Source organism: Polaromonas eurypsychrophila, assembly GCF_014641715.1.
Lineage (GTDB): Bacteria > Pseudomonadota > Gammaproteobacteria > Burkholderiales > Burkholderiaceae_C > Polaromonas > Polaromonas eurypsychrophila.
The window spans coordinates 57,257-114,927 of record NZ_BMIG01000002.1 but is presented as its reverse complement, the minus strand read 5'-3'; the positions used below and the strand labels follow the sequence as shown (position 1 = coordinate 114,927).

At 62.8% G+C, this 57,671-nt stretch carries 46 protein-coding genes and 2 pseudogenes (2 of these 48 running past the window's edge); 28 read left to right on the top strand and 20 right to left on the bottom strand.

Translation table 11 applies throughout. From position 1 onward, the window contains the following. Positions 1-264: the 3' portion of a glutathione S-transferase family protein gene (locus tag IEX16_RS03020; protein WP_188706482.1), read on the top strand. It extends 363 nt beyond the left edge of the window; the window shows 264 of its 627 coding nt (coding positions 364-627); its start codon lies beyond the left edge, outside the window; the stop codon is at positions 262-264. A gap of 212 nt (positions 265-476) precedes the next feature. On the opposite strand, the gene IEX16_RS03015 is transcribed toward IEX16_RS03020, so the two are convergent. From IEX16_RS03015 to IEX16_RS02975, 9 genes are all read right to left on the bottom strand, one after another. Next, positions 477-908, bottom strand: coding sequence for a nuclear transport factor 2 family protein (locus tag IEX16_RS03015; protein WP_188706479.1), 432 nt, complete (start codon positions 906-908; stop codon positions 477-479). A gap of 1 nt (position 909) precedes the next feature. Beyond that, positions 910-1,680, bottom strand: a complete 771-nt coding sequence (locus IEX16_RS03010) for an SDR family NAD(P)-dependent oxidoreductase (protein ID WP_188706477.1) — start codon at positions 1,678-1,680, stop codon at positions 910-912. A gap of 86 nt (positions 1,681-1,766) precedes the next feature. Then, entirely contained in the window at positions 1,767-2,327 is a 561-nt protein-coding gene (locus tag IEX16_RS03005; RefSeq protein ID WP_188706475.1) for a DUF3833 domain-containing protein, read from the bottom strand. Continuing rightward, the gene (locus IEX16_RS03000) at positions 2,324-3,604 is read right to left on the bottom strand and encodes an MFS transporter (protein ID WP_188706473.1); all 1,281 of its coding nucleotides are present in this window, start codon (positions 3,602-3,604) and stop codon (positions 2,324-2,326) included. The genes IEX16_RS03005 and IEX16_RS03000 overlap by 4 nt, the downstream gene beginning before the upstream one ends. After that, positions 3,601-4,128 carry a chalcone isomerase family protein gene (locus IEX16_RS02995; protein WP_188706470.1) on the bottom strand — a complete coding sequence of 176 codons (528 nt, stop codon included), beginning with the start codon at positions 4,126-4,128 and terminating at the stop codon, positions 3,601-3,603. The genes IEX16_RS03000 and IEX16_RS02995 overlap by 4 nt, the downstream gene beginning before the upstream one ends. A gap of 11 nt (positions 4,129-4,139) precedes the next feature. Further along, positions 4,140-5,495, bottom strand: a complete 1,356-nt coding sequence (locus IEX16_RS02990; protein WP_188706468.1) for an SAM-dependent methyltransferase — start codon at positions 5,493-5,495, stop codon at positions 4,140-4,142. Further along, positions 5,492-6,247, bottom strand: coding sequence for a DUF1365 domain-containing protein (locus tag IEX16_RS02985; protein ID WP_229676143.1), 756 nt, complete (start codon positions 6,245-6,247; stop codon positions 5,492-5,494). The genes IEX16_RS02990 and IEX16_RS02985 overlap by 4 nt, the downstream gene beginning before the upstream one ends. A 119-nt stretch (positions 6,248-6,366) precedes the next feature. After that, positions 6,367-7,707 (bottom strand): NAD(P)/FAD-dependent oxidoreductase, encoded by a 1,341-nt coding sequence (locus IEX16_RS02980; RefSeq protein WP_188706464.1) that lies wholly within the window; start codon positions 7,705-7,707, stop codon positions 6,367-6,369. Positions 7,708-8,044: 337 nt separating this feature from the next. Beyond that, entirely contained in the window at positions 8,045-8,641 is a 597-nt protein-coding gene (locus IEX16_RS02975) for a glutathione peroxidase (RefSeq protein ID WP_188706462.1), read from the bottom strand. Between the two features lie 275 nt (positions 8,642-8,916). On the opposite strand from IEX16_RS02975, the gene IEX16_RS02970 reads away from it, so the two are divergent. Together IEX16_RS02970 and rfaE2 are read left to right on the top strand one after the other, a co-directional pair. Continuing rightward, positions 8,917-9,786 carry a ferritin family protein gene (locus tag IEX16_RS02970; protein WP_188706460.1) on the top strand — a complete coding sequence of 290 codons (870 nt, stop codon included), beginning with the start codon at positions 8,917-8,919 and terminating at the stop codon, positions 9,784-9,786. 288 nt (positions 9,787-10,074) lie between these two features. Beyond that, positions 10,075-10,569: a D-glycero-beta-D-manno-heptose 1-phosphate adenylyltransferase gene (rfaE2, locus tag IEX16_RS02965; RefSeq protein ID WP_188706458.1), complete on the top strand. Its 495-nt coding sequence runs from the start codon at positions 10,075-10,077 to the stop codon at positions 10,567-10,569. A gap of 105 nt (positions 10,570-10,674) precedes the next feature. Here the strand turns inward: rfaE2 and IEX16_RS02960 are convergent, their stop codons facing one another. The 4 genes from IEX16_RS02960 to IEX16_RS02945 form a co-directional block, all read right to left on the bottom strand. After that, positions 10,675-13,839 carry an efflux RND transporter permease subunit gene (locus tag IEX16_RS02960; protein WP_188706456.1) on the bottom strand — a complete coding sequence of 1,055 codons (3,165 nt, stop codon included), beginning with the start codon at positions 13,837-13,839 and terminating at the stop codon, positions 10,675-10,677. A gap of 185 nt (positions 13,840-14,024) precedes the next feature. After that, positions 14,025-15,197, bottom strand: coding sequence for an efflux RND transporter periplasmic adaptor subunit (locus IEX16_RS02955; protein ID WP_188706454.1), 1,173 nt, complete (start codon positions 15,195-15,197; stop codon positions 14,025-14,027). Positions 15,198-15,228: 31 nt separating this feature from the next. Further along, complete coding sequence (locus IEX16_RS02950) at positions 15,229-16,707, bottom strand: efflux transporter outer membrane subunit (protein ID WP_188706452.1); 1,479 nt, start codon at positions 16,705-16,707, stop codon at positions 15,229-15,231. Then, positions 16,704-17,420 (bottom strand): CerR family C-terminal domain-containing protein, encoded by a 717-nt coding sequence (locus IEX16_RS02945; RefSeq protein WP_188706450.1) that lies wholly within the window; start codon positions 17,418-17,420, stop codon positions 16,704-16,706. The genes IEX16_RS02950 and IEX16_RS02945 overlap by 4 nt, the downstream gene beginning before the upstream one ends. 115 nt (positions 17,421-17,535) lie before the next feature. Here IEX16_RS02945 and IEX16_RS20335 point away from each other — a divergent pair. From IEX16_RS20335 to IEX16_RS02920, 5 genes and pseudogenes are all read left to right on the top strand, one after another. Further along, positions 17,536-17,919 (top strand): annotated as a pseudogene (locus IEX16_RS20335) (sensor histidine kinase); the annotation flags it as partial. A 98-nt stretch (positions 17,920-18,017) separates the two neighbouring features. After that, positions 18,018-18,755 (top strand): annotated as a pseudogene (locus IEX16_RS02935) (response regulator). 104 nt (positions 18,756-18,859) lie between these two features. Further along, a complete protein-coding gene (locus IEX16_RS02930; RefSeq protein ID WP_188706448.1) occupies positions 18,860-19,399 on the top strand; it encodes a TRAP transporter small permease subunit in 540 nt (179 codons plus the stop codon). A 70-nt stretch (positions 19,400-19,469) separates the two neighbouring features. Next, entirely contained in the window at positions 19,470-21,005 is a 1,536-nt protein-coding gene (locus IEX16_RS02925) for a TRAP transporter large permease (RefSeq protein ID WP_188706447.1), read from the top strand. Between the two features lies 1 nt (position 21,006). After that, the gene (locus IEX16_RS02920; RefSeq protein ID WP_188706445.1) at positions 21,007-21,486 is read left to right on the top strand and encodes a hypothetical protein; all 480 of its coding nucleotides are present in this window, start codon (positions 21,007-21,009) and stop codon (positions 21,484-21,486) included. A gap of 6 nt (positions 21,487-21,492) precedes the next feature. Here the strand turns inward: IEX16_RS02920 and glnE are convergent, their stop codons facing one another. Continuing rightward, complete coding sequence (glnE, locus tag IEX16_RS02915) at positions 21,493-24,408, bottom strand: bifunctional [glutamate--ammonia ligase]-adenylyl-L-tyrosine phosphorylase/[glutamate--ammonia-ligase] adenylyltransferase (protein ID WP_188706443.1); 2,916 nt, start codon at positions 24,406-24,408, stop codon at positions 21,493-21,495. A gap of 132 nt (positions 24,409-24,540) precedes the next feature. Between glnE and IEX16_RS02910 the strand changes: the two genes are divergently transcribed. Genes IEX16_RS02910 through IEX16_RS02895 form a run of 4 tightly spaced genes read left to right on the top strand, consistent with a single transcriptional unit; the run spans position 24,541 to position 32,221 of the window. After that, positions 24,541-28,695, top strand: a complete 4,155-nt coding sequence (locus tag IEX16_RS02910; RefSeq protein ID WP_229676142.1) for a YhdP family protein — start codon at positions 24,541-24,543, stop codon at positions 28,693-28,695. Positions 28,696-28,697: 2 nt separating this feature from the next. Next, positions 28,698-29,504, top strand: coding sequence for a carbon-nitrogen hydrolase family protein (locus IEX16_RS02905; RefSeq protein WP_188706440.1), 807 nt, complete (start codon positions 28,698-28,700; stop codon positions 29,502-29,504). After that, positions 29,501-31,585 carry an ATP-binding protein gene (locus IEX16_RS02900; RefSeq protein WP_229676141.1) on the top strand — a complete coding sequence of 695 codons (2,085 nt, stop codon included), beginning with the start codon at positions 29,501-29,503 and terminating at the stop codon, positions 31,583-31,585. Before IEX16_RS02905 ends, IEX16_RS02900 begins: the two co-directional genes overlap by 4 nt. A gap of 9 nt (positions 31,586-31,594) precedes the next feature. Continuing rightward, positions 31,595-32,221 carry a response regulator transcription factor gene (locus IEX16_RS02895; RefSeq protein ID WP_188706438.1) on the top strand — a complete coding sequence of 209 codons (627 nt, stop codon included), beginning with the start codon at positions 31,595-31,597 and terminating at the stop codon, positions 32,219-32,221. A 2-nt stretch (positions 32,222-32,223) separates the two neighbouring features. Here the strand turns inward: IEX16_RS02895 and IEX16_RS02890 are convergent, their stop codons facing one another. Then, positions 32,224-32,373, bottom strand: coding sequence for a hypothetical protein (locus IEX16_RS02890; protein WP_188707203.1), 150 nt, complete (start codon positions 32,371-32,373; stop codon positions 32,224-32,226). Here IEX16_RS02890 and mltA point away from each other — a divergent pair. Further along, positions 32,372-33,523, top strand: a complete 1,152-nt coding sequence (gene mltA, locus IEX16_RS02885; protein WP_229676140.1) for a murein transglycosylase A — start codon at positions 32,372-32,374, stop codon at positions 33,521-33,523. The genes IEX16_RS02890 and mltA overlap by 2 nt on opposite strands. A 151-nt stretch (positions 33,524-33,674) precedes the next feature. Here the strand turns inward: mltA and IEX16_RS02880 are convergent, their stop codons facing one another. Next, complete coding sequence (locus IEX16_RS02880; protein WP_188706434.1) at positions 33,675-34,163, bottom strand: Lrp/AsnC family transcriptional regulator; 489 nt, start codon at positions 34,161-34,163, stop codon at positions 33,675-33,677. Positions 34,164-34,340: 177 nt separating this feature from the next. On the opposite strand from IEX16_RS02880, the gene IEX16_RS02875 reads away from it, so the two are divergent. From IEX16_RS02875 to IEX16_RS02855, 5 genes are all read left to right on the top strand, one after another. Further along, on the top strand, positions 34,341-37,922 hold the full coding sequence (locus IEX16_RS02875; protein WP_188706432.1) for an indolepyruvate ferredoxin oxidoreductase family protein: 3,582 nt from the start codon (positions 34,341-34,343) through the stop codon (positions 37,920-37,922). A gap of 192 nt (positions 37,923-38,114) precedes the next feature. Beyond that, the gene (gene yajC, locus IEX16_RS02870) at positions 38,115-38,447 is read left to right on the top strand and encodes a preprotein translocase subunit YajC (protein ID WP_188706430.1); all 333 of its coding nucleotides are present in this window, start codon (positions 38,115-38,117) and stop codon (positions 38,445-38,447) included. Between the two features lie 75 nt (positions 38,448-38,522). Beyond that, complete coding sequence (secD, locus tag IEX16_RS02865; RefSeq protein WP_188706427.1) at positions 38,523-40,427, top strand: protein translocase subunit SecD; 1,905 nt, start codon at positions 38,523-38,525, stop codon at positions 40,425-40,427. Positions 40,428-40,812: 385 nt separating this feature from the next. Continuing rightward, entirely contained in the window at positions 40,813-41,769 is a 957-nt protein-coding gene (gene secF, locus IEX16_RS02860; protein ID WP_188706425.1) for a protein translocase subunit SecF, read from the top strand. Between the two features lie 27 nt (positions 41,770-41,796). Continuing rightward, positions 41,797-44,385: a DUF1631 family protein gene (locus IEX16_RS02855; RefSeq protein ID WP_188706424.1), complete on the top strand. Its 2,589-nt coding sequence runs from the start codon at positions 41,797-41,799 to the stop codon at positions 44,383-44,385. 204 nt (positions 44,386-44,589) lie between these two features. Here IEX16_RS02855 and IEX16_RS02850 read toward each other — a convergent pair whose 3' ends face one another. The 3 genes from IEX16_RS02850 to IEX16_RS02840 are packed head-to-tail and all read right to left on the bottom strand — an operon-like array spanning position 44,590 to position 47,540. Next, positions 44,590-45,114, bottom strand: coding sequence for a Smg family protein (locus tag IEX16_RS02850; protein ID WP_188706421.1), 525 nt, complete (start codon positions 45,112-45,114; stop codon positions 44,590-44,592). Positions 45,115-45,171: 57 nt separating this feature from the next. Next, complete coding sequence (gene dprA, locus IEX16_RS02845; protein ID WP_188706419.1) at positions 45,172-46,293, bottom strand: DNA-processing protein DprA; 1,122 nt, start codon at positions 46,291-46,293, stop codon at positions 45,172-45,174. A gap of 32 nt (positions 46,294-46,325) precedes the next feature. Beyond that, positions 46,326-47,540, bottom strand: a complete 1,215-nt coding sequence (locus IEX16_RS02840; protein ID WP_188706416.1) for a LysM peptidoglycan-binding domain-containing protein — start codon at positions 47,538-47,540, stop codon at positions 46,326-46,328. Between the two features lie 188 nt (positions 47,541-47,728). On the opposite strand from IEX16_RS02840, the gene def reads away from it, so the two are divergent. From def to IEX16_RS02810, 6 genes are all read left to right on the top strand, one after another. Then, positions 47,729-48,226 carry a peptide deformylase gene (def, locus tag IEX16_RS02835; protein ID WP_188706414.1) on the top strand — a complete coding sequence of 166 codons (498 nt, stop codon included), beginning with the start codon at positions 47,729-47,731 and terminating at the stop codon, positions 48,224-48,226. A gap of 274 nt (positions 48,227-48,500) precedes the next feature. After that, positions 48,501-49,478, top strand: a complete 978-nt coding sequence (gene fmt, locus IEX16_RS02830; protein WP_188706412.1) for a methionyl-tRNA formyltransferase — start codon at positions 48,501-48,503, stop codon at positions 49,476-49,478. Continuing rightward, the gene (locus IEX16_RS02825) at positions 49,475-50,233 is read left to right on the top strand and encodes an AzlC family ABC transporter permease (protein WP_188706410.1); all 759 of its coding nucleotides are present in this window, start codon (positions 49,475-49,477) and stop codon (positions 50,231-50,233) included. Before fmt ends, IEX16_RS02825 begins: the two co-directional genes overlap by 4 nt. Beyond that, positions 50,230-50,565 carry an AzlD domain-containing protein gene (locus IEX16_RS02820; RefSeq protein ID WP_188706408.1) on the top strand — a complete coding sequence of 112 codons (336 nt, stop codon included), beginning with the start codon at positions 50,230-50,232 and terminating at the stop codon, positions 50,563-50,565. Before IEX16_RS02825 ends, IEX16_RS02820 begins: the two co-directional genes overlap by 4 nt. Positions 50,566-50,631: 66 nt before the next feature. After that, a complete protein-coding gene (locus IEX16_RS02815; RefSeq protein ID WP_188706406.1) occupies positions 50,632-51,825 on the top strand; it encodes a phosphoglycerate kinase in 1,194 nt (397 codons plus the stop codon). A 164-nt stretch (positions 51,826-51,989) separates the two neighbouring features. Continuing rightward, the gene (locus tag IEX16_RS02810; RefSeq protein WP_188706405.1) at positions 51,990-52,475 is read left to right on the top strand and encodes a hemerythrin domain-containing protein; all 486 of its coding nucleotides are present in this window, start codon (positions 51,990-51,992) and stop codon (positions 52,473-52,475) included. 19 nt (positions 52,476-52,494) lie between these two features. Here the strand turns inward: IEX16_RS02810 and IEX16_RS02805 are convergent, their stop codons facing one another. Then, the gene (locus tag IEX16_RS02805; RefSeq protein ID WP_188706403.1) at positions 52,495-53,595 is read right to left on the bottom strand and encodes a fatty acid desaturase; all 1,101 of its coding nucleotides are present in this window, start codon (positions 53,593-53,595) and stop codon (positions 52,495-52,497) included. 263 nt (positions 53,596-53,858) lie between these two features. Here IEX16_RS02805 and pyk point away from each other — a divergent pair, with 263 nt between their 5' ends. The 4 genes from pyk to IEX16_RS02785 all read left to right on the top strand — a co-directional run. Then, positions 53,859-55,292, top strand: coding sequence for a pyruvate kinase (pyk, locus tag IEX16_RS02800; RefSeq protein ID WP_188707147.1), 1,434 nt, complete (start codon positions 53,859-53,861; stop codon positions 55,290-55,292). Between the two features lie 115 nt (positions 55,293-55,407). Next, positions 55,408-56,292: an alpha/beta hydrolase gene (locus IEX16_RS02795; RefSeq protein WP_188706401.1), complete on the top strand. Its 885-nt coding sequence runs from the start codon at positions 55,408-55,410 to the stop codon at positions 56,290-56,292. Between the two features lie 124 nt (positions 56,293-56,416). Next, positions 56,417-57,481, top strand: a complete 1,065-nt coding sequence (gene fba / locus IEX16_RS02790; protein ID WP_188706399.1) for a class II fructose-bisphosphate aldolase — start codon at positions 56,417-56,419, stop codon at positions 57,479-57,481. Between the two features lie 80 nt (positions 57,482-57,561). Beyond that, positions 57,562-57,671 carry the beginning of a phosphoribosylaminoimidazolesuccinocarboxamide synthase gene (locus tag IEX16_RS02785; protein WP_188706397.1) on the top strand. Its footprint extends 799 nt past the window's final position, so the window shows 110 of its 909 coding nt (coding positions 1-110); its start codon is at positions 57,562-57,564; the stop codon falls past the right edge of the window.

Here is a 57,671-nt window from a genome sequence, read left to right as displayed (position 1 = left end):
GACAAGCAGCGCAGTCAGGAGTGGATAGACCGCCAGATGAAAAAAATTGACGACACCGTGCAGGCCATGAGCACCGGACTGGGCGACAAGCCGTTTTGCAGCGGCATTCACCTGAGCCTGTCGGACATCGCTGTCGGCTGTGCGCTCGGCTACCTGGATTTCCGTTTTGCGCAGATCGACTGGCGCACGCCGCACCCGAATCTGGCCCGGCTGTATGACAAGCTCGTGCAGCGTCCGAGTTTCATCGACACTCAGCCCTCCTGAGTTTCAAGAGTAAAATCGGGCTGTGGCCCATGTCTGATGGGCGCAAGCAGCTATCAAATCTGTAGCGGTTGCAGACTCCGCGACCAGCCGGGGCTGGTGCCTGCGGCTCCAAACCTGCTTGAGCAGGTTTGGACAGGCGTCAGAAGCGAAGCCTCTGGCGAGCGGCGGCCTGCAAGGTGCAGAGAGCTACACGCAGTGAGCGAACGTGGCGGCTAACCAGCCACCCGCTTCTTGAGCCAGCGCATCAAGCTGCCCACCAGTGGCAATTTTTCGTAGAGTTCTTCCGCCGCATCCCAGTAGTCGCGGTGGTAGCTGACCAGACCCGCCTCGTTGAACTTCAGGTGAGCGCTGCCGCGAATCGTTTGCTTCATGGTCGGCTGCTGCTCCTTGAAGTAAAACTCGAAGTCCCAGGTCAGGAAACATTGCCCAGCTTCTGACACCTGGCTGGTCACCACAAAACGCGGCCTGTCCACCGCCACATACATGTGGTTGAAGATGTGCTGCACCTGCGCCAGGGTGCGCACTTCGTTGAACGGATCCTTGAAATACACATCGGCCGAATAAAACTCGTCCATGCGCGCCACCTGGTCCGGGCTCAGGGTTTCAAAAAAGTGCACCAGGCGCTCAGTCACAGATTGGGTCATCTCACAGACCGGTGAATTTCCGGATCGCCGGGAAGTACAGCGCATAGGGCAGCACGCGCAGCGTTTTCATCCAGCGGGTAAAGCGTTTGGGAAAATGGATTTCAAATTCTCCACGCGCCCAACCGGCCAGAATTTCGGTGGCTGCCTTGTCCGGGCTGATCAGCGCCGGCATGCTGAATTGATTTTGTGCGGTCAGGGGTGTTTCCACAAAACCCGGGTTCACGATGCTCACACCGACGCCGCTGGGCTGCAGGTCAACATGCAGCGTTTCGGCGAGGTTGATCAGCGCGGCTTTGGTCGGGCCATAGGCCAGGCTTTTCGGCAGGCCGCGGTAGCCAGCGACGCTGCCGACCAGGCTGATGTGGCCGCTGCCGCGCTGGAGCAGCGCGGGCAGCACCGCATCGAGCAGGTAAAGCGCACCGGTGTAGTTGACCTGCTGGTGCTTGAGCATTTCTGCCAGGTCAAACTCGGTGGCGCGTAACTCGCGGTAATAACCTGCGCAATACATCAGCAGGTCGAGAGGGCCCTGGGCCAGAACGGTTTGTGCGGCCATGTTTACCGCCGCCGCGTCAGACGCATCCAGGGGCAGGGCCAGCGCGCCTGCGTGACCCCGCACAAAGTCCTCAAGTGCCTGCGCATTGCGGGCAGACACCACCACCCGCGCGCCGCGCGCATGCAGCGCATGCGCGGTGGCCTGGCCGATGCCGCTGGAGGCGCCAACCAGCCAGACGGTTTTGCCGTGCCAGTCTTTCAGAGGGGGGTTGTGAGACATGCTGACTTTGTTATAAAAATGATAGCTGCTTGCGCTTGCTGGGTATGGGCTACAGGTCTTTTTTGCTTAAATTAAGAAGTGGCCTGTCAGCGCTTGACGAAAGACAGCGTGACCTCGCCCAGCTTGAAGCCAAACTTGCTCATGACCGCCTTGTTGAGCATCACCTTGTCGGTCATCAAATACATCCAGTCGTCGAACTGCACCTCAATCACGCGGCCATCGACGGGCAGTTTGAGCGTGTAGCCCCAGCGGAAGGTGTTGCCTTTTTCCTCGCCGAGCGCCTGCCCGGCCACATCAGCGGCCGTGCCGGTGTACTTGCCGTCTGGCGTGCGTTTGAGCGTCCAGATGCGGCGGTCGGTGCTGCCGTCCGAATAGGTGAATATTTCGTCGAGCACGCCGGTCTCCGCGCCCGGCGGACCCTGCCAGGTGCAGGTCATCACCACGGTGAAACGCTTGACCACCTTGCCGGAGCGATCGGTGAACACGCCGTACGCATCGACGGTGCCTTTGAAGTACTGGCGCATGTCGAGCACCGGCTTTTCGGCGGCGTAGTCGCTGATTTGCGGGCCGGCGCAGCCTGCGATGCCGGCCAGCAAGGGGAGACACAGCGCCAGGGTAGCAGCGCCCTTGAGGAGAAAACGGTTCACGGCTGGACCTCTTGTGGATGTTTGATGATCAGAAAATAAAGACAGGCGGCGGCCGCCAGCTTGAGCAGGCAGGGCAACACGCAATACGCCACCAGCAACGCGTCCAGCGCCTGGGCATCACGCGCGCCGGGGGCATAACCGAACAGGGCGAGTAGCGGCAGCGCCAGCCCGGCGGCCAGCGCCAGATTGAGCTTGATCGCAAAATTCCACCAGCCGAAGTAGGCGCCCTCGGCGCGGCCGGACTGGCCGTTGGCCTGGATCACGCCGGCGAGCAGTGCGCCCGGCAGGGCCAGATCGGTGCCCAGCGCGATGCCCGAAAGCGCGCAGACGATCACAAAGGCGGTGGTCTGGCCAGCGCCCACCTGTGTGGCCCAGCCAAAGGTGGCGATCGCCAGCCCCATGCCAAGTAGCCAGGCCGGTGCCAGGCCGATGCGTTTGACCACGGCCAGCCACAGCGGGATGGACAGCGCGGCGGCAAGGAAGTAGCTGCCGAGGAACAGTGGCTCCATGGTTTTCGGCGCTTGCAGCCGGTCCTGGATGAAAAACAGCACCAGCGTGGCCGGCACGGCACTGGCGATGCCATTGAGCATGAAGACCACCAGCAGTCGGCGAAAGCCCACATGCTGAAACGGCAGCCAGATGGACGTGCCTTCGCCGGCATGCAGCGCGGGTTGCGGCAGGGGGCGCTCGGCGCGTGTCCAGGCCAGCCAGCCCAGCGCCAGCACGACAAAAAACAGCGCGGTCGTGGTCGGCAGGCCGAAAGCCACCGGCGTGACCGAAGCCAGCACCACGCCGATCAGCCCCAGGCCTTCGCGCCAGGCCACGATGCGGCTGCGCTGGCGTTCGTCACCGCCAAGCATCGCGCCCCAGGACTGGTGCGACACGCTGAGGGCGCTGTAGCCGGCATAGGTCAGCATCAGCGTCGCGCTGGCCCAAGTCACCAGCGCGGTCGGCGTGTCGACCAGCGGGAAGAACAGCAGCGCAAAACCGACGGCCAGCAGCAGCGCGGCGATCGCGCCCATGCCGAGTACGGCGCTGGGTGAACGTGCAAACAGCCGGTCGCTCAGGCGGCCCAGCAGCGGATCGATCAGCGCGTCGAACAGGCGCGCGCCCAGCAGCACTGCGCCCAGCGTGGCCAGCGGCACGCCGAACTCTAGTGCGTAGTGGTTGGGCAAAATCACATACAGCGGCAGCGCCACAAAGGCCAGCGGCAGGCCCAGCAGGCCGTAAGCCAGGCCGTTGCGCGTGCCAAAAGGGTTGCGGGCGCTAGGGCTCAAGGGCCCGCCCCCGCCAGCAGCGCGCTGCGCAGGCCGGGCTCCGAGGTGGTGGGCGCCAGCCAGATGCCAAAAAACAAGCGCGCAAATTCGGTATCGCGGATCTCACCCAGAGGTTTGCCGTTCATCCAGAACGAGGCGCCCACGCCGGGGCGGTGCACCCCCATCACGCGGTCGCCTTTTTTGACATCGGGCAACACCCGTGCCATGGCCGCCATCCATTTGTCGGCCTGTTCATCACTGATGCTGGCAGACCGCCGCATTTCGGTGATCGAACGCTCAGCCACGGCCTGGCTGAGGAAGCCGCGCAGGTAGGCCAGCTCCAGCGCCAGCGGCTGAGCCGTGAAGCTGCTGGCCGCGAAGCCGGGGTTGGCCCACAGACGGGCGTCATAGACCTGAAAACCCCAGACGGTCAGACGTCCCTTGCCAACCAGCTGCGCTTGCGGAAGGGCTTGCTGCAATTCCGCGCGTGTATCGTCGGCCGCGGTCTGCGCCCAGGCTGGGCCGGCCCAGCCGGTCAGCAGCATCAGGGCGGTGATCAGGACTTGCGCAGCGTGTACTGCACGACGTCGGTATTGGCCTGGGTGAAAGCCGCTTCGCAGTAGGCCAGATAGAACTCCCATATGCGGATAAACCTTTTGTCAAACCCGAGTTGAAGCACCCGTGACTCTTGCGCCATGAACTGGTCCCGCCACAGCTTGAGGGTGTGGGCGTAGTCCTGACCGAAGGAAAATTCATCGATCACTTCCAGACCTGCCGCTTTCGCCTGGGCCCGGAATTCTTTCGGGCAGGGCAGGCAGCCGCCGGGGAAGATGTATTGCTGGATGAAATCGGTGGAAGAGACGTAGCGTTCAAACAGGTTGTCGGCGATGACGATGCTCTGGATGCAGGCACGGCCGCCCGGCTTGAGCAGGCGCGCGACGGTCTGGAAGTAGTCGGGCCAATATTCACGGCCCACGGCCTCGACCATTTCGATGGAGCAGATGGCGTCAAAGGTTTCGCTGTCGCCGGTCTTGCCGATGTCGCGATAGTCCTGCAAACGCAAGTCATGGGTGGCCCCCACGCTGGCCACTGCGTGTGCCTCCGGCGCTTCGCTGCCCCTGTCACCAGGAAGAGGGGCTGTGCTTGCTTGGGGCAGCCCTGCGCGGCGCACGCCTAAGCGATCCAGACGCTCTTGAGCCCAGGCCAGCTGTTCGGTGCTCAGCGTGACGCCAACGATGGAGGCGTCAAACTCGGTGGCCGCCATTTCGGCCAGCGCGCCCCAGCCGCAGCCGATTTCCAGCACGCGGTCGCCAGCCTTCACGCCAGCCAGGCGCAGCGCGCGACGCACTTTGGCATCTTGCGCATCCTTCATCGAGGTCTCGGGCGTGGCAAAAATTGCTGACGAATAGTTCATCGTGCCGTCCAGCCAAAGCTCATAAAAAGCATTGCCCAGGTCGTAATGTGCGTGGATGTTTTTCTGGCTGTTGGTCTTGGTGTTGCGGTTCAGCAGGTGTTTGATGCGGTAGGCGAAGCGCCCGAGCCAGGTGCCGTAGATCACATCTTCGACTTCCTGGCGGTTTCGGATCAGCACGCTGAGCAGGTCATTCAGATTTTGCGTGGTCCAGTCTCCGGCGATAAAACTTTCGGCAAACCCGATGTCGCCCGATTTCAGGGCGGCGCCGCAGACGTTCCAGTTGTGCAGGCGCAAGCTGGCCACAGGGGCTTCACCCGAACCAAAATGCCGGGTTGAACCGTCGGGCAGTTGCACATGCAGCGTGCCGTGTTTCAGGCGCGTCAGCAACTGCAACACCGTGCGTGCGGCGGCGGGCGCACCCCCCGGCAGCGCCAGCGATGCCAGGGTTGAGGACACACACGAAGCGGTGGAAGAAGAAGGGTTGCTTGCAGTATTCATCGGGTGACAAAGCGTTGGGGTGGCTCGGGTTTTCGGACAAAGGGGACACGCTTGCACCACAGCCTGAAGGCTTGCCAGTGAATGCGCGCGACGACGCCGAAGGTCATGGCTGGGTGTCGCCACAGGGCGCGGCGCAGGCTTTGGATGCTGAGCGGAACCAGCGAGCCGCTGACGCTGGTTTCCAGCAGCGGTCCGTCAGCGTCGTCATAGTCGATGCGGGCAACGGTTTTCTGCAGGCCGTCGTTGTTGATGCGCATGAAACGGAAGCGGTAACGTCCTTCGAGCGTGCAGAACGGCGAGACATGAAACACTTTGTCCGCGCTGAGTTCCTGACCGTAGTGCGGACGGTCCAGCAAATAACAATGGCGCTCGCCAAAGGTGTTGTTGACCTCAACCACGATGGCGCGCAGGCTGCCGTCGATGTGGTGGCAGTACCAGAAACTCACCGGCTTGAAGGTGTGACCGAAAATGCGCGGGTAGGTGTGCAGCCAGAGTTCGCCGCCGGCATCGCTGATGCCCTCGCTTCGCAGCAGCTCATCAAGCCAGCTCACGCAGTCGAGGCGACCGTCGCCGTGGTCCGTGTCAAAAAAACTCAGTACGCTGCGGCGATTACGCGCGAGCGCGCCATCGCCGTGGGCCCGCATGCTGCGAAGCGGCAGCATCAAAAAATAGGTGGGATAGGCAAAGGCGTTGCGGGCCGGCTTCAGCCGTCTGTGCCGCACCTGGCCGAAACCAATGAGAGGTACTCCCACGCTCCGCACTGACGTGTTATCGCTGCCGCCTGAGGAGGCGCTACGCCTGCGGCCCGGCAAAGCCGTCTCCGTGGCTCCGGCGGGTGCAGACGGCGTCCAAGCGCTTGTCGCAGGGGTAATCATGCGGTGATCCCCGCGCAGTCGCCCCGCACCAGGCGAGCCACTTCCAGGCCCGACTTGAGACCATCCTCATGAAAACCGTAGCCAGCCCAGGCGCCGCAGAAATAGCTGTGCTGCCGGCCTTGCAGGCCGGGCAGGGCTTGCTGGGCGCGTATCGCCGCAGCGTCAAACACCGGATGTGCGTAGTCAAATTCAGCCATCACCAGATTACGCGCTATCGCTTGCACCGGATTCAGGGAGACCACCACCGGCTGCTCGAAGGGAAGCGGTTGCAGCATGTTGAGCAGGTAGTGCAGGCAGACTTGGTTGGACTCGCGCCGGCCATCCCGTGCGCGTTCGTAATTCCACGCTGCCCAGGCCAGCTTGTTGGCCGGCAGCACCGAGGTGTCGGTGTGCAGCACTGCGCGGTTCGGCTGGTAGTTGATGGCACCGAGCACGGCGCGTTCGCCGGGAGCGGCATCGGCCAGCAGGGCCAGCGACTGGTCAGAATGAGCCGCCAGCACCACCTTGTCAAAAATTTCGACCTGGCCTTGGGCAATAATTTTCACGCCGCCTTGCATCAAGCCGGCATCGCGCTCAATGCGTTCCACAGGCATGTTCAGGCGTTTGTCGGCGATGTTGGCGATGATTTTTTCAACGTAATTTCGCGCGCCACCCGTCACCGTCCACCACTGTGGCCGGTCCGTCACCTGGATCAGACCATGGTTGTGACAGAAGCGGATCATGGTGGCGACCGGGAACTGCAGCATCTGGTCGGTCGGGCAGGACCAGATGCAACCGAGCATGGGCAGGAAGTACCAGTCGCGAAATTCGTCTGAAAACCTGCCTTCCTTGAGGAAGTCACCCAGCGGCTGCAGCATGGCGGCCTCGGCGTGGCTCTCGGCCAGTGCGCTGGCGAGGCGGTTGAAACGCATGATGTCGCGCAACATGCGCAAAAATTTCCAGTTCAGCAGGTTGCCGCGCTGCGCAAACACCGTGTTGAGGCTGGAGCCGCTCCATTCGAGCGCGCGCCCTTCAATGGCACCGGGTACCTTGACCGAAAACGACATGTCCGATTTGGCGGTTGCCACGCCCAGCTCGGCAAAAAGCCGGATCAGGTTCGGGTAAGTGCGCTCGTTGAAAACCAGAAAGCCGGTGTCCACGCCATGGGTGACCGATCCTTGCGATGTCGGTAGAGTGACATCAACGGTGTGGGTGTGGCCGCCGAAATAGGCGCCGGCTTCAAACAGGGTGATGTCGGCCTGGCCCTGAAGGGCATGGGCCACTGCAAGGCCTGAAATGCCGGAGCCGACGATGGCGACCCGTGGGCGGGCGGGTGAAGAGAGGCTGGAAGAAACCATCTCAGCCGCCGGAAGATAAAAATGCTGCGGAGCGCCCCGGCGCGAACAAGGGAGGGAGGGAGGAGGAGAACCGCCCCGGGATTGCATCCTGGCCGCAAGGGCCTGGAAGTCTTCGCAACAAAAAAACGGTGTGATCGGAACAGCGCCGTGGGCGCTGCAACGATATCTGTCTGAGCTGACTCACATGCGCGCGGTTCCCCAACAATGCAATCGGCATCGCGTAAAGATTTGTTAATGGGGTCGTTGGCACGGTGGAAAAACAGTCTGGTAATAACAAGTCGAAAGGTTTAAATGGCCGAGATTGATACCTATTGGTCGAATTATTACCGATTGGTAATTATTTTGCCAGCAACTTTTTCTCGATTTCTTTCAAAAAGGCCGAATTGCCGGGATCGACGCTGGTGTCGAAGCTGCTTACTTGTTGTCCATCGCGGGATATCAGGTATTTGTGGAAATTCCATCGCGGCGCGCTGCCCGTCCTCTCGGCCAGTTGTTTGAACAGGGGGTTGGCTGCTTTGCCGCTGACGCTGGACTTGGCAAACATCGGGAACTTCACGCCGAAGGTGTTCTCGCAAAAATCGGCAATTTCCTTGTTACTGCCGGTTTCCTGGGAGAAGTCGTTGGAAGGAAAACCCAGCACTACCAGGCCCTGGTCGCGGTATTTGGCATACAGCGCCTCCAGGCCTTTGTATTGAGTAGTGAAGCCGCAAAAGCTCGCGGTGTTGACTACCAACAGCACTTTGCCACTGTATTGACACAGGGACTGAGCCCTTTCATCCTGGAGCCGCAAAAAGTTGTGCTGCAGCAAAGGCTCGCAGGAGGCAGTTGTTGCGGTGCCCGGCTTGGGTGCGGCAGTCACGGCATGGGCTGGTGTCAGCAAAGCGCCACCCAGCATGGCCGTGGTCAGGATGGCCTTGAATAAAACAGGGTTCATGGTGTTGTCACTTTTAAAAAGGCGGGGTGGCTGAAAGATGAGCGTGCAAAAAATACGCGGCATCGGCCGGATCAGATTCATGGTGCGGGGGGCTTAAGCGAGCGCGGGAAATTGGCTGCTATCCAAGCCGCCGCAAACCGTGTAAAACAATTAAAGAGGCTAAACAGCCATCAACCCGCATGAAATGGCATCAAAAACCATTTTGAGCGATTTGTCATATTCGCCGCATAAAATCGGCTTGAATCTAAGTCGGCGAGTGCCGCGTAAGGAGTCTCATGCTTTACCCAGAACTTTTCAAACAGCTCGAATCCGTCCGCTGGGACATGGACAAGGATATTCCGTGGGCCAGTTTTGACGCCTCCAAGCTCACCGACGAGCAGGCGCAGACGATCAAGATGAATGCCATCACCGAGTGGTCTGCCTTGCCGGCCACAGAGATGTTTTTACGCGACAACAAGGACGACAGCGATTTCTCCGCCTTCATGTCGATCTGGTTTTTTGAAGAGCAGAAACACTCGCTGGTGTTGATGGAATACCTGCGGCGTTTTCGCCCGGAGCTGGCCCCGACTGAAAAAGAGTTGCATGAAGTGCGCTTTGAATTTGAGCCGGCACCTGCGCTGGAAACCCTGATGCTGCATTTCTGCGGTGAGATCCGCCTGAACCACTGGTACCGTCGTGCCAGCGAGTGGCACACCGAACCGGTCATCAAGCAGATATACACGCAGCTCAGTCAGGACGAGGCGCGCCACGGCGGTGCCTACCTGCGCTACATGAAGCGCGCGATCAACAACTTTGGCAACGATGCCAGGGCAGCCTTCACCAAAGTGGGTGTGCTCATGGCCAGTGCCCGCCGCACCGCGCAGGCACTGCACCCGACCAACCTGCATGTGAACAAGGATCTGTTTCCGCGCGACACCATCCAGTCGCGCCTGCCCAATCCTGAGTGGCTGGAACACTGGCTGGACAAGCAGATCAACTTCGACGCGGTCTGGGAAGGCAAGGTCGTTGAGCGCATCCTGCACAACATGAGCCTTCTGATGAACCAGAGCTTCAAGACCGTGCAAGAGCTCAACCGCTACCGCAAGGAACTTGGCAAGGAAATCACGGCGTCCATGGCCGTCAAGCCGGCGTCCACCAGCCCTTGATGCCGGACTTTCGCTGGCCGAGCTTCTTCGGGGGGCGGAAGCCGGGCCGTCGCACGCGGCGCGCAGGTGTTTGCATTTGCCGAGGCAAGCGACCGGCAAGCCGGCTTTTAGGATCAACTCGTCCGGACCCTGCAGATGCTGGATCAGCATCTTTCCCATGCTGGTTTCACGCGCCTGCATGTTCGGCGTGCAGATTTTCGTCGGCGATTTCCAGTATAAAAATTGCTGGACGTGGCGAGGCGCTGATGGATCGGCGACGATGACGCACTCTTCCGCTAAAGTTGGCCAATGCACAGCGCGCCACTACCCCCGCATTTTCTGCAAAAAATCGTTTCCCGCGAAGCGGCAGCCCAAGCGCTGGCTGATTTGCCGCGGCCCATCGTTTTTACCAACGGCGTATTTGACGTTTTGCACCGGGGTCATGTCACCTACCTCGCCACGGCGCGTGCACTGGGCGGCAGCCTGGTGGTGGCGCTGAACACAGACAAATCAGCCAGGCGGCTGGACAAAGGGCCGGACCGGCCGCTGAACAACGAACAAGACCGGGCCGTCCTGCTGGCGGCGCTGGAGTCTGTCAGTCTGGTGACCTGGTTTGACGATGACACGCCCCTGGAACTCATCACCGAGCTCAAGCCCGATGTGCTGGTCAAGGGCGGCGACTACGACATGGACAAGCTGGCCGAATCGGCTGTGGTGAAGAGTTATGGCGGAACGGCGCTGGCCATCTCCTTTGTCGATGGGTATTCGACAAGCGCCCTGGTGCAAAAAATCCGGGCCAGCTGAGCCAGAACGTCTCCCGGCGCGCAGCCGAAGACTCCGCACGGCCTTCCGCCCGGAATCTTTGATCGTTTCGGCGCTTGTCCCATAGCCCACGCGCATATTTCGCTATTATTTTGGTAGCACTGGTACGGGTTCAGCCAGACCGCGGTCCGCTGCCTGCGTGCTCGGCGGCTTGCCGCGCAGCTTGCCTGTCATGCGGCCGAACCACAGCCCGATGTCGTCCACATAGGTGAACACTGCCGGTATCACCAGCAAGCTCAAAAATGTGGAGGTGATCAGCCCGCCGATGACGGCGACCGCCATGGGCGAGCGAAAGCTGCTGTCTGCAGAGCCCCAGCCAAAAGCAATCGGCATCATGCCGGCACCCATGGCAATGGTGGTCATGACAATCGGCCTGGCCCGTTTATGACAGGCGTCCAGCAGGGCGTCCATGCGCGACATGGGCGGCTGCTCGGGTTGACTTTCGGTGGCAGCGCGGCCCCGGCGAGCCTCGATGGCGTATTCAACCAGCAAGATAGAGTTTTTGGTGGCCACACCCATCAGCATGATCAAACCAATCAGCGAAGGCATGGAAAACGATTTCTGCGCAATCAACAGACCGACAAACGCACCACCCAAAGACAATGGCAGCGCGGCCAGAATCGTGACCGGGTGCAGAAAGTTTTTAAACAGCAGTACCAGCACGATGTAGATACACAACACGCCAGTGAGCATGGCCAACCCGAAGCTGGCAAACAACTCGCCCATCACTTCGGCGTCGCCAATCACCACTTGCTTCACGCCTGCCGGCAGGTTCACGATGGCGGGCAATTTCTCCACGGCTGTACTCACGTCGCCGAGAGCAAGCCCCGAAAGTTCGACCTCAAACTGCACGTTGCGGGACCGGTTGAACCGGTCAATCACGGCCGGGCCGCCGGCCATCTCGACCTTGGCCACCTGGCCCAGCATGACGGGTCCGACACCCGGCTTGGTGCTGGGCACCATCAGGCGCTCAAGCGTTGCCAGGTCGGATTTGGCATCGTCGGCCAGGCGAACCACGATGGGGATCTGGCGCTGCGACAGGTTCAGCTTGGGCAGCGCGGCGTTGTAGTCGCCCACGGTGGCGATGCGCAGTGTCTCGCCAATAGCCGCACTGGTGACGCCCAGGTCGGCCATGCGCGCAAAGTCGGGCCGCACCGTCACTTCAGGGCGCACCAGCGAGGCGCTGGAGGCGACAGAGCCGAGGCCGGGAATGGTGCGCAGGTCTTTTTCCAGCGCCGCTGCCGCGCCGGCCAGCGCCATCGCGTCTTCGCCGGTCAGCGCCAGAATGTACTTCTCGCCGGAGCCGCCCAGACCGACTTTGCTGCGCACCCCGGGGAGGTTCTCCAGTGCTTTTCGGATGTCGTTTTCAATGCCCTGCTTGCGTGGCCGTTCGCCACGCTCTGTCAGCAAAATGGTGAGTGTGGCTTTGCGGGTTTCAGCGGCGCCGCCGGGCGCAAACGGGTCACTTCCGGCCGCGCCGCCACCGATGGTGGTGTACACACTTTTGACATGGGGCACACGGGCAATCAGGGTGCGCGCCCGCTCGGCGGCCACTTTTGTCTCAGCCAGACGGGTGCCGGGAGGCAACTCCAGGTAGACCTGGGTTTGCGAGTTGTCATCGGGTGGCACAAAACCGGTGGGCAGCAGCGGAATCAGCATCAGGGAGCCGATGAAGAAGGCGCCAGCTGCGAGGCTGGTGATGAGCCGGTGCTTGATGCACCAGTTGCTGGCGCGCATGTACCAGCGCATCACCGCACCGTCCTTCTCAACATAGTTGACGATCGGTTTGAGGATGTAGGCCGCCATCATGGGGGTGAGCATGCGGGCCACCACCAGCGAAGCAAACACCGCGAGTGCCGCCGTCCAGCCAAACTGCTTGAAGAACTTGCCCGCAATGCCGCTCATGAAGGCGGTCGGCAAAAAAACTGCAATCAGCGTGAAGGTTGTGGCAATCACGGCCAGGCCGATTTCATCGGCAGCTTCCATTGCCGCCTGATACGGTGTCTTGCCCATGCGCAGGTGGCGCACGATGTTTTCCACCTCCACAATCGCGTCGTCCACCAGAATGCCGATCACCAGACTGAGCGCCAGAAGGGTCACGATGTTGATCGAAAACCCGAGGTAGTTCATGCCGATAAAAGCCGGAATCACCGACAGCGGCAACGCGACCGCCGAGACAAAAGTAGCGCGCCAGTCACGCAAAAACAGCCAGACCACCAACACCGCCAGCAAGCCGCCTTCAATCAGCAAGGTCAGCGAGGCGCTGTACTCTTCTTCCACCGGTGTCACAAAGTCAAAAGCCTCGGTCAACTCAATGTCGGGGTGGCTCAGCTGCAGGGTTTTCAGGGCGGCGCGCACGCCGCGACCTGCTTCCACCTCGCTGGCGCCCTTGCTGCGCGCAACTTCAAAACCCACCACGGGTACGCCGTTGAGGAGCGCGGTCGAGCGTTGTTCGGCGACGGTGTCCTGCACATCGGCGACCTGGCCCAGGCGCAGCTTGCGGCCGTCACCCAGCGCCAGCTCCAGCGAAGCCAGCTCGGCCGCTGATTTGACGGTGGCCAGAGTCCGCACCGGTTGCTCGCTGGTGCCCAGGTCGGTACGGCCACCAGCGGTGTCCATCTGCACTTGGCTGAGCTGGCGCGAGATGGTGGAAGCACTCACGCCAAGCGAGGCCATTTTGGCGGTGTCCAGCGCGATGCGCACTTCGCGGCTGACGCCGCCGACGCGGGTGACCGCACCCACACCGGGCACGGCCAACAGCCGGCGGGTCAAAGTGTCGTCGACAAACCAGGAGATGGCTTCATCGTCCATCGCCTTGCTGCGGATGGTGTAGGCCAGCACTGGCGAGGCCGCCAGATTGACTTTGCTGACGATGGGGTCGCGCACGTCCGAGGGCAGGTCGGCCCGCACCTGCTGCACGGCGGAGCGCACCTCATCAAGCGCTTCCTGGGTTGATTTTTCCAGGCGGAACTCGGCCGTGATGGTGGCCGCGCCGTCCTGCACCTTGGTGTAGATGTTCTTCAGGCCCTGCAAGGATGCGATGGCGTTCTCAAGCTTTCGAGCGACATCGGTCTCCAGTTGTGCTGGCGATGCGCCCGGCAAGCTGGCCGATATCACGATGTTGGGCACATCGAGGTCCGGAAAGTTTTGCACCTTCATGTTCTGGTAGCTGAGCAAGCCGGCAAAACACAGCATCACAAAAAACATAATTGCGGGAATCGGGTTGCGGATGCACCAGGCGGAAACATTCATGCTTTTCTCCGGCAATTTGCTAGTAGGCTGAATCAGTGAAATCGCTGGCAAGCGGCTGCCCAGCGGTGTGCCGGGCAAGGCGCAAAGCACAGGCGGGCCCGCAGGCCCGGCGCGCATTTGCAACGCCGCAGGGCGCGGCGAGGGGCGGTCGAGTGACAGTGAATTTCATTGATTCAGCCTACTGATTATTTGCTAGCTGCTTGCGCAGGAGGAGCGGGGGCTACGGTCTTGTTGGGCTCTGCGGTCGGGGCTGCAGATGCGACTAGCGCAACGGTGTCGCCGTCGGCCAGAAAGGCCGCGCCTCCGGCCACATAACGCTCACCGGCCAGGACGCCCTGGGTGATCTCCACGGCGTCGCCGAGACGGCGGCCGGTCTGCAGCTTGACCTGCGTGACCTTGTTGCCGGGCTCAATGCGCATCGCGTAGGTAAAGCCGTCGCGCAGCACCAGGGCCTGCTGCGGTAGTGTCAGTGCATCGGTTGCGCCCAATTCAAATTCGCCCTGTGCAAACATGCCGGCCTTGACGCCGGGGCTTCGCGCCAGGTCAACGTACACCAGCGCGTTGCGGGTCAGCGGATCGACCGTCGGCGCTACCACGCGCACCGTGCCTTGCACCTGTGTGCCGCTGGCGGCTGTCACCTGCGCATTCGCGCCCGGCTTGATGCGGGTCACCTCGTCGCTGGTGACCTCGGCGCGCCACTCCAGCCGGCCGCCGCGGATCATGCGAAACAGCTCGGTGCCCGCGCCCACCACCGCGCCCACCGTGGCGTTGCGTGCCGAGATCACGCCGTTGTCGGGCGCCAGCACCTGCGTGTTGCCGCCGCGCAGTTGCTGCGCGTCCAGCACCGCCTGCGCTGCGGCCACACGTGCCCTGGCGGTCTGTTCACTGGTGTTGTACTGGTTGATCTGCTGCGTGCTCAGCGCGCCGGAGTTTTGCAGGCTGCGCGCGCGTTCGGCATTGCCCGCAGCGTCCGCTGCCGTGGCCTGCGCCTCCACCAGCGTGGCGCGCGCTTGCGCCACGTCGGCCTGAACGCTGTCGCCCGAAAAGCGCGCCAGCACCTGCCCGGCCCTGACCGTGTCGCCGACATTGACCAGCACCTGCGTCAGGCGCAGGTTGCTCGATTCAGAGCCGATGATGGCCTCCTGCCAGGCCACGATGTTGCCATTCGCGACTAGCTTGATCGGCAGGCGGGTCTGCGCGGGCTGGACCGCCGTCACCGTCAGCGCCGCTTTGGGCGCGGCTGCCGCAGGCTCGGCCTTGTTCCCGGATTTGGAGGAAAAAATGGCAATGGCCCCCGCCACCAGGGCGAGGCCAGCTATCAAAACAATAGCGACTGGTTTGAGCTTGAATTTTTTCATGATGTTGTCGTTGATTCAGAGGTGATGCGAATCAGGGCTGCCGTGGTGTGCTGCCGGTGACGACAGCCGGGCCACCAGGTCCTTCCAGTTCACGCGTCCAGCCGCCGCCCATGGCGCGGTACAACGCCACCCAGGCCGAGGAGCGTTCGCGCTGCAGGCTCAAGAGGGCGGTTTCGGCGGCCAGTTGCGTGCGCCGGCTGTCTTCCAGGTCGACCAGGCTGGCGAGCCCGTTTTTATACAGCGCCTCGGTGCCAGCAAAGGCGGCCCGGTAACCTTCGGCAGCAATACGTGCATCTTCGCCGCGGGCGGCGGTGCTTTGCAGCGTGACCAGTGCCTCTTCGACCTCGCGCACCGCCTGCCGGACCCGGCCACGGTAGACGGCGGCGGCTTCGTCGTAACGGGCCTGGGCGGCTTCGGCATCGGCGGCACGCCGGCCGCCGTCAAACAGCGGCAGGCTGAGCGCCAGCGGGCCAATGGACCAGGTGTTGAAGTCGGTGCTGACGCTGCCGCTGCGGAAGGTGTTGGCCGCGACCGAGCCGTTGAGCGTCAGGCGCGGGTAACGCGCGGCCTGCGCGCTGCCGACATCGGCGCTGGCGGCGGCGACTTCGCGCTCGGCGCTAAACACGTCGGGGCGCTGCGCGAGGGCCTGCGCGGGTACGTTCGCTATCAAAACAGTAGCTGTTTGCGCAGGACGGGTGGGGGCTGAGGCCAGTTTTTGCCTCAATTCGGGCTCGGGCATGCTGCTCAATGCCACCAGCGCCTTGATGTCCAGTTCACACAGTGCCGCCTGCTGGGTGGCGCGGCTGTTGGCGTCGGCGGCACTGGCGCGGCCCAGCGCCGCGGTGGCCGGCGCGGTGAAGCCGGCGTCGGCACTGAGCTGTGCCAGCCGCCCTGTCTCCGCGCGTGATGCGGCGTCGGAGCGTGCCACCCGCAGCAACTGCCCGCAGGTTCGCAAACCGTAGTACTGATTGGCCGTCTCGGCCGCCACCAGCACCCGTGCGTCGTGCCACTGGGCCTGCGCGCCTTCGTAACGCAGTTGCGCCGCGTCGCGGCTGTCACGCCGGCCGCCGAACACATCAAGCTCCCAGGCGGTTTGCAGGCCGAGCTGGGAGCTGGTGCCCACCGGCGCGCGTGCCGCGGTCACCGGCTGGCTGCGGCCGCGGCTGACGCTGGCCGACGCATCGAGCGAGGGCAGCAGCGCCGCGCCGGCCGCCACGCGGCTGGCGCGCGACTGCTCTATGCGCGAACGCGCGCTGGCGACCGAGGGGCTGACGGCCTGCGCCGCGTTGATCAACTCCACCAGCAAGGGGTCGCCCTGCTGCTCCCACCAGCGGCTCAGGTCGGTCAGTGTGCCCTGATGTGGCAAGCCCGCCACCGGCTGGATACCGGGCAGCGGCGCCATCCATTGGGTCGGCAGATTCGTGGAGACGGCGGACGGCGGCGACTGCAGCGCGCAGGCAGACAGCAGCAGCGGCGCCAGGGCCAGGGGGATGAAGCGGAGTTTTTTCATGAAGTTTTTTTCTTGTCAACAGGCAGCCGACGCCGTGCGGCCTCGACCGCTATCATGGCCTCGGCAAAGTCCGCCAGGCGGATGGCCCACAGGTCGATGGCTTTGGGTGTGGCGATCAGCTGGGGCCGCACGTTTTCAATCACATCGCGGCTGATGAACATCTGCATCGCCAGCGCGGCGATGGAAAAAGCCAGGCGGTGTACATCGTCATCTATTTTGGTGACACGCAGATGGCGGCCCAGCACTTCGGTCAGCGCGACGTGGGCCGGCTTGATGTTGTTGTTGATCTGCTCGGCCCACAGACCGGTCGGCTCCAGCATCTCGCGGAAATGCAGGCGGGTGATCTGCTGCGCCATGTCGCCCTGTTTCAGCGGTTCGAGAAAGCCAGCGATAAATCCTTCCAGGGCTTCGCGCAAGCTCAGGTGTGCCGGCTGGTATCTGGAGATGTCGTCGCAGGGGACGCCCAGCGGCTCGGTGAACACGCTGCGGTACAGCCCGGCCTTGTCACCGAAGTAATAACTGATGGCCGCCACATTGGCGCCGGCCGCCTGCGCAATGTCACGCGTCGAGGTTTTGGAGAAGCCCTTTTCGGCGAACAGCCTCAGCGCGGTCAGCAGCAGGTGGGCTCTGGCTTCAGCGCCGTCGGAGCGTTGCTTGCGTGTATCCTGGCTGCGGTTGCCGGCCGGCGAGGCGGCGAGGAGGGCGGTTTTCATCTGGAAATTAAAACACAAAATTAAACAATTGATTTAATTAGGCCAATTGTTTCAATTGCGCACCGCTGACGGCAATGCCTCGGCCTAAAAATTCAAATCACAGGCTTGCGGGGCAATGCGAGCAACATTTACAGTGCTTTTACGCGACAACCGTTTTAATCAAAGGATGATCAAGCAACTGGTGACGAAAGATGTTTTATCTTTGGAGTGCATTGTGCTGGACGCCCCGGTGGTCTGGTGCGATCCGCGCCTGTTTGTGCAGACCTTGAGCAATTTGCTGGACAACGCTTTGCGTTACATCCCGGCTGGCAGCACCATCCGTGTCGTCGTCACGGTAAGCAATACGCACTGGCAACTGGCAATGGCAGACAACGGGCCGGGACTGCCGCCAGGGCATGAGCGCGATGTTTTCAAAAAGTTTTACCGCGGCCGCGCTGAGCCTGCAGGCGCCGGAACCGGGCTCGGGCTGGCCATTTGTGCGGCAGTGGCGCGGCTGCATCAGGGCTCGATAGACGCGACCAACCACGGCGGTGCGCATTTTGAACTCCGCTTGTCGCAACCGCCGCAGCCGGCCCCGCCAATGGACGAGGTGGCTTGGTGTCACAGCGCACTGCGGCCACGCGGGTTCTGTTGGTGGAAAACGAAGGGCCGATTCGCCGCTTTCTGGTCACTACTTTGGAATCCGAAGGGCATGAAGTTTTCGAGGCCGCCACCGCGGTGGAGGGAGAAACCCTCGCCGGCAACCGCCGCATTGATGTCTTCCTGATCGACCTGGGCCTGCCTGATCGCGACGGGGTCGAGTTGATAGGGCAGTTGCGCGCCTGAACGCAGCGGCCGATGCTGGTGCTGTCGGCGCGCTCCCACGAGCGGCAAAAGGTCGATGCCCTGGATGCTGGCGCAGACGACTACCTGACCAAACCTTTCGGTGTCGACGAGTTGCTTGCGCGCTTGCGGGTGGCGCTGCGCCATGCGGCGCAGACCACGCGGGCCGGCGAATCGATGTTGCGCATCGGTGATGTACGAATTGACCTCGAAACCAAAACCGTCCATCGCGCCGGTATGCTGGTGCGCCTGACCGCCACTGAGTGGCGTTTGCTTGAAGCGCTGGCCAAACGCGCCGACCGGGCGGTGACCTCGCACCAGTTGCTGCGCGAGGTGTGGGGTCCGGGGCATGCAGAGCGGGGCCATTACCCGCGTATTTATATCCGCCAGCTGCGCCAGAAACTGGAGGTGCAGCCGGCCCGGCCGGCGCTGCTGCTGACCGAGACCAGCGTCGGCTACCGGCTGATGGTGCCCTCAGGAGAAACCCTTGAAGACCTCGCGCCCCTGTCTTAGAAGCCTGTCAGTCTTCTGTCGATGCGCGCGATTTCTTACCGGCCATTTACATCCTGCTGTATAAACCAGCACTGACTTGCCCACCACTGCCGGAGGTTCCCGCATTGAAGACGCTTCTTTCCCTTGCTCATCTGATCGACTGGGTCAACGACCGTTTTGCCACCCTTGCCAAGTGGGCGGTCGTCTTGGCATGCGTGATCAGCGCCGGCAATGCCATCCTGCGCTACAGCTTTGACCTCAGCTCAAATGCCTGGCTTGAAATCCAGTGGTACCTGTTTGCTGCGTGTGTGATGCTGGGCGCCGCCCAGGTGCTGCGCGTCAACGAGCATGTGCGGGTGGACGTGATCTATGGTCAGTTCGCCGGCCGTGGGCAGGTCTGGATTGACCTGTTTGGCCTGGTGTTTTTTCTGCTGCCGGTGATGGCCCTGATGATTTATTACTCCGCGCCGCTGTTTGTGCGCACCTTCGTGTCGCAGGAAATGTCCAACAACGCCGGTGGCCTGATGCGCTGGCCGGTCATTTTGATGATGCCGTTGGGCTTTACGCTGGTCTTGTTGCAGGGCCTGTCAGAGATCGTCAAGCGCATTGGCTGGCTCATGCATGTCCATGAGATGGACCTCCACTACGAGAGGCCACTTCAATGATGTTCCCCGCCGAACCACGCTGCCGGAGCCGGGTGACTGCCCGCGTCACCCAGTTGCGCCGGAGGACAGCATGAACATGCAGGACTTCGCGCCGCTGATGTTTGGCGGGCTGATTGTCGTCATGCTGATCGGCTTTCCGGTGGCTTTTTCGTTGTCGGCCCTGGGTTTGCTGTGCGGCTTCATTGCCATTGAAATGGGCTGGTTCCCCGCGGCCTTCATGGCCAACCTGCCTTTCAACGTGTTTGGCATCCTGTCCAACGAGCTGCTGCTTGCCATTCCGTTTTTTACGTTGATGGGCTCCATCCTGGAGAAATGCGGCTTGGCTGAAGACATGCTCGATTCGATGGGCCAGCTCTTTGGCCCCGCGCGCGGCGGGTTGGGTTATTCGGTCATCATCGTCGGCTTTATCCTCGGGGCCATCACCGGGACCGTGGCCGGACAAGTGATTGCGATGGCGATGATTTCGCTGCCGGTGATGATGCGTTACGGCTACAACATGCGTTATGCCACGGGCGTGCTGGCCGCATCCGGAACCATCACCCAGCTGGTGCCGCCTTCACTGGTACTGGTGGTGATGGCCGATCAGCTAGGGCAACCGGTCGGTGACATGTACAAGGGTGCCTGGGGGCCGTCCATCCTGCAGGTGCTGATTTTTGCCCTGTACACCTTCATCTTGACGCGCTTGCGGCCCGCTTACCTGCCCGGCTTGCCGGCGTCGGCCCGCACGCTGGACGGCTGGGCCTTGTGGAAAAAATGCCTGCGCGGCATCATCCCCTCGGCCATCCTGATCTTCGCCGTGCTGGGCAGCATGGGAGGTTTGCCAGGCATTAACACTGCAATTGCCACACCCACTGAGGCTGGGGCCATGGGCGCGGTGGGGGCCTTCCTCCTCGCGGCGCTTCACCGCCGCCTGTCCTGGCCCATGATCAAGGAGGGCATGACCGGCACCATGCGCATCACGGCGATGGTGGTGTTTATCCTGATTGGCTCACGGGTGTTTTCGCTGGTGTTTCAGGGGGTGGACGGCGCCGTCTGGGTTGAGCACATGCTGACCGGCCTGCCGGGCGGGCAGACCGGGTTTCTGATTGCTGTCAACATCTTCATTTTTTTCCTTGCCTTTTTCCTCGATTTCTTTGAGATCGCCTTCATCATCCTGCCGCTGCTGGGGCCAGTCGCCGAGAAGATGGGCATCAACATGATCTGGTTCGGCGTGCTGATTTGCGTCAACATGCAGACCAGCTTCATGCACCCGCCGTTTGGTTTTGCCCTGTTCTATCTGCGCGGCATTTCGGACACGCTGTTCAAAGCCGGTGCAATTCCGGTCAAGGTGGAGTCGAAAGACATTTATCTCGGCGCCATTCCGTGGGTGCTGCTGCAGTTGGTGCTGGTGGTGATCGTAATTTTTGTGCCCCAAACCGTGACGGTGTTCCTGGACAAGAAGGAGAACATCGACATCGACAAGGTACAAATTGAGATGCCGGTCGAGGAAGAAAACAATGCCACCGCCGAAGACGAGCAGAAAATCGTCGATGAACTTTTCAGGAACGCCGACAAACCCGGCGCAGCCACAGCACCCGCTTCGAAGCCCGACGGCGGCCAGAAATAAGATGCAGGCAAACCAGCTGTCGCAGGGCCAGGACTTCGCAGAAGGCGCGGCTTTTCCCCTGGCGGTCAAGTTGCTCGCCAGCCTTCTGATCGCGGCGCTGATATTCTGGGGAGTAAGGGCTTTCGACCAGATGACAGGCGCAGGGTGGTCCACCGCTGCCGCCGTGTTTATGGGCGTGACCCTGTGTGTGATCGGGCTTTGTTATTACTGGATTTTGCGCAGCCGCACGACCATCGACGCAGACAGCATCCGACAGAGCTGGCTCTGGCCCAAGCAGGTGGCGCTGGCCGACATCACCCAAGCCAAATTCATTTACGTACCCTATTTGCAGTGGCTGATTGCGCCGCGGCTGATGGTCCGCGCGCGGGGTCATGGGCTGTTTGTGTTTCATGCTGCCGACCCGCAGGTGTTGCAGCGTTTTGCACACCTGAGTCTTGGTCCGGGGTTTGCCGCCGTCGAACCGGCGCGGACGGACAAGTAGGAAAACTTACAGCGCCTGGACCTCGAACACGGCACGCCAAGCGGCCAGAATTGCGTTGCGTTCGTCCTGCAACGCCGGCGGGCGAACCTGCGTCGGCGCTTCGTTGAGCCGCGCCTGGTGCTGTACCCGCCGCAGTTCGCGGTAGGCATCCGCTGCGGCTTGGCCAACGCCCGGGGCCAGCAGGCCGGCGGCCTCAGCGCGCTGCAGCAGCGCGATGTTGCCGACGTTATCTATAAGTTCGGGGTGGCTGCCGGACTGAGACAGCACCAGAAACTGCACCAAAAATTCGGCGTCCACCATGCCGCCGGGGCTGTGCTTGACATCAAATTTTTCGCCCGCTTTCTCGCCCTTGATCGGTCGGCTGGTTCTGACCTTTTCGCGCATGGCGACGATCTCGCGGGCCAGCGCCGGTACATCGCGCGGTGCGCTGATCACGGCAAGGCGGACTTGGTCGAAGCGCTCCCTCAGGGACTCGTTGCCCAGCACAAAACGCGCTCGGGTCATGGCCTGGTGTTCCCAGGTCCAGGCGGTGTTGCTGCCGCGCTGCTGCTGGTACCTGGCGTAGGCCGCAAAGTTGGTGACCAGCAGGCCCGAGTTGCCGTTGGGTCGCAGCGCGGTGTCGATCTCGAACAGATCGCCTTCGGCGGTCTTGATGGTCAACCAGTTGATCAGCTTCCGCACAAAAGCGGCATACACCTCAGAGGCCTGCTCGTCTTCGTCCTCGAAGACAAATACGATGTCCAGGTCGCTGCCGTAGCCGAGCTCCTTGCCGCCGAGCTTGCCGTAGGCAATGATGGCGAACTGCGGTGTCTCGCGATGCTTGTTTTTCAGTCGCTGCCAGCACCAGTCGGTGGTGATCTTGAGCACGGTTTCCGCCAGTGCGCTGAGGTCATCGGCCACCTGCTCCACCGTCAGCTGGCCTTCAACATCGCGCGCCAGCGTGCGGAAGACCTCCGCATGGTGAGCCCGGCGCAACAGGTTCAGGCAGCTTTCCTCATCGTCCTCGCCCGTGCGCCGCAACGCTGCCAGGCGCTGCTGCAGTTCCTGGGTGAAGGCGGCCGCATCAAAACGCTCGTGCAGCATCGCGTCGCTGGCCAGCTCGTCGATCACGCCCGGATGCTGCAGCAGGTAACGCGCCGGCCATTTGGCCGCGCCCAGCAGGCGCAGCAGACGCTCATGCACGGCAGGGCGTTCCAGCAGCAGCGCCAGATAACTTTCGCGGCGCAGCAGGGGCTCCATCCAGTCAATGATGCGCACCGCTGCTTCTTCGCCCGCCTTGCCTTCAACCAGCCACTGCGCGGTGCGCTGCACCAGGCGTGTCAGGCGCGCGCGCGCGTCGTCGCGCAGGCCGAGCACGCGCGGATGCCTGCGCCACTGTTCCAGCCGCGCGCGAAACTTGTCGGGCCACTGGATCGCCAGCTTTTCCAGCAGTTCATCAAGATCCTGCGGCGCGGCCGGCACCGATTTGCCGCAGCCCTTGCAGTCAGTTTTCTGCCCCAGCAGGGTGTCGAATTCCTGGGCGACCAGCTCGCGGTGCGCATCGAGATCGCTCAAAAACGGGCAGCAACTGCTGTAGCCCATGGTCTGCGCAATCCAGGCCAGGTCATCGTCGCGCGTCGGCAGCACATGGGTTTGCTGGTCGTCCAGGTACTGGATGCGGTGCTCGACGCGGCGCAGAAAGTCGTAGGCGCGTGTCAGGGCTTCGGCGGTGGCTTGTGCCATCAGCCCGGCGCTGGCGACGCGCTGCAGCGCATCGAGCGTGGGCCGGGTGCGCAGTTCCGGGAACTGGCCGCCGCGCACCACCTGCAGCAATTGCACGGTGAATTCGATCTCGCGGATGCCGCCGCGCGACATTTTCACGTCGTTGGCGCGTTCGGGGTGGCCGGCGGCGCGTTTGGCCGCGTGTTCGCGGATTTGCCGGTGCAGCACGCGCAGTGCGTCAAACACGTTGTAGTCAAGGTAGCGCCGGAAGACAAAGGGCAGCACGGAGCCGCGCAAGGCCTGGGCCGACCCGCTTCGGACGCATTCGAGTGGCGCCACCACCCGGCTCTTGAGCCATGCAAAGCGCTCCCACTCACGGCCCTGGGCCTGGAAGTATTCCTCCAGCGCATTGAGTGACACTGCCGCCGGCCCCGAGTTGCCGTTGGGCCGCAGCGCCAGGTCCACCCGGAACACAAAGCCGTGTTCGGTGGTGTCGCCGATCAGGGTGTGGATGGCCTTGACCTGCTGCGCGAAATACTCGTGATTGGAAACCACCCCCCGGCCGTCCTCCCGTCCGGCGGTTTCGCCATTGTGGTCGTAGACGTAGATCAGGTCGATGTCGCTGGAGACATTTAGTTCGCGCGCGCCCAGCTTGCCCATGCCAATCACCCACAGCTGGGCACGGCCGACCGCGGAATTTTCTGATGCCGGCGCCTGCGGTTGGCCATACAGCGCGTCCAGCCCCGGGCGCGATTCGCAGATGGCGATATCGAGCGCCAGTTCGGCGAGCTCGGTCATGGCGCGTGTCACCACCGCCAGTGGAACGCCCGCAGTGGCAAATGGGACGGGGGTGGGATGGGCGAGTCTTTCGCCAGCCGGGGCCGCGGGTCCGGCTTCGCCGGCCCGCAGGCGTAGCGCCCCCTCGGGGGGCAGCGACGCACACGAAGTGGCGAGCGTGGGGGCCGTATATTCAAGCGTGGGGGCTTCATGATCACAGTCGAGGACCACCAGCCGTTCCAGCACCAACTGCCGAAGGATGCGCAGGCGGACCCCGGCATCGGCTTCCAGGGGCTGCAGGGCGTCGTAAGCAGCCTGCATGGTGGCGCGCACCGGCTCGCCGGCCGGCAGCAGCGCAAGCTGGCCGGCATAACGCCGGCGGATGCGCTGGACAAAACGGGAATGGTCGGATGCGGCCGTGAGGGCGGTTAACGAAGCAGGCATGACGCGGGTTACCAAACTTCCTTGTGGGGCATTGAACGGACGCAGGCGCTGAAGGTCATAATTCTCATGTCAATGGATCAATCGACCCCCTCCCAGCAAGTGCTTCCCACCCGACGTCTGAAAATTGCCGCCATGGTTGCACGCTTGGCCTTGGGGCTGGTACTGGCTTTTTGGGTCCTGTTCGGTGCGGCCTGGGCCGTGCTCCACGGCTGGATTGTGCCGCGAATCGCCGACTTTCGCCCGCGCCTTGAAACGGCGGCCACTCAGGCACTGGGGGTGCCGGTGCGTATCGGCCAGATCACCGCCCGCTCCGGGGGGCTGATTCCCTCTTTCGAGTTGCGCGAGGTCACCCTGCTCGATACCGAGGGCCGCGCCGCCTTGAGCTTGCCGCGTGTGCTCGCGGCCGTCTCGCCTTCGTCCCTGTGGCGGCTGGGGTTCGAGCAGATCTACATTGACCAGCCTGAGCTGGACATCCGCCGAACTGCGGACGGAAAGATTTATGTGGCCGGCCTGGATGTCCTGCAGAACCGCAGCGACGGCAGGGCCGGTGCCGACTGGTTTTTTTCCCAGACCGAATTTGTGATCCGTGGCGGCACGGTGCGCTGGAGTGACGATCTGCGCCAGGCACCGGTGCTGGCCCTGACCGAGGTGGACTGGACTTCGCGCAATCCTGGCAAGCGCCACCTGATGCGTCTGGATGCAACCCCGCCACCGGCTTGGGGTGAGCGCTTCAGTTTGCGCGGGGTGTTCCGCGAGCCGTTTTTGTCCGGCGGCGCCGGGCAGTGGCAACGATGGGCGGGCCAGTTCTATGCCGAATTCAGCCGCGTCGATGCTTCCGAGGTCAAGCGTTACGTCAGCTTGGACCGCCTCGGCATTGACTTGAAGGCCGGCATTGGGGCCCTGCGTGCCTGGGTGGACGTGCAGGACGGTCAATTTACCGGTGGCACCGCGGACCTGGCCTTGCTGCAGGTTGATGCGACGCTGGGGCGGGCGCTGGAGCCGCTGGCACTGCAGGCCGTGACCGGCCGCATTGGCGGCAGGCACCTGGCCAATGGCTTTGATGTGGCGACGGAAAACCTGCAGTTCCGCACCCGCGACGGGCTGCAGTGGCCAGGCGGCAATGCCGCCATTGTCTACACCGGCGCTGAAGGCAAGTTGCCGGCACGCGGCCAGATCAAGGCGGACAAACTGGACCTGGCGGCGCTGGCACTGGTCGCCAACCGGCTGCCTCTGGGCACAGCCACCCATAGCCTGATGGGTGCGCTGGCACCCAAGGGGCTGGTGGAAACGGTCGAAGCGAAATGGCAGGGTACGCTGGACGCGCCCAGCGCCTATTCAGCCAAAGGCCGCGTGGCCGGGCTGGAGCTCGCGTCACAGGCGGCGCCCCCCGGAGCGGGAGGACCGGGCAGCCAGGCGTCCATCGGGCGGCCCGGCGTGCGTGGCGCGCTGGTGGACTTTGACCTGACCCAGCAGGGTGGGCAGGCCAAGGTCAGAATCAGCAGCGGCGAGCTGGACCTGCCAGGCATTTTTGAGGACCCCCGCCTGCGGTTCGATCAATTTTCGACAGATGCTCAGTGGAAGCTGGCCGGTCCGAAGATTGACGTACAGTTGCGCAATATTGTTTTTGCCAATGCCGACGCGCAGGGCACAGCGCAGGCCGGCTGGCACACCGCCGATGCGCCGGCCGCCGGTAAGGCCGGTACCGGGCGCGACAGCCGCTTCCCCGGCGTGCTCGATCTGCAGGGCGCCCTCAGTCGCGGTGATGGCAGCAGGATTCATCGTTACCTGCCGCTGGTCTTGCCGGTCACGGTTCGTGACTATGTGCGTGATGCTGTGACAGCGGGTGCGCTCACGGATGTCAAGCTCAAGGTCAAAGGCAACTTGAACGACTTGCCTTTTGCCGATCCGAAACTCGGTGAGTTTCGGGTGTCAGCCAAGGTCACCAACGCGGCTTACGCGTACGTACCGAAATCGATACAGCCGCGTGGAGCCAGCGCCTGGCCAGCCTTGAGTGACGTGGCCGGCGAACTGGTGTTTGACCGGGCGTCGCTGCAGGTCAATGGCGCCAAGGGGCGGGTGGCCGGCCTGCCCGGTCTGCAAATCATCAAGGCCGATGCGCGTATTGCTGATCTGATGCACTCGGCCACGGTGCAGATCAACGCGGAGCTCAAGGGGCCGCTCAGTGACGCCTTGGGCTTCGTCAATACCTCGCCGCTGGCCGATATGACTGGCAAGGCCTTGAGTAAAACCGTGGCGAGCGGCGTTGCCGACTACAAAATCCAGCTGACTTTGCCGCTCGCCAAGCTGGACAACACGCGAGTGCAAGGAACGGTCAGCATGCCGGGCAATGATGTCCAGTTCACGCCGGACACGCCGCAACTGACGCGACTCAAAGGGCTGGTCAGTTTCAGCGAAAGCGGGTTTGCGATTTCCGGGGGGCAGGCGCGCATGCTGGGCGGAGACATCCGGCTGGAAGGGGGCACCCGTGGCGCGTCATCCGGCGCCGCGCGCTCCGTGACCGGTGCCCAGGACTTCCCGGACGCTGCCGTGGTGATTCGCGCCCAGGGCACGCTCACGGCCGAAGGTTTGCGCCAGGCGAAGGAGCTCGGCATGGCCGCGCGCCTGGGCGCCCATGCCAACGGTGCCACCGCCTACACCGCCAGCCTGGGGTTCAGGAAAGGAATGACCGAGATCAGCGTGGCCAGCAACCTGCAAGGCCTGGCCCTGAGTCTGCCCGCACCCCTGACAAAAAGCGCTGAGAGCACGCTGCCGCTGCGCTTTGACAACACGGCCGTGCGCGAGACCAGCGGCGGCGCAGGGCAGCCGACCCAGGACCAGTTGTCGCTCAGCGTCGGAAGGCTGGCGTCGGTCCTCTATGTGCGAGACATCAGTGGCGGCGAGGCACGGGTGTTGCGCGGCGCTATGGCGATCGGGCTGGAAGCGGACGAAAGCGCCCCGTTGCCGGACAACGGGGTCACGGCCAACATCAACCTGGCCCGCGTGGACATTGATGCCTGGGAGAAAGTGCTGGATGCGTCCGGCGATCCGGCCCCGGCAGCGGTCCCTGGCCGCCTGACGCCGGCCGGTGTCGTGCTCAGCTACCTGCCGACCAGCATGGCCATCCGGGCCAAAGAGTTGCTGCTGCAGGGGCGCACGCTGCACAACGTGGTGCTCGGCGGCTCGCGCGACGGCTTGACCTGGCGCGCCAACATCGATGCGGCGGAGCTCAACGGGTATGTCGAGTTCCGCCAGTCCGGCGGATCCGGGGCAGGCCGGCTGTATGGGCGTTTGGCGCGCCTGAGCCTGGGCCAGGGAACCGCCAGCGAGGTCGAGGCGATCCTGGACGAGCAACCGGCCAATATCCCGGCGCTCGACATCGTGGTGGAAGACTTGGAGCTGCGCGGCAAAAAACTTGGACGCGTGGAGATCGAGGCGATCAACCGGGGGGCTGGCACCGTGGCGCGCGAGGGGGGGGTACGGGAGTGGCGGCTCAACAAGCTCAACATCATCATGCCGGAGGCCACGCTGACCGCCAATGGCAATTGGATGGCTGTCAACGCGCAGCAGGCATTGGGTGCGGCGACCGGCTCGGGGCCACGCGCGGCCACCGAGCGGCGCCGCACGGTGATGAACTTCCGGCTCGATATCGAAGATTCGGGCGAGCTGCTCAAGCGTTTCGGCATGGCCGATGTCATCCGCCGCGGCAAGGGCCGGCTGGAAGGCCAGATTGCCTGGATCGGCTCGCCCCTGAGCCTGGATTACCCGAGCCTGAACGGCCAGTTCAATGTGAATGTGGCCTCGGGCCAGTTCCTCAAAGCAGAGCCGGGAATTGCCAAGCTGCTTGGTGTCCTCAGCCTGCAGGCCTTGCCGAGGCGGTTGACGCTGGATTTTCGCGATGTGTTTTCTGAAGGCTTCTCGTTTGACTTTGTGCGCGGTGATGTCAGCATTACCCAGGGACTGGCGTTCACCAACAACCTGCAGATGAAAGGCGTCAATGCCGCAGTGCTCATGGAAGGGTCCGCCGACATTGCGAAAGAAACGCAAAATCTGACGGTGGTGGTGGTGCCTGAGATCAATGCGGGAACGGCTTCGCTGATCGCCACGGTCATCAACCCCGCGATAGGCATAGGTACCTTTCTCGCGCAGTATTTCCTGCGGCGTCCCCTGACGCAGGCAGCAACCCAGGAGTTCCACATCGACGGAACCTGGACCAATCCGAAAATCACCAAGACTGAGCGCAAAGCCGTGGTCGGCGTGAAGGCCGGCGAAGACACGGGCGAGAAATAAACATGCAAGTCGCTGCCCTTCAAATGGTTTCCGGCACCAGTGTCCAGGCCAATCTGGAGGCGGCCAGGCAGTTGCTCGAACAAGCTGCAGCGCAAGGGGCCGAGCTGGCGGTGTTGCCGGAGTATTTTTGCCTGATGGGCTGGAAAGACAGCGACAAGCTGGCCGTGCGGGAAAGCGCTGGCCAGGGTGTCATTCAGGATTTTTTGGCGCAGTCGGCACGTGAACTCAAGCTCTGGATTGTTGGCGGCAGCGTGCCGCTTTGCGCCAGCGACAGTCAGCATGTGCGCAACAGCGCGCTGGTGTACGCGCCGTCAGGCCACTGTGTAGCGCGTTACGACAAGATTCACCTTTTCATGTTCGACAATGGGCGGGAACACTACGACGAGTCGCGAGTCATCGAGCGTGGCGCGCTGCCGGTGACGTTTGAGTTGCCGTCCATCGACGGCCACAGCTACCGGGTCGGCCTGAGCATCTGTTACGACCTGCGTTTTCCAGAACTCTACCGCGCGATGAAGGCCGATCTGCTGCTGGTGCCCAGCGCCTTTACCTACACCACCGGGCAGGCGCACTGGGAGACCCTGCTGCGCGCGCGAGCGATTGAAAACCTGGCTTATGTGGTGGCGGCCGCCCAAGGTGGTGTGCATGAGAACCAGCGCCGCACCTGGGGCCAGAGCCTCATCGCCGATCCGTGGGGGCAAATTCTTGCGCAACGCGCCCAGGGCCCGGCAGTGGTCATGGCCGAGTTGCGCGCCGAGCGCCTCGACGCCGTGCGTGTGCAGCTTCCCGCGCTGAAGCACGGTGTGCTGTGAGCGCGCTTCCAAAAGTGTTCAACAAGCGCGCGGGCCGGCGCTGGAGCCGGCGCTGGGCGCTGTGGACCCTGTTGGTTGCGTTGCTTGCCGGCTTGTTGTCTACGCTGGTCTGGCTGGCAGGGCGTTATGAAGCCAGCCAGGTACAAAGTCGGCTGGAGCAGGATGCAGCGCAGATGGCCACGGATATCCGCGCAGAGCTGACGCGCAACGTCCAGAGCTTGCAGGCCTTGCAGTCCAAAAGCCGGAGCACGCAGGCTTGGCGCGCCCCTGCGACCGAACTCCTGCACGAAAATCGCGAGATCATGCGCCTGGAGTGGCGCGACCTGGCGCTGGGTCCGCTGTCCTACGTCGAGACGCCCTACCGCACCCCGGTGTTCGAGCGTCTGGGCCGGGACGGCACGCAGACCGATGTCGGCTTTGCCTGCGCTGCAGCGCGGCGCTTCGGAGGCCCGGCGTATTCGATCAGCTATTTTCTGCCGCAGGCCGACGGCCTGGGCCTGGAGGTGCTGGACATGTGTGTACCTGTGCTAGCTGCCGGCCGGCTCGATGGCTACCTGGTGGCGACCTACTCACTGCCCGATATCCTGTCCGAGATGGTGGGTCGGCAAGTAGGGCGCGGCCAGGGGCTGGCTTTCACCGAAGCCGATGGCACACGGCTGGCAATGTACGGCAACCCAACGCGCGGCAATCAGGCCTACGTGGCCCAGCAACTGCTTGACCTGCCAGGCAACACGCTGGTCCTGCGGCTGGAGAGTCGGCGCGGCACACCGGCGCTGTTTCCCAACCTGCTGACTGCCCTGGTGACGGCCATGTCGGTAGCGCTGGTGGCGGTGCTGGCGCTGCTCGGTCGCGACATGCGGCGACGACTCAGGGTGGAGCACGACCTGGCCGATGCACTGGCTTTTCGCAAGGCCATGGAGGACTCGCTGGTGACCGGTATGCGCGCCCGCGACCTGCAGGGGCGGGTGACCTATGTGAACCCGGCTTTTTGCCAAATGGTAGGCCTGGAGGCCGGCGAACTGCTCAACCGCGACCTGCCCCCGCCCTACTGGCCGCCCGAACAGGTTGAGGAATACGGGCAACGCCAGGCCAGCCGCCTGGCCATAGGCGCCCATTTGCCGCGAGAAGGCTTCGAGTCGGTGTTCATGCGGCGCGATGGGTCTCGTTTCCCGGTGCTGATCATCGAGGCGCCGCTGATCAATGCAGTGGGCAAGCAGACCGGCTGGATGAGCGCCATTCTCGACGTCAGCGAACAGCGGCGCATCGAGGAGTTGTCGCGTGCCAGTCAGGACCGGCTCCAGGCCACGGCGCGCCTGGCCACGGTCGGCGAAATGGCCTCGCTGCTGAGCCACGAGCTGAATCAGCCGCTGGCGGCGATTTCGAGCTACGCCACCGGCTCACTGAACCTGTTGCAAAGCGCCGCCGCCGATGCGCAGCAGCCGTCCAGCAGCGAGGATTTGCAGCTCGCCATGCGCCGCATTGCCGAGCAGGCCGAACGCGCAGGCAAGGTCATCAAAAGCGTACATGACTTCGTGCGCCGTCGCGAGCAGGTGCGCGAACCGATTGCGCCGCGCGTGCTGCTCGATGCGGTGATGCCGCTGGTCAGCCTGCAGGCGCGCAAGCTCGGCGTGCGGGTGCTGATACAGGTCGACGCCAGTTGCGGCCCGGTGCTGTGCGACCGGACCATGGTCGAGCAGGTGCTGCTCAATCTGGCGCGCAATGGCATGCAGGCCATGCAGGGGCTGGACAAAAATCGTCGCGCCGAAAAGGTGCTGACCTTGCGCGTGCGGCCGGCCGCGTCGAACGCCTGGAGCCGCTGGGTGGAATTCGCCGTGATTGACCACGGCGAGGGCATCTCGGAAAAAGTGGCGCAGCAGCTATTTACGCCGTTTTTCACGACCAAGGCCGAAGGCATGGGCCTGGGCTTGAGCCTGTGCCGCACGGTGATCGAGCAGCATGGTGGTTTCCTCGGCTTTGAAGCGGTCTCGCCTCAGGGGACGATTTTCACTTTCACCCTGCCGGTGGCGGTCAGCGTCGGCGCATCGCCGGAGACTGCCGCGCTGCCGGCGTCAGTGTCCTAAAGGAATGTCATGGAACCGATCCAGAATGCCACTGTCTACATCGTTGACGACGATGCCAGCGTGCGCGAGGCGCTGGCTTGGCTGCTGCGTTCGCGGCGTCTGCCCAGCGAGTCGTTCGACAGCGCGGAAGCCTTCGACGAGCGAATTTCCGGGGCATTTCAGGTCACCTCCCCCTCGTGCGCGCTGCTCGATGTGCGCATGGGCGGCATGAGCGGCCTGGCGATGTTTGAAAAACTGATTGCCTGCGGCCTGTTGCCCACGCTGCCGGTGATCTTTCTGACCGGCCATGCCGATGTGCCGACGGCTGTAGATGCGGTCAAGCGCGGCGCCTTTGACTTTTGCGAAAAGCCGTTTTCTGACAATGCGCTGGTGGACCGCATCGAGCAGGCGCTCACGCAGTCGGCGGCGGCGTTGGCGCAGCGCAGCGAGCACACCGGCCTGCGCGCCCGCCTTGACGGCCTGACCGAGCGCGAGCGTGATGTGATGCGGCTGGTGGTGGAGGGGCTGCCGAACAAGCTGGTGGCCGACCAGCTGGACATCAGCGTGCGCACGGTGGAAGTCCATCGCGCCCGGGTTTTTGACAAAATGAGCGTAAAGTCGGCGGTGGAGCTGGCTAACTTGCTACGCAATTTATAGCGTCACAGCGGATCTCCGGGCTTGTCGGCTGATGCATCGGGCTCGACGTCTTTCTTCAGTTCACCGTTCTTGCGACCGGAAAACATGGTCCACCAGACAATGAACACCAGTATCAGCAAGGCCCCCAGGGCTTCAAGTAAAAGTAAGGCCATGACTGTTTTTTCCCGGGCAACATACACCGCTGCCATTATCGTCTTCATGGGCCTGCTCGCCTCCTGCGCCACCGCGCCGTTGCCGCGAGCACCGTCTTCACCGCCACCCGTCGCCGATACGCCGCGACCCGTCGATGGCACCAGCCTGCCACCGGCAAGAATGCAGGGCAAAAGCCGCTGGGTGGCGGTGCCATGGTCCGAGTTGCCGGGCTTTGAAAACGACGCGTTGTTCGAGGCGTGGAATGCCTGGCTCAAGAGCTGCGAACGGCCCGGCCCGGTGTTTGCCCCGCTATGCGGCGAGGTCCGGCGCCTGAGCATCGCCAGCGCCGATGAACAGCGCGTCTGGATGATGAGCCGGCTCCAGCCCTATCGCGTCGAAACACCGCAGGGCGCGGCGGAGGGCTTGCTCACCAGTTATTACGAACCGGTGTTCAAGGCCAGCCGCCAAAGTGGTAAGGGCTACACCGTGCCGCTGTACCAGTTGCCCACAGGCATGGCCAGCCGCAAACCCTGGTACACGCGGCAGGACATTGACACTCTGCCGCAAGCACAGGCGGCCCTGCGTGACCGCGAGATCGCCTTCATGGCCGACCCGATTGATGTGTTGATGCTGCACATCCAGGGCTCGGGCCGCCTGAACCTGACCGAGGCCGACGGCAGCCAGCGTACGGTGCGCGTCGCGTTTGCCGGTTCCAATGAGCAGCCTTACCGCAGCGTGAACCAGTGGCTGCTCGAGCAGGGCGTGACCAAAATCAACCCCTGGCCCGACGCGACCAAGGCCTGGGCGGCGCAAAATCCGCAGCGCCTGCCGCAGCTACTGTGGAGCAACCCGCGCTACATTTTTTTCCGCGAGGAGGCGCTCAGCGAACAGGATGCGTTTTACGGCCCACGCGGTGCGCAGGGCGTGCCGCTGACGCCGGGACGCTCGATCGCGGTGGACCGCGGGAGTATTCCCTATGGCACGCCGGTCTGGCTGGCGTCGCGCGGTCCGGCCGCGGACCTGCAAAAGCTGGTGATCGCGCAGGACACCGGCAGCGCCATCGTCGGGGCGGTGCGTGCCGATTATTTCGCGGGGACGGGATCCGAAGCCGGGGTGCTGGCCGCCCGCATCAACCAGCCGCTGCGTTTGTGGGCGCTGTGGCCCAAATAAAAACGCTCAAGCGAGAGTTTGCGGTGTGTTGGCACCAAGTTTTGCTATAAATAATATAGCTTCTGGCGCTTGACTGGTATGGGCTGAAGACCAATTTGGTGCATAAATCCCCAGCCTGCAACGGCGCGGCGTTACCAGACCTTGATCGACCTCAGGGGCTATTGCCCGCAGCCAGGTGGCCCAGCGGCAGCGCGCTGCTGGCCTTGACCTCGCCCAGCGAAAAGCTGGTGTGCAGGTCTTTCACATTGGGCAGGTTGATCAGGCTTTTCAGCGCAAAGCGTGAAAAACTGTCCAGGTCCTGCGCCACCACCTGCAGCTCGAAGGTGCCGGTGCCGCTGATGTAGTGGCAGGCAATGATTTCCGGCAGCTTGCGGATGGCTTCCTCCATCACGCTGGTGGCGTCGCCGGTGTTGCGGTCGGCGTCCAGCCGGACAAAAGCCAGCACGCCCAGGCCGATCTTGTGGCGGTCGATTTCCGCGCGGTAGCCCTTGATGAAGCCACTTTCTTCCAGCGCCCGCACGCGCCGCCAGCAGGGCGCGGCGCTCAGGCCGACACGCGCACTGAGTTCGGCGTTGCTGAGGCGGCCATCGGTTTGCAATTCACTCAGGATGGCGATGTCAAACTTGTCGAGTGTTTCCATAATTGGCAATTATGAGCAAGAATCTTTCGTCGAGCTACAGAAACAGGGCATAGAAAGCAAAGACTTATCTGTTCATCGCGCCTACACTTTGCTCATATATAGAGAGGCATCACCCTATCCGGGTGACCAGCCTTCGCCGCCCACAAGGCGGTTTCAGCCCCACGACTGGAGACAAAGATGAACGCCCCCCTGCCCGAACACATCCGCAAGGCGCTAGAGACCGTCACCCTCGACGATAAGTATTCGTTGGACTATGGCCAAGCTTTTATGAGCGGTGTCCAGGCCTTGGTCAAGCTGCCCATGTTGCAGCGCCAGCGCGATGCCCTGCAGGGCAAGAACACAGCTGGGTTCATCAGCGGCTACCGCGGCTCGCCGCTGGGCGGCTACGACCAGGCATTGTGGAAAGCTTCCAGCTACCTGAAGGCGCAGAACATCGTGTTCCAGCCCGGCGTCAACGAAGAGCTGGCAGCTACCGCGTTGTGGGGCACGCAGCAACTCGGGTTTTCGCCGCCCGGCACCAACAAGTTCGACGGAGTGTTCGGCATCTGGTACGGTAAGGGCCCCGGCGTGGATCGCTGCTCTGACGTGTTCAAGCACGCCAACATGGCCGGCACCACACCCTGGGGCGGCGTGATTGCGGTGGCCGGCGACGACCACGTGGCCAAGAGTTCGACCGCCGCGCACCAGAGCGACCATATCTTCAAGGCCTGCGGCCTGCCAGTGTTTTTTCCGGCCAATGTGCAGGAGATCTTGGACCTGGGCGTGCATGCCTTTGCCATGAGCCGCTTTTCCGGCGTCTGGGCCGGCATGAAAACCATCCAGGAGATTGTTGAGTCGAGTGCCACGGCGATGATCGACCCGGAGCGTGTGCAAATCAGAATTCCGACCGACTTCCAGATGCCGCCCGGCGGCGTGCACATCCGCTGGCCAGACGCCGCGCTGGAGCAGGAAGCCCGCCTCTTCGACTACAAGTGGTATGCCGCACTCGCATACATCCGCGCCAACCGTCTCAACTACAACGTGATAGCAGGGCCTAACGACCGCTTCGGCATCATCGCCAGCGGCAAGGCCTACAACGACACGCGCCAGGCCCTGATCGACCTGGGCCTGGACGACGCCACCTGCCGCCAGCTCGGCATCCGCCTGCACAAGGTCGGCGTGGTCTGGCCGCTGGAGGCCCAGGGCACACGCGAGTTCGCGACCGGCCTGCGCGAGATCCTGGTGGTCGAGGAAAAGCGCCAGGTCATCGAGTACCAGCTCAAGGAAGAGCTCTACAACTGGCGCGCCGACGTGCGCCCCAACATCTACGGCAAGTTCAACGAGGTCGAGGGCGACTTCAGCGGCGGCGAATGGTCCATGCCGAACCCCGCGGCCAACACGCTGCTCCGCGCCAACGCCGACCTGTCGCCCTCCCTGATCGCCAAAGCGATTGCCCAGCGTGTGCGCAAGCTCGGCCTGGACAGCGCCATGACGGCGCGTCTTGATGCGCAACTGGCGATTCTGGAAGCCAAAGAGCGTTCTCTGCAAGTACTGGAAATCAAGGCCGACCGCCAGCCCTGGTTTTGCTCGGGCTGTCCGCACAACACCTCGACCAAGGTGCCCGAAGGTTCACGCGCCATGGCCGGCATCGGCTGCCACTTCATGGCGTTATGGATGGACCGCAGCACCTCGGGCTTCACCCAGATGGGCGGCGAGGGCGTGCCCTGGGTCGGCCAGCAGCCGTTCACCACCGACCAGCATATCTTTGCCAATCTCGGTGACGGCACTTACTTCCATAGCGGCTCGTTGGCGGTGCGTCAGTCGATTGCCGCTGGCGTCAATATCACCTACAAGATTCTCTACAACGACGCGGTCGCCATGACCGGCGGCCAGCAGGTCGGTGAACGGCCGGAAGGCCATTCGGTGGTTCAGATCGCCCAGTCCATGCGCGCCGAAGGCGCGGTGAAAATCGTGGTGGTGACCGACGAGCCCGAAAAATACGAAGGCGTGACGCTGGTTGAAGGCGTGGCCGTCCACCACCGCGACGAACTCGACACGATCCAGCGACAGTTCCGCGAGATAAAGGGCACCACCGTCATCATTTACGACCAGACCTGCGCCACCGAAAAGCGCCGCCGCCGCAAGCGCGGCACCCTGGTCGACCCGGCGCGCCGCGTCGTGATCAATGAGCTGGTTTGCGAAGGTTGTGGGGATTGCAGCGTGCAGTCCAATTGCCTGAGCGTGGAACCATTGGAAACCGTGTTCGGCCGCAAACGCCAGATCAACCAGTCCACCTGCAACAAGGACATGTCCTGCCTGAAGGGGTTCTGCCCGAGTTTTGTAACGGTAGAGGGCGGACAACTCAAGAAAAAAGCCAAAGGAAAATCCACGTCCCCTTTTGAAATGGGGGTACTGCCAGAGCCGCAGATTCCCGCCACCCACGGGGTCAACGGCAATGTCTGGGGCATCGTGGTGGCCGGCGTGGGCGGCACCGGCGTCATCACCATCGGTCAGTTGCTGGGCATGGCTGGCCACATCGAAGGCAAGGGCATCGTCACCCAGGACGCCGGTGGCCTGGCGCAAAAAGGCGGCGCTACCTGGAGCCATGTGCTGATAGGCGCGACACAGGACGACATCCGCACGACTCGCGTCGGCATGGCCGGGGCCGACCTGATCATCGGCTGCGACCCGATCGTGGCGGCCGGCAAGGAGACGGTGCTGCGCATGCGCGAGGGCCGTACCCATGTGGCGCTCAATTCCTACAGCACGCCGACAGCCGCTTTTGTGCACAACGCCAACTGGCAAAACCCGGCAGAAGCGTGTGTCGCTGAAATTGTCAAGGCGGTGGGCGAGGCCGGCGTCGGTGCCTTCAATGCCGACGCGGCCTCCACCAAGCTCATGGGCGACAGCATTTACACCAACCCGATGATGCTTGGTTACGCCTGGCAAAAAGGCTGGATTCCGCTGGAATATGCCTCGCTGATGCGCGCCATCGAACTCAACGCCGTGGCCGTGAACAACAACAAGACGGCATTCGAATGGGGCCGGCGTGCCGCTCACGACCCGGCGTCGGTGGAAAAATTGTTGACCTCCGCGCAGGTGATTGCCATGCCGGCGCCACGCCAGGGTTTGGCGGAACTGGTGGCGCGTCGCGTGGCTTTTCTGACGGACTACCAGAACGCGGCCTATGCCAGGCGCTACGAAAGTTTCGTGGACCGTGTGCAGCGGGCCGAGTCGGCCCTGGGCATGACACAGCTGACCCAGGCCGTTGCCAGGTATCTGTTCAAGCTGATGGCCTACAAGGACGAGTACGAGGTCGCGCGCCTGCACACCGACCGCAGCTTCCATGACAAGGTCGGTGCGATGTTTGAAGGTGATTTCAAGCTCAACTACCATCTGGCGCCGCCTATGCTGGCCAAAACCAACGACAAGGGCGAACTGCAAAAGCAGAAGTTCGGCCCGTGGATGCTGAGCGCCTTCAAGGTGTTGTCCAGGCTCAAGGGCCTGCGCGGCACTGCGCTGGACCCGTTTGGCCGCACCGAAGAGCGCCGGATGGAGCGTGCACTGATCGTTCAGTACGAGGGCAGCATCGAAGAGATCTTCAAGAGCTTGAATGAGGGCAATCATGCGGCGGCCGTGGATGTGGCACGTATTCCGGAACTCATCAAGGGCTATGGGCATGTGAAAGCGCGTCATGTTGTGCTGGCGCAGCAACAGTGGACGCAGGCGCTGGCGGCCTTCCGGCAACCAGCGCAGGTTGGGCAGCAACTGGCCGCCTGAGCCCGGCTTGGGGCCCGTGGCTGGGCCGTGAGCGAAAGCGCCGGTTTCTGCCGGTGAGGCCTGAGGCCGCTCATAGAGTCCCCGCCAATTACGCGGGTTACAATTTTTCAGCTTCAGCCGGCCGCATACAATCAGGCCCTCTGCGCCCCGCGGTGTGACTTGGGGCGCCCTACTTTTGTTGTGGAGTCTGCCGTGTTTATTTCTTCCGCGTTTGCCCAAACTGCCCCTGCCGCTGCTGCCGAGGGCGGCATGATGTCTTCTCTGACCAGCATGCTGCCGCTGGTGCTGATGTTTGTTGTGCTCTACTTCGTGATGATCCGCCCGCAGATGAAAAAGCAGAAGGAGCATCGCACCATGATTGAGGCACTGGCCAAGGGCGACGAAGTGGTGACGGCCGGCGGTTTGCTCGGCAAGGTCACCAAGATGGGCGAGGCGTATCTGGGTGTGGAAGTTGCTGCGGGTGTTGAAATCCAGCTGCAGCGCAGCGCCATCGTCCAGGTCCTGCCCAAAGGCAGCATCAAGTAAGCAGAAGACGGTTTTTCGCAGGGCCGGCCCGTGCCGGCCCGCCCAGTCCCCTCGTTTCCCAGGAACAGCACGCTCATGAATCGTTATCCGGTCTGGAAGTACGCGATCATCGTCGTCGCCTTGTTGATTGCCGCGTTGTATACGCTGCCCAATTTTTTTGGCGAGGCGCCTGCCGTGCAGGTTTCCAGCGCCAAACCCAGCGTGAAGGTCGACAGCAGCACTGTCACGCGCGTGGAGCAGGCCTTGAAGGACGCTGGCATCATCTCCGATGCGGTGACTTTTGACGCCACCTCGGTCAAGGCCCGCTTCGGTGACACGGACACGCAGCTCAAGGCCAAGGACGCCATTGAAAGGGCGCTGTCTCCCGATCCGGCTTCGCCTTCTTACATCGTGGCCCTCAATTTGTTATCGCGTTCGCCCGCCTGGCTGACCGCGCTCAATTCCCGCCCGATGTACCTGGGGCTGGACTTGCGCGGCGGTGTGCATTTCATGCTGCAGGTGGACATGCAGGCGGCGTTGACCAAAAAAGCGGAATCGCTGGCCGGCGACTTGCGCCTGGTGCTGCGCGAGAAGAATATCCGGCACAGCGGCATCAACCGAAATGGCCAGACCGTCGAGGTCAAATTCCGCGATACGGTCACCTTGGAAGCCGCCAAGCGGATTCTCCTGGATCAGTTTCCCGACCTGCAATCGGTCGATACACCGGATGGCGCGGAGTACAAACTGGTCGCACGTATCAAGCCGGAGGCAGCCCGCCTGGTGCAAGAGCAGGCGCTCAAGCAGAACATGGTCACCTTGCACAACCGCATCAACGAATTGGGTGTGGCCGAGCCGGTGATCCAGCAGCAGGGGCTGGACCGCATCGTGGTGCAGTTGCCTGGCGTGCAAGACACGGCCAAGGCCAAGGACATCCTGGGCCGCACCGCCACGCTCGAGATGCGCCTGGTCGATGAAAGCAGCGAAGGCCGGTCCGCAGAGCTGGGCTCCGGGACCGTGCCTTTCGGTTCCGAGCGCTTTCTGGAGCGTGATGGCCGGGCCGTGATCGTGAAAAAGCAGGTGATTCTGACCGGCGAGAGCCTGACCGACGCCCAGCCCGGTTTTGACTCACAAAGTCAGCAGCCCAAGGTCGATTTGACTGTGGACGCCAAGGGCGGCCGCATCATGCGCGACACCAGCCGCGAAAACGTTAAAAAACGCATGGCCATTGTGCTGTTTGAAAAAGGCAAGGGCGAGGTGTTGACGGCGCCGGTCATTCAGAGCGAGCTGGGCAACCGCTTCCAGATTTCCGGCTCGATGACCGTGACGGAAGCCAACGATTTGGCATTACTGCTGCGCGCAGGTTCCCTCGCTGCCCCCATGGAAATCATTGAGGAGCGCACCATCGGCCCCAGCCTGGGTGCGGAAAACATTGCCAAGGGTTTTAGCAGCGTGGCTTGGGGTTTTCTGGTTATCGTCGCTTGCATGTCAGCGTATTACATGCTGTTCGGGCTGTTTTCGGGCCTGGCCCTGGCGGTGAATTTGCTGTTGCTGGTAGCGATTTTGTCCATGTTGCAGGCGACACTGACCTTGCCGGGCATGGCGGCCATGGCGCTGGCCTTGGGTATGGCGATCGACTCCAACGTGCTGATCAACGAGCGGGTGCGCGAGGAGTTGCGCAACGGCGCGTCGGCGCAGGCCGCCATCCACACCGGCTATGAACGCGCCTGGGCCACTATTCTTGACTCGAACATCACGACGCTGATTGCCGGCCTGGCTTTGCTGGCCTTCGGCTCGGGGCCGGTGCGTGGGTTTGCGGTGGTGCACGTGATCGGCATCCTGACCAGCATGTTCTCGGCGGTATTTTTCTCGCGCGGGCTGGTTAATCTCTGGTACGGTCGGCAAAAGAAGCTCAAATCCGTGTCCATTGGCACAGTGTGGCGGCCGGCCGGCGACGCGGGTGTTCCTGCCAAGTCCGGCAAGTCGGCGCCATCGGCGAGTTAAAGCCTGTTCTTACTATTTAGGCAAGATGCGTTGCGAGTCAAAAAGGTCATGCAGGAGGCGCAAAATGCAGCCGGGCTGGCGCTGCGAAGCGTCCGTGCGCGAAGCTGTACAGCGCAGCAGCGCCAATGCAGCCCTTCGCCGGGTCACTTCGCGGCCCTACGGCTACGGGCAGCGCCCGGCAAGGCTTTGCAACGCTGTGCATGGCCTTTTTGGTCGCAACCCGGAAGGAGCGTGGAAAACACCGCCACTCGTTGTTGCACTCCTAGCCCAGCCGCCCAGGCTAAGCGTCGTCGCGCGCGTAAATTGGCGATGTTTTAATCACGTTCGCACTTGCCTAAATAGTGTGAACAGGCCCTAGACAACAGAACAAGAAGGAAAGGATCCCATGGAATTTTTCAAGATCCGCAAGGACATCCCGTTCATGCGGCATGCCCTGATTTTCAACGTGATTTCGTTCGCCACCTTTGCTCTGGCGGTGTTTTTTCTGTTCTCTCGCGGCCTGCATCTTTCGGTGGAGTTCACCGGTGGCACGGTGATGGAAGTCAGCTACTCGCAGCCCGCCGATGTGGAGAAGATCCGCGGCACTGTGGCTGGCCTCGGCTTTACCGATGTTCAGGTGCAAAATTTCGGTACTGCGCGTGACGTGATGATTCGCCTGCCCGCACAAAAAGGCGTGACCACAGCGCAGCAAAGCGACAAGGTCATGACAGCGCTGAAAGCCGGTGACCCGCAGGTCGTGTTGCGGCGCACCGAGTTTGTCGGTCCGCAGGTGGGGGAAGAACTGGCCCAGGATGGTCTGAAAGCGCTTGCCATGGTGGTGGTCGGCATCATGATTTACTTGGCCTTCCGGTTTGAGTGGAAGTATGCGGTGGCCGCCATCATTGCCAATTTGCATGATGTGATCATCATTCTGGGCTTTTTTGCATTTTTCCAGTGGGAGTTTTCGCTCTCGGTGCTGGCGGCGGTGTTGGCGGTTCTTGGGTATTCGGTCAATGAATCCGTGGTGATTTTTGACCGCATCCGCGAAAACTTCCGTCGCTACCGCAAGATGGATACCGAGCAGATCATCGACAACGCGATCACGTCGACCATCAGCCGCACCATCATCACGCATGGCTCCACCCAGATCATGGTGTTGTCGATGCTGCTTTTTGGTGGGCCAACGCTGTTTTATTTTGCGTTGGCGCTGACAATTGGTATTTTGTTTGGTATTTATTCTTCAGTGTTCGTGGCCGCCGCCATCGCCATGTGGCTGGGCATCAAGCGCGAGGACCTGGTGAAGCCTTCATCAGGCAAAAAGGACGAGAATCCGAACGATCCCAATGCCGGAGCGACGGTGTAACCAGCCTTTCTAAGAACCTACACGGCTGTGGCTGCAACCAACAAACAGGATCTTCGTCTGGCTCGCCAAGCGCGTGAGCAGTTTGTTGCTTTTGCTGCAGGCGTGATGCCGACGCTGGCCGCAGACATCAAGGCCCGCTTGTCTGAAGCGATGGATGCGGCCGGGACCGCCCGCGAGATGCAAGACCGCCGCGATGGCTGGATGTCGTTCCAGGAAAACGAAACCATCTGGGTTGATGCCACCATGGCTGCCTGGAAAAAAGCGCTGATTGCACCGGCGGCTACCGCCTCCATGCCGCTGGACAGCGGGAAATTCGAGTTGATGGGCAATGAGGTGATGGAGAACAAGATCCTTGCCTCGCGGCTGGCCCTGCGTCTTCTGGACAGCGCCAGTTGGGAGCTCAACGATCTGCGACTGCGCATTCAGGCGCTGGAAAGTGTTCCCGAACTGGCCAAGGAGGATGTTTTGCGCCCCGAAGTCCTGTCGCAAAACCTGGTCGAACAATGGACGCTGGCGCCGCTGTCGCGCGAGCTGTGGCTCACAGTGCAAGACCTGATCCAGCAACGCCTCACCACCCATCTGCTGGAGGCCTACCGGGCCGCCAACGAATTCCTGATCAAGGAAAACGTCATGGTGGACATTGACCGCCGGGCGCTGGTCAAACGCACACCTTCGGCGGTTCCGAATGCGCCTGCCGCCAGGCTGTCCAGGCCTGCGGGCATGGCACCGGGCGAGCGGGCCTCCACGCTTCCGGCCCCCGGCCGGCATTTCGATGAACCTGGCTACGGCCGGCCAGGTGGCTCCGGCGGACCGGGGGGCAGGTCTGATACGGGGTGGGATAGGGCGTCCGATTTAGTATTCGACTCCAACGGGGCAGGCGGTGGACGGGCTGGCGGGCGCGGGCCGTCTTTCGGCGCTGGCGCTTCCCGGGGTGACCCGGGGGAACGCGGCCCGAGCTCGGCAGGGGCAGGCGGCGGTTTCGGTGGTGGTTCAAGCGGTCGGGGCGGTGGTCGGGGCACAAACCCAGGCCGCGAGGCCACTGGCTCGGAGATGGCTGCAGGCAGGAGCGATATCCAGGATGAGACGCGCATGCAAACCGGCACCTCGCCGCTGGCGCGGGCGCGTATGCGGGCGCAGGGGGTCATGGGCCACCTCAAGCGCCTGTTGTCCGACCATGCCGTCGAGTTCGATCAGACTCAGGCTCATGAGCCTTCTCCACAGTTGGCACAGGCATTGGCCAGGACGCCGTCTGGCGGTGGCGATTGTGGCAACAGTCACGAAGGCACCCTGGTCGATGCGCCGGACCAGATTTATGGTGTGGCGCAGGTCGAGCAGGCGGCGGGTGCCTTGCGTCAGCGCACCAGTGTGCTCAAACAGGCGGCATCCACATCCAGCGAGAAAGCCACCATCGAAATCGTGGCGCTGATGTTTCAGAGTATTTTGGCGGAAGACCGGATTCCTCCTGCGGTCCGGGTATGGTTTGCCCGGCTACAGATGCCGGTGCTGCGCGTGGCGATTTCCGAGCCTGAATTTTTCGGCTCCCTGCAGCATCCCGCACGCCGCTTGATTGACCGCATGGGCTCCTGCGTGCTGGGCTTTGACGCAACGGTGTCGGGCAGCGCGCTTGAAATCGAAGTCAAGCGGGTGGTGCAGGTGATCGAGCAGTATCCGGAGACCGGCCGGCGTGTATTTCAGCTCGTCTACGACGAATTCCAGAAATTCCTGTCGAAGTTTCTTTCCGAGCAGGGCAGTGTCGCGCGCGTGGTGACGGTGGCCCAACAAATGGAGCAAAAAGAGACCATGGCGATCCAGTACACCATTGAGATGCGCAACATGCTCAATGACATGCCGGTGCGCGAACAAATCCGGGAGTTCCTGTTCAAGATATGGGCTGAAGTTCTGGCCATTGCCGCCATGAAGAATGGCCCCCAGCACAATGACACGATCAAACTCAAGCGGGCTGCGGCCGATCTGGTATGGGCCGCGAGCGCCAAACCGAACCGCAATGACCGGGCGCGTGTGATCGCCGATTTGCCCAAGCTGCTTCAGTTGTTGCGACAGGGCATGTCCATGCTGGGCCTGGCGACGCCAGTGCAGGACCAGCACCTCAAAATCATCAGTGAGACGCTGGCTGACGCCTTCATGTCCAAAACCGATGCCATATCACTCGAGCGTATCGACGAGATGGCCAAGCGCTTGGCCAACCTGGAGGACTATCTGTCGGACGAGGATGTGGGTGACCTGCCGCTGGACACCGAAAACCTGGTCATGATGATTGGCATCGATGCCTCCGACCTTGCGGTGATCGCCGATGGGGGCAGCCGGCCCAGCGAGGCCGTGCGCGCCTGGGCGCTGGAGCTTCAAGTCGGGGCCTGGTTCAGCCTGGACCACAACGGCAAGGTCAGCCACGTGCAGTTCGCCTGGCGCAGTGACCGCAAGCAACTGCATTTGTTCGCATCCGCCGACGGCCGCAACTTCCTGATCCAGGCGCGCCGGCTGGCGGCCTACCTGCAGGCCGGCCTGCTGGTGCCGACCGAAGACGAGGCGCTGACTGTGCGCGCTACCCGCGATGCGCTGGCCAAGCTCGATGCGAACCCGGAGCGTCTTCTGGGCTAATCGCTAGAGCGGTGAGGGCCTCTCTTCACCAGCAGGGGCCGCGGATCTGGCTCTGCCAGTCCGTAGGCGCAGCGCCCCCTCGGGGCTGGCGCCTGCGGCTCCGAAGCTGCTTAAGCAGCTTTGGACAGGCGCCAGAAGCGAAGCCTCCGGCGAGCGGCGGCCTGCAAAGTGCAGCGCATTACACGAAGTGAAAAGCGTGGGGGCTCAATGCGCAATGCGGAAGTCCGCGTCGTCGCAGAGTTCGTCCAGAACCAGAGCATCTGGCTCTTCGCCAAAGCTCCAGTAAACCATCAGCACAATGATCTTGAGGTCGTCCAGCGCCAGCGGGTCGCCCGGCGCGGCCATGGCGCGGTCCATGACAATTTCCCGCATGTGCGGCGGCAATACGCCCGAAGATTCGAGGAAACTCACGAAACCCAAGGCTGGCGCGCCCAGGTGTTCCTGTTCGGCAACCGAATACACGCGCAGGCTGGCAGCAGACTGGGGCAGAAATCCTGTTGTTGCAATGGTGGACTTCACCACCGGGCCGCCCGTCACGCCAGCTTCATCCGGCAGGCCAATCTGGGTGTTCTGGGCGGCAATATTCAGACCATTGAGCCAGACCAGAGCCGCTTGAATCTCTTCGGCTTCAAAGCCGACCGCCGTCAATTTGCGGCTCAGTTGGTGCAACTCGGGGCAGGCGTCGCCCTGCCAATAATTTTCGTAAACATACACCAGCACTTCAAACATGCGTCCAATATAACGCAGTTGGGCGCCGCCCCGCAGGTCCGGCAGTCAGTGTCGGGCTCAGCCCAGGGAGATCCGCTGAAACAGGCCGCCGGGCAAGCGCGCGACCGCATCGGCCAGCTCCAGCTCCAGCAACTGGCCTTGCAATTCGGATGTGGGCAGGCCGGTGCGTGCCTGCAGTGCGTCCAGGCTGACAGGCTCAAAACCCATGGCTGTCAGCAGGTACGCTTCCTCCGGTTCGTCATCGCTGTCCGGGCCGGCGCTCGCCCTGCTCGCCGCATAAGGCAGACGGAGTTCTTCAAGAACGTCCTGCGCCGATTCGACCAGCTTGGCCCCCTGCTTGATCAGCGCGTGGCAGCCGCGTGACTGTGGGGAGTGGATGGAGCCCGGAATCGCAAACACATCCTTGCCTTGTTCGGCGGCCAGCCGCGCGGTGATCAACGAGCCCGATTTCAGCGCCGCCTCGACCACCAGCGTTCCCTGGGACAGGCCGGAAATAAGGCGATTGCGCTTGGGGAAGTTTGCGGTCAGTGGTGGCGTGCCCAGCGGGAACTCGCTGATGATCAAGCCGTCCTGTGCAATCCGGTGCGCCAGGTCCAGGTGCTTTTTCGGGTACACCCGGTCCAGGCCGGTGCCGACGACCGCAATCGTTGTGCCGCCGCCCAGCAAGGCGCCGTCGTGGGCCGCGCCGTCCACGCCCAACGCCAGGCCGGACACCACGCACAGATCGGCCGCGCCAAACACTTTGGCAAATTGCCGTGCATTGCTCTCGCCTTGCGGCGTCGGGTTGCGGCTGCCCACCATGGCCAGACAAAGCGCTCTGTTTTTGATAGCTGCTTGCGCCCGTGTACCAAAGGCTCCAAGCATATAGAGCATGGAAGGCGGGTCCTCGATGTCGAGCAGTGCTGCGGGGTAGCAGGGATCCCCCAGCGTGACCACCTGCCGGTCGTCGCCCGCCTGCAGCCATTCCAGCGTGGCCTGCAACTGGGCGCCCAGAGTGTCGGGCACGGTCTGCAGCGCGTTAGCCAGCTTGTCGGAGCCCAGCTGGCGCAAGGTGCCGGCAGATTGCTCAAAAATGGCTTGTGCTGATCCAAAAGCCGCCAACAGCTTGCGCGACGCGGTGTCGCCCAGACCGGGCGTCAGCGTCAGGCGCAACCAGGCGCCAAGTTCAGCGGCTTCCATGGCGGATCGCGCTCGGCATTGACGGGATCGGTCTAGTTCGGATTGACGAAGCGGTCACCCACTTTCGCGCCGTCATTGACCTGCAATACCAGGGCATAAGACAATTTTTCAAAGGTGCGGAAAACGATCAGCAAGCCATTGCGTTCGTTTGGCAGCCGGATCTGGGTCCGGGCTGAGTCGGTACGGTCGGTCATTTGGACACCGCTTTGCTGAAGCGCCATCACATGGCCGCGTTCCAGACCGTCTCGGGCGCCGCGATTGAGCACGACCACCTGGTTGCCGGCGGCGAAGCGGACAGCGCTGCCGTAAATCGAGACAATCTGCCCTTCGATCTGTGTGGTCGGCGCGCGCGGCACGTAACTCAGCAGTTCGCGGGGAGGCTCCGGTACCAGCCGGTCGCCGACCCGCATTTCTTCCTTGGCGAAGATGATGTCGATGGTCGCAGGCACAATTTCCGTCGATACCTTGCCGTCCTTGCCGACGATGTCAACCGTGGTTTCGCCGCGCACCAATTCAGCCTTGCCGACAAACTGTGCTTCGTAGCCGAGAATTTCACCCGTGCTCGGGTCTTTCAAGGGCGTGGCATTGCGGAAAACGCGGTAGTCCACCGGTTCGCCTTTGGCGGTGCTCAGGGGTTTGCCGCCGTCCTTGCTGCTGTAGGCGCCACGGGCATAGGCGCGGTCACCGCGGCTGAGCAACACGCGACCTTCCTGGGTGGCCACAATGCGGGGCGCCAGGGCAAAGGCGGCTTCGTCAACGATCAGCGCCTCGGATAGAAAGGGCTCGATGGCTTGCGGCGACAGGGTGGGAACCGCAGCGTCAGCCAGCGACTCATAACGCGTGCGTGGCGATACCCGCACTGTGCCGCCGGGCGTGCCGTCGGCACTGCGGCGGGTGCGCAGGATGGCGCGGCCGTTGGCCTTGTCCAGATACAGCTGCTGGCCGGGGTAGATGCGGTGCGGGTTGCGGATGTCCTCCAGGTTCATGCCCCAGAGTTCGGGCCAGCGCCACGGGCTTTTTAGGAACATGCCGGAGATGCCCCACAGGGTGTCACCGCGTTTGACAGTGTATTCATCCGGTGCGTTGGGCACCAGGTCGGCTAGCGGCACGCCGGTTTGGGCGACCTGATTGGCGGTGGCCCGTTGGCCAGGCGTGATCGGGAAATTCTGGGCATGCAAACCTGCCGTACACACCAGCAGGGCTGCCGCCATTGAAAATTGACTGAAACGACCAGACATAGTTTGCATCTTGAGGCCCTTGGGGCTGGCATGGCCTGTGGTGAGGGGGCCGAATGCCGTGTTTGTAACTTGATAAATCACTAGCGATTTTGTACTTAAGCCCTTGATTAGGCAACGAATATGCGATTTCAGAACGACCCGAATGCTGAAAATTAGCGAAAATTAGCGAAAATAGCGACATCTGATTGTTTGCCACCATGACCCAACTGACTATTCTTTGTTACCCCGATCCGCGCCTGCATACCGTGGCCAAGCCGGTGTCTGCCGTGGACGCGCGCATCCGTGTCCTGGTGGACGACATGCTGGAAACTATGTACGCGGCCGACGGCATTGGCCTGGCCGCCAGCCAGGTCAATGTTCATGAACGCCTGGTTGTCATTGATGTGAGCGAAGGTCGTGACCAGCCACTGGTGCTGATCAACCCCGAGCTGGTCTGGTCCAGCCCTGAAACCCAGATCAATGACGAAGGCTGCCTGTCGGTGCCCGGCGTGTACGACGGCGTGGAGCGCGCCAGCGCCATCAAGGTCCAGGCGCTGGACCTGGACGGCAAGCAGCAAATCCACAGCGCCGAAGGCCTGCTGGCCGTGTGTGTGCAGCATGAGATGGACCATTTGATGGGCAAGGTCTTTGTCGAATACCTGTCGCCGCTCAAGCGCAACCGCATCAAAACCAAGATGATCAAGCAGCTGAAATAGCCCCCTCGTTCGCGCACTGCGTGTCGCTCTCTGCACCTTGCAGGCCGCCGCTCGCCAGAGGCTTCGCTTCTGATGCCTGTCCAAACCTGCGCAAGCAGGTTCGGAGCCGCAGGCATCAGCCCCAAGGGGGCGCTGCGCCTGCGGCCCGGCGAAGCCGGTTCCGCGGCCCCGGCTGGTATGAAGAAAATGCCCCGAAGGCGCATTCGGTCAGGTAGCGCGGCAGAAAATGGGCTGGCAGGTTTCTGACAGGCCAGACCTCGGCGAAAATCATCTGATGCGCATTATTTTTGCAGGTACCCCCGAATTCGCCCGCGTGGCCTTGGCGCAACTCCACGCGGCTGGCTTTGAGGTTGCGCTGGTCTTGAGCCAGCCGGACCGCCCCGCAGGGCGCGGCATGAAGCTGCAGGCCTCCAGCGTCAAGCAGTTCGCCCTCGAAAACAACATTCCAGTCGTCCAGCCGCGCAGCTTGCGGCTGGACGGCAAATACCCCGAAGATGCTGCCGCGGCGCATGTCGCCATCGAGGGCGCGCGCGCCGATGCCATGGTGGTTGCCGCCTACGGCTTGATCCTGCCGCAGTGGGTGCTCACCACGCCGAGGCTGGGCTGCTTTAACATTCACGGGTCGCTGTTGCCGCGTTGGCGCGGTGCGGCGCCGATTCACCGCGCCATCGAGGCCGGCGACTTCCAGACCGGCATCACCATCATGCAGATGGATGCGGGGCTGGACACCGGCGACATGCTGCTGGTTGAAAAAACCGCCATCACTCCGGCCGACACCACCGCCAGCCTGCATGACCGGTTGGCGGCTCTGGGTGGTCGCCTGATGGTCGAGGCGCTGGAGCTTGCGGCCTGTGGCGGGCTGACCCCTGTGAAGCAGCCGGCGCAGGGCATCAGTTACGCCCACAAAATTGAAAAGCACGAGGCCGCCATCGACTGGACCCACGGCGCAGCAGTGATTGAGCGTCGTATCCGTGCCTTTAACCCCTTTCCGGTGGCCGCCAGTTCGGTGGCCGGTGACACCCTCAAGATCTGGGCGGCGACTGTATTGCCGGGGCCCCTGCCTGCAGGCGCGCGACCGGGTCAGGTTTTGGCCGTCGGCGATCAGGGGGTGGATGTTGCTGCGGCAGACGGCGCTCTGCGCCTGACACGCCTGCAAAAACCGGGTGGCAAGGCGCTCGATGCCGCGCAGTTTTTGCGTGGATTTGCGCTGGCGCCCGGAATGGTGTTCGGGCCGGCTGCGGCTGCGCCATGACGTCATTGAGGGAGCCCTTGTGGCGCCATCCGGAATTTCGTCAGGGCGTAAGAGACATGGCGCCGATTGCCGCCGGCACGGCGGCCTGGGGCCTGATGACCGGCGTAGCCATGGTCAAGTCCGGCCTCAGCGTGTTCGAGTGTGTGCTGATGACCCTGGTGGTGTTTGCTGGCAGCTCGCAGCTCGCGGCGGTTCCGCTGATCGTCGCCGGCGCGCCCATGTGGGTGATCCTGGCGACTGCGGCCTGCGTGAACCTGCGCTTTGTCGTGTTCAGCGCCCACTTGCGCCCGTACATGATGCACCAGCCGCTGTGGCGCCGCATGGCCGGCGGTTACTTCACGACCGACCTCAGTTATGTGATGTTCACCGCGCGCCATCCCAAGCCGGTGCCGCCCGATGATCTGCCGACCCTGCGCGCGCAGGAGGCCAGCTTGGCGGGAAACTGTGCCGTCACCTGGGTCGCCTGGGTGGTACCCAGCCTGATCGGTATCGCCATGGCCAATGCCGTGCCCTTGCACTGGGGCCTGGGTTTTGCCGGCATCCTGGCCTTGCTGGGCATCACGCTGTCGCTGGCCAGCAGCCGGATGCGCCTGATCTCCGCCGGTGTGGCCGGCGCCGCAGCGGTGGCGGCCTTTGCGCTGCCGCTCAAGCTCAACATCCTGGTGGGCATTGCTGCGGCTGTGGCAGTGTGCCTGATGCTCGAGAAGCCCGCTAAGCCGGATGCCGGCCTTCCCAAATCCGGGGAGGCCGCATGATGCAGACCGATGGCTGGACCGTCGTGACCATCCTGGGCCTGGCGGGGGTCACCGTCATCACGCGTTCTTTCTTTTTCCTGTCGAGCAAACCCTGGACCTTGCCGGCGTGGGCCCAGCGCGGGCTGCACTATGCGCCGATTGCTGCGCTGGCGGCGGTCATCGTGCCCGAGGTCGTGATGACGCAGGGTGCGCTGATCGCCACTTGGCGGGACGCGCGTGTGTTTGCTGCGCTGGCTGGCGCGGCCTGGTTTTTCTGGCGTCGCAGCGTGCTCGGCACCATCGTTGCGGGCATGGTGGTGTACCTGCCGCTGCACATCCATCTCGGCTGGTGAGTCTCACTGGAGCCGCTTCTACAATTGCGGCACATCGATTTTTTCTCCGTTTTCTTGCGAGTCCCCATGAAATTCATCCGTTTTTCCGATCTTTGTGCCCAAGGCCTTGTCAAGGGCCGGCGTGTGTTCATTCGCGCCGACCTCAACGTGCCGCAGGACGATGCCGGCAATATCACCGAAGACACCCGCATCCGTGCCTCCATTCCCTGCATCCAGATGGCGCTTGATGCTGGCGCCGCCGTGATGGTGACTTCGCATCTGGGCCGGCCCACCGAAGGCGCGTTCAAGCCCGAAGACTCGCTGGCGCCGGTGGCCAAACGCCTGGGCGAGCTGATGCAGCGCGAGGTGCCGCTGAAGTCCGACTGGGTCGATGGTGTGCAGGTGCAGCCGGGCGAACTGGTGCTGCTGGAGAACTGCCGTATCAACACCGGCGAAAAGAAAAACGACGAGGCGCTGGCCCGCAAGATGGCAGCGCTGTGCGACATCTTTGTGCATGACGCCTTCGGCACGGCGCACCGCGCCGAAGCCTCGACCTACGGCATTGCCCAGTTCGCCACGACCGCCTGCGCCGGCCCCTTGCTGGCTGCCGAGATGGACGCGATCTCCAAGGCGCTGGCCAATCCAAAACGCCCGCTGGTGGCCATCGTGGCTGGCAGCAAGGTCTCGACCAAACTCACCATCCTGAAAGCGCTGGCCAGCAAGGTGGACCAGCTCATCGTCGGTGGCGGCATTGCCAACACTTTCATGCTGGCCAATGGCCTGCCGATCGGCAAAAGCCTGGCTGAGCGCGAGTTGCTCGACGAAGCCCGCGCCGTGATGGAAGCGATGAAGGCGCGCGGCGCCGAGGTGCCGGTTCCCACCGACGTGGTCACGGCCAAAAGCTTTTCGGCTGAGGCGCCAGCGACGGTCAAGGCTGCAGCCGATGTGGCGGATGACGACCTGATCCTCGACATCGGCCCGCAGACCGCGAAAAAACTCGCCGCCCAGCTGATGGCTGCCGGCACCATCGTCTGGAACGGTCCGGTCGGTGTGTTCGAGTTCGATGCCTTCGAAGGCGGCACCAAAGCCATTGCCGAAGCGATTGCCGCCAGCAGCGCCTTCAGCATCGCCGGCGGTGGCGACACCCTGGCCGCGATTGCCAAATACGGCATCGAACAAGACGTGGGTTATATCTCCACCGGCGGCGGCGCCTTCCTGGAAGTGCTGGAGGGCAAAACCCTGCCGGCCTTCGAGGTTTTGCAGCGGCGTTCCGAAGCTTAGCCATGAAGATTTGCTACTGTTTTTATAGCTGTTTGCGCCCGTTGGATAAGGGCTGACGCTGTTTTTTTTACATCTAAATCACGAGTGCGGCCGGTATCCCTGACATGGATCAACGCGCGGTGGCGCCTGCTGGCTAAGCTCTGGAAACACTTCTGGAGAACCCTGTGGCCCACCTCGAATGGTCCGACGCCCTGTCGCTCGACCTGCCCCTCATGGACGATACCCACCGCGAGTTCGTCGACCGGCTGGCCCAAGCCCAGAGCGCGGGCGACGATCGACTGGCCGCCGCCTGGCAAGACCTGATCACCCACACCGACGCGCATTTCGGGCAGGAAGACCGCTGGATGCTGGCAACCCGTTTCGCCTCGACCAACTGTCACAGCATGCAGCACAAGGTGGTGCTGCAGGTGATGCGCGAAGGCGCTGCGGAAGCCGCCGATGGGAAGCTGGGCGCCCTGCGTGCCATGGCCAGTGAACTGGCGCTGTGGTTTCCGCAACATGCGCAGAGCATGGACGCGGCGCTGGCGCTGCATTTGCGCCGCGCCGGCTACGATCCGGTTACCGGTGTGGTGAGGCGCCCTGAGGACCTGCCTGCTGGCCTCGTCGAAGGCTGCGGTAGCGCCGCCTGTTCAGACGCACTGCCGGCCTGAGTTCAAGCGGCGCAAATCCTCACTGCGCCGGACGCAGTGCGCTGGTGGGCCGGCCCGCAAAATCGGTCCAGCAGTTGCGCGTGAAGTCATACAGCTTGCAGGCGCGTGCGGTCTCGAAGTACCAGCGCCAGGAAAAGCGCTGGATCACGATGCGGCCGGGCAACAGGTCTTCCAGCATCTTCTGCGCTTCCTTGAGTTTGTACAGCGGGATGCTCATGTCCACGTGATGCGCGGTGTGCTCCATGATGTGATGCAGCACCGCGCCTATCTGCAGCGGAAAGGTCAGATGCACCGTGGTTGAGACAAAAGGCTGGGCGCGCTGCCAGGCGGCGCGGTCATCGTGCCAGGACACTTTCACATGGGTGTGGTGGCCGTAGATCACAAAACCCATCATGTTGAACCAGACAAACAGCGGCAAGGCAAAACCCAGGGCCAGCAGCCAGGCCACTGATTGCTCCGTGGCGAGCGCGGCCCCGACCAGGCCGGCGATCCACAGTAAGGCAAATGTGCTGACCAGAATGCAATCCCAGGTGAAGACCGCGCGGCGGGTGTTGCCCAGGCTGCCCTGGGGCGGAAACATCATCTTTTTCCACCAGATCTCGACCATGTAATACAGGCCCGGTCCCCAACCGCTGCGGTAAATGCGCTGCATCAGGCGGGCTGGCGGCGACAGCGCGGCGAACTCCTGCTGCGTCAGCGGCGCCCAGACGAAGTCCACACCCTTAAGGTTGGTGAAACCATGGTGCACCACGTTGTGGCCCACGTCCCAGAGGCTGTAGGCGGTCAGCGAAGGCAAAAACGCGATGCGCGCCAGCCAGCGGTTGAGTGGGCGCGAAGGCGTCAGGCTCTGGTGGCAACCATCATGGCCGATCACGAACAGCCGGCCGATGACAAAACCGGCGGCCAGCCCGCAGGCCGCCATGATCCACAGGGAATCGAACAGGATCACACCCGTCAGCAAGAGCGTCAGCAGGCCGTAGTCCAGCGCCAGCAAGGCCAGCGCGCGCCAGCTGCTGCGCTGGCCCAGCGGCAGCAGCCAGCCGCGGATGACCTTGCGGTGCGGCAGCGGTGCGTCTGTCGCCAGCGGTTGGGGAAGGGGGGGTGCGTGCAGGGGTGTCATGAACAGAACTTGCGGTGGGTTGATCGTTTGCCTGGCGGGCGCTACAGGGGCGCCGCGTGGGTGACTGGCCTGATGATTCTGCGGGCCGCGCCGCAGGCGGGCTCTGACTAGGATCAATACAAGTGCAGGGGGTGTGACGAAGTTTGTACCATGCCGTTGCGCGCGGGTGGCGAAATACCCAGACTGTGCAGAGGGCGCTGGTAACCGGCTTGTAACCTTTTCGTGTGAAAATCAGAAACTAAATTACAGGAGACACCATGAAGATGCAGACCCGCGGTACCAAAATTGTTGCCACCCTGGGCCCCGCGTCCAGCGACCCGGCCCTGCTTGAGCAGATGATCCGCGCCGGCGTCAATTGCGTCCGTCTCAACTTTAGCCATGGCACGGCGCAGGACCACATCGACCGCGCCAGGCTGGTGCGCGAGGCCGCTACCCGCGCCGGCCGCGAGGTCGCGATCATGGCCGACCTGCAGGGCCCGAAAATTCGCGTCGGCAAGTTTGCCGAAGGCAAGGTGCAGCTGGAGACCGGCATGAAGTTTGTGCTCGACGCGTCGCGCACCGAGCCCGGCGACATCAACGGCGTGGGCCTGGACTACAAGGAGTTGCCGCGCGACGTGAAAGCCGGCGACACCCTGCTGCTCAACGACGGCCTGATCGTGATGACGGTAGAGGCGGTGCGCGGTGAGCAGGTGCACGCCACGGTGAAGATAGGCGGTGTGTTGTCCAACAACAAGGGCATCAACAAGCAGGGCGGCGGCCTGACGGCGCCGGCTTTGACCGCCAAGGACATGGAAGACATACGCACGGCCATGAGTTTCCAGGCCGACTACGTGGCCGTCAGCTTCCCGCAGAACGCTAGTGACATGGAGATGGCGCGCCAGCTCTGCAATGTGGCGGGCGCCGAGTGGCGTCACAAGCCGGGGCTGATTGCCAAGATCGAGCGTGCCGAGGCTATTCCGAACCTTGAATCCATTTGCCGTGCCAGCGACGGTATCATGGTTGCGCGAGGCGATTTGGCTATCGAGGTCGGCAATGCGGCCGTGCCGGCGCTGCAAAAACGCATGATCAAGATGGCGCGCGACCTCGACAAGGTGGTCATCACCGCGACCCACATGATGGAGTCCATGATCACCAACCCGGTGCCGACCCGCGCCGAGGTCAGCGACGTGGCCAATGCCGTGCTCGACGGTACCGATGCCGTGATGACCTCGGCCGAAACCGCCGCCGGCCGTTACCCGCTGGAAACTATCATCGAGATGGCCAATATCTGCGCCGAGGCCGAGAAGGCCGAGGACGTCAAGCTGGACGCCGACTTCACGGGCATGACCTTTGCGCGCATCGACCAGTCAATCGCCATGGGCGCGCTGTTCACCGCCTACCACCTCGGCTGCAAGGCCATCGTGGCGCTGACCGATTCTGGTTCGACCGCGCTGTGGATGAGCCGGCACCGCATCCACATCCCGATCTATGCGCTGACACCTAAACTCGCGACCCAGCGCAAGATGGCGCTGTACCGCAATGTGCGTCCGCTGCTGATGGACCAGAGCATAGAACGCGACATGGCGCTGGGCGAGGCCGAACTGCACCTGAAAAAGCGCGGCATCGTGGCCAGCGGCGATGTCTACGCCATCACCTGCGGCGAACCCATGGGCGCGCCGGGCGGCACCAACATGCTCAAGATTTGCCGGGTTGAGTGAATAAAAGGCCTTCTGCCCTTGTGCTGCAGTGATTTGTAGCTATCAAAAGAGTAGCTAAAGAGTTTTACGGCAGCCCATTCTGAATCCGGTGGCGCCGTTGCAGCGTAGTCAAAAGATGACCCTGCGAAATCCCCTTTCTTCCCGCCGCGGCTGGCTCGGCCTGCTGGCGGTCGCCGGCCTGGCCGTGCTGCCCGGCTGCTCGGCCTCGGGTGCGCTCAACGCCCTGGTGCCCAGCAACAGTTACACCCTGCGCGCCGACGTGGCTTACGGCCCGGCGGCGCGCCAGCGGCTGGATATCTATCTGCCGCTGCAGCGGCGCACGCCGGGGCCGGTCGTGGTGTTTTTCTACGGCGGCAGCTGGACTACCGGCGAGCGCGCCAGCTACCGTTTTGTCGGCGAGGCGCTGGCTTCGCGGGGCATCGCGGTGGTGGTAGCCGATTACCGGCTCAGCCCCCAGGTGAAATACCCGGTGTTCCTTCAGGACAGCGCGCAGGCGATGCGCTGGACCGTGGACCACCTGGGCGAACTTGGCGCCGACCCGCGCCAAGTGTTTGTGATGGGCCACAGCGCTGGCGCCTACAACGCCGCCATGCTGGCGCTCGACGCGCGCTGGCTGGGTGGCGCGGGCCTGCAGCCCGTGCAACTGGCCGGCTGGATCGGTCTGGCCGGACCGTATGATTTTTTGCCGATAGGTAACCCTGATGTGCGGGTGGCCTTCGAGTGGCCGGGCACGCCGGCTGATTCGCAGCCGCTGGTACATGCTTCCAGGAACTCCCCGCCGGCACTGTTGCTGGCCGCGCGCGGCGACACCACCGTGAATCCGGTGCGCAACTCCGAAGCCCTGGCCCGCCGTCTCAAAGCCGCCGGCGTACCGGTGGGGCTGCAGGTTTATGACCGCGTCAGCCACGTGACCCTGGTGGCCGCGCTGGCCACGCCGCTGCGTGGCCTGGCGCCGGTGCTCGACGACATCGCACGCTTCATCGCCCAGCCACGGGCCTGAGCGCGCGGACCGGGATATGCGACGCCCCTGCAGGTGATGACTGGCGGGGCCGGACCCTGCGGGTAAAATGGCGGAAGTTACCACCCGGTTACCCGCAACTTCTCATCCCCGAAGGAATATCTCTATGGCACTCGTTTCCATGCGCGAACTGCTGGACCATGCAGCCCTGAACGGCTACGGAATTCCGGCTTTTAACGTCAACAACCTCGAGCAGGTCCAGGCTGTCATGGAAGCCGCGAAGGAAACCGGCGCCCCGGTGATCCTGCAGGCCAGCGCCGGCGCACGCAAATACGCGGGTGAGCCCTTCATCAAACATCTGATCCAGGCCGCCATCGAGATGTACCCGAACATTCCGCTGGTCATGCACCAGGACCACGGCCAGAACCCCGATGTCTGCCAGGGCGCAATCAACCTCGGCTTTTCTTCCGTGATGATGGACGGCTCGCTCGAGGCCGACGGCAAGACGATTGCCAGCTACGAATACAACGTCGACGTCACCAAAAAAGTGGCGCAACTCGCGCACAAGGTCGGCGTCACCGTCGAGGGTGAACTCGGCTGCCTCGGCTCGCTGGAAACCATGAAGGGCGACAAGGAAGACGGCCACGGCACCGACGCCACCATGACGCGCGAGCAACTGCTGACCGATCCCGAGCAGGCCGCCGACTTCGTCAAGCAGACCCAGATCGACGCGTTGGCGATTGCCATCGGCACCAGCCACGGCGCCTACAAGTTCACGCGCAAGCCCACTGGCGACATTCTGGCGATCGACCGCATCAAGGAAATCCACAAACGCATTCCCAGCACGCATCTGGTGATGCACGGCTCGTCGAGCGTGCCGCAGGAGTTGCTGGCGATCATTCGCCAGTATGGCGGCAACATGAAGGAAACCTACGGTGTGCCGGTGGAAGAGATTCAGGAAGCCATCAAACACGGCGTGCGCAAGATCAACATCGACACCGACATCCGCCTGGCGATGACGGCTGCGGTACGCAAGTTCCTGGCCGAAAACCCGGAGAAATTTGACGCCCGCGAATGGCTCAAGCCGGCGCGCGAGGCCGCCAAGGCGATCTGCAAACAGCGTTACATCGAGTTCGGCTGCGAAGGCCAGGGCGCCAAGATCAAGGGTGACACCCTGCAGGTCGTCGCCGGCCGCTACGCCAGGGGCGAATTGGCCCAGGTCATCCAGTAACACGCCTCAGTAGCGCTCCCATAGCGATAATTAAAGGCTCGCATAAAGCTGCGCGGGCCTTTCGACCTTGCAAGCAATTCATGACCACAGCCCTGCATACCTCCGCCCTGACTTCCCTGCCGCTGCTGGCCCGCGGCAAAGTTAGAGACAACTACGCCGTCGGCACTCACAGGCTGCTGATGGTGGCCAG

What these genes read in the sequence shown, in the direction of transcription:
- IEX16_RS02825 (WP_188706410.1), top strand. Translation starts at nt 49,475, where the DNA reads ATGACGTCATTGAGGGAGCCCTTGTGGCGCCATCCGGAATTTCGTCAG.
- IEX16_RS02980 (WP_188706464.1), bottom strand. Translation starts at nt 7,707, where the DNA reads ATGGTTTCTTCCAGCCTCTCTTCACCCGCCCGCCCACGGGTCGCCATC.
- IEX16_RS02990 (WP_188706468.1), bottom strand. Translation starts at nt 5,495, where the DNA reads ATGAATACTGCAAGCAACCCTTCTTCTTCCACCGCTTCGTGTGTGTCC.
- IEX16_RS02880 (WP_188706434.1), bottom strand. Translation starts at nt 34,163, where the DNA reads ATGGAAACACTCGACAAGTTTGACATCGCCATCCTGAGTGAATTGCAA.
- mltA (WP_229676140.1), top strand. Translation starts at nt 32,372, where the DNA reads ATGACTGTTTTTTCCCGGGCAACATACACCGCTGCCATTATCGTCTTC.
- IEX16_RS02995 (WP_188706470.1), bottom strand. Translation starts at nt 4,128, where the DNA reads ATGCTGCTGACCGGCTGGGCCGGCCCAGCCTGGGCGCAGACCGCGGCC.
- dprA (WP_188706419.1), bottom strand. Translation starts at nt 46,293, where the DNA reads ATGGAAGCCGCTGAACTTGGCGCCTGGTTGCGCCTGACGCTGACGCCC.
- fmt (WP_188706412.1), top strand. Translation starts at nt 48,501, where the DNA reads ATGCGCATTATTTTTGCAGGTACCCCCGAATTCGCCCGCGTGGCCTTG.
- IEX16_RS02890 (WP_188707203.1), bottom strand. Translation starts at nt 32,373, where the DNA reads ATGGCCTTACTTTTACTTGAAGCCCTGGGGGCCTTGCTGATACTGGTG.
- secD (WP_188706427.1), top strand. Translation starts at nt 38,523, where the DNA reads ATGAATCGTTATCCGGTCTGGAAGTACGCGATCATCGTCGTCGCCTTG.
- IEX16_RS02975 (WP_188706462.1), bottom strand. Translation starts at nt 8,641, where the DNA reads ATGAACCCTGTTTTATTCAAGGCCATCCTGACCACGGCCATGCTGGGT.
- IEX16_RS03010 (WP_188706477.1), bottom strand. Translation starts at nt 1,680, where the DNA reads ATGTCTCACAACCCCCCTCTGAAAGACTGGCACGGCAAAACCGTCTGG.
- IEX16_RS02850 (WP_188706421.1), bottom strand. Translation starts at nt 45,114, where the DNA reads ATGTTTGAAGTGCTGGTGTATGTTTACGAAAATTATTGGCAGGGCGAC.
- IEX16_RS02960 (WP_188706456.1), bottom strand. Translation starts at nt 13,839, where the DNA reads ATGAATGTTTCCGCCTGGTGCATCCGCAACCCGATTCCCGCAATTATG.
- IEX16_RS02970 (WP_188706460.1), top strand. Translation starts at nt 8,917, where the DNA reads ATGCTTTACCCAGAACTTTTCAAACAGCTCGAATCCGTCCGCTGGGAC.
- IEX16_RS02840 (WP_188706416.1), bottom strand. Translation starts at nt 47,540, where the DNA reads ATGCAAACTATGTCTGGTCGTTTCAGTCAATTTTCAATGGCGGCAGCC.
- IEX16_RS02955 (WP_188706454.1), bottom strand. Translation starts at nt 15,197, where the DNA reads ATGAAAAAATTCAAGCTCAAACCAGTCGCTATTGTTTTGATAGCTGGC.
- IEX16_RS02920 (WP_188706445.1), top strand. Translation starts at nt 21,007, where the DNA reads ATGCAGGCAAACCAGCTGTCGCAGGGCCAGGACTTCGCAGAAGGCGCG.
- secF (WP_188706425.1), top strand. Translation starts at nt 40,813, where the DNA reads ATGGAATTTTTCAAGATCCGCAAGGACATCCCGTTCATGCGGCATGCC.
- IEX16_RS03015 (WP_188706479.1), bottom strand. Translation starts at nt 908, where the DNA reads ATGACCCAATCTGTGACTGAGCGCCTGGTGCACTTTTTTGAAACCCTG.
- pyk (WP_188707147.1), top strand. Translation starts at nt 53,859, where the DNA reads ATGCAGACCCGCGGTACCAAAATTGTTGCCACCCTGGGCCCCGCGTCC.
- fba (WP_188706399.1), top strand. Translation starts at nt 56,417, where the DNA reads ATGGCACTCGTTTCCATGCGCGAACTGCTGGACCATGCAGCCCTGAAC.
- IEX16_RS02905 (WP_188706440.1), top strand. Translation starts at nt 28,698, where the DNA reads ATGCAAGTCGCTGCCCTTCAAATGGTTTCCGGCACCAGTGTCCAGGCC.
- IEX16_RS02875 (WP_188706432.1), top strand. Translation starts at nt 34,341, where the DNA reads ATGAACGCCCCCCTGCCCGAACACATCCGCAAGGCGCTAGAGACCGTC.
- glnE (WP_188706443.1), bottom strand. Translation starts at nt 24,408, where the DNA reads ATGCCTGCTTCGTTAACCGCCCTCACGGCCGCATCCGACCATTCCCGT.
- def (WP_188706414.1), top strand. Translation starts at nt 47,729, where the DNA reads ATGACCCAACTGACTATTCTTTGTTACCCCGATCCGCGCCTGCATACC.
- IEX16_RS02820 (WP_188706408.1), top strand. Translation starts at nt 50,230, where the DNA reads ATGATGCAGACCGATGGCTGGACCGTCGTGACCATCCTGGGCCTGGCG.
- IEX16_RS02950 (WP_188706452.1), bottom strand. Translation starts at nt 16,707, where the DNA reads ATGAAAAAACTCCGCTTCATCCCCCTGGCCCTGGCGCCGCTGCTGCTG.
- IEX16_RS02805 (WP_188706403.1), bottom strand. Translation starts at nt 53,595, where the DNA reads ATGACACCCCTGCACGCACCCCCCCTTCCCCAACCGCTGGCGACAGAC.
- IEX16_RS02925 (WP_188706447.1), top strand. Translation starts at nt 19,470, where the DNA reads ATGAACATGCAGGACTTCGCGCCGCTGATGTTTGGCGGGCTGATTGTC.
- IEX16_RS02945 (WP_188706450.1), bottom strand. Translation starts at nt 17,420, where the DNA reads ATGAAAACCGCCCTCCTCGCCGCCTCGCCGGCCGGCAACCGCAGCCAG.
- IEX16_RS02815 (WP_188706406.1), top strand. Translation starts at nt 50,632, where the DNA reads ATGAAATTCATCCGTTTTTCCGATCTTTGTGCCCAAGGCCTTGTCAAG.
- IEX16_RS02910 (WP_229676142.1), top strand. Translation starts at nt 24,541, where the DNA reads ATGGTTGCACGCTTGGCCTTGGGGCTGGTACTGGCTTTTTGGGTCCTG.
- rfaE2 (WP_188706458.1), top strand. Translation starts at nt 10,075, where the DNA reads ATGCACAGCGCGCCACTACCCCCGCATTTTCTGCAAAAAATCGTTTCC.
- IEX16_RS02895 (WP_188706438.1), top strand. Translation starts at nt 31,595, where the DNA reads ATGGAACCGATCCAGAATGCCACTGTCTACATCGTTGACGACGATGCC.
- IEX16_RS02795 (WP_188706401.1), top strand. Translation starts at nt 55,408, where the DNA reads ATGACCCTGCGAAATCCCCTTTCTTCCCGCCGCGGCTGGCTCGGCCTG.